Annotated in this window: 41 protein-coding genes and 2 pseudogenes; 28 read left to right on the forward strand and 15 right to left on the reverse strand. The window is 66.4% G+C overall.

The features are described from left to right. Window positions 1-35: 35 nt before the first annotated feature. Both B9S57_RS21535 and B9S57_RS21540 read right to left on the reverse strand, forming a co-directional pair. Window positions 36-1043: an IS3 family transposase gene (locus tag B9S57_RS21535; RefSeq protein ID WP_103517196.1), complete on the reverse strand. Its 1008-nt coding sequence runs from the start codon at window positions 1041-1043 to the stop codon at window positions 36-38. A 17-nt stretch (window positions 1044-1060) separates the two neighbouring features. Next, window positions 1061-1444 (reverse strand): transposase, encoded by a 384-nt coding sequence (locus B9S57_RS21540; RefSeq protein ID WP_103517197.1) that lies wholly within the window; start codon window positions 1442-1444, stop codon window positions 1061-1063. Between the two features lie 302 nt (window positions 1445-1746). Between B9S57_RS21540 and B9S57_RS21545 the strand changes: the two genes are divergently transcribed. The 3 genes and pseudogenes from B9S57_RS21545 (at window position 1747) to B9S57_RS34560 (ending at window position 3599) form a co-directional block, all read left to right on the forward strand. Continuing rightward, window positions 1747-2964, forward strand: coding sequence for an ISAs1 family transposase (locus tag B9S57_RS21545; RefSeq protein ID WP_103517208.1), 1218 nt, complete (start codon window positions 1747-1749; stop codon window positions 2962-2964). Between the two features lie 37 nt (window positions 2965-3001). Continuing rightward, a pseudogene (locus B9S57_RS21550) lies at window positions 3002-3286 on the forward strand (IS30 family transposase); the annotation flags it as partial. Then, window positions 3267-3599, forward strand: coding sequence for an integrase core domain-containing protein (locus B9S57_RS34560; protein ID WP_164493697.1), 333 nt, complete (start codon window positions 3267-3269; stop codon window positions 3597-3599). The pseudogene B9S57_RS21550 and the gene B9S57_RS34560, both read left to right, overlap by 20 nt. An 85-nt stretch (window positions 3600-3684) precedes the next feature. On the opposite strand, the gene B9S57_RS21560 is transcribed toward B9S57_RS34560, so the two are convergent. The 3 genes from B9S57_RS21560 to B9S57_RS21570 form a co-directional block, all read right to left on the reverse strand. Further along, on the reverse strand, window positions 3685-4341 hold the full coding sequence (locus B9S57_RS21560) for an ABC transporter ATP-binding protein (protein WP_103517210.1): 657 nt from the start codon (window positions 4339-4341) through the stop codon (window positions 3685-3687). 40 nt (window positions 4342-4381) lie between these two features. Then, the gene (locus tag B9S57_RS34220; RefSeq protein ID WP_146057781.1) at window positions 4382-6364 is read right to left on the reverse strand and encodes a bacteriocin-associated integral membrane family protein; all 1983 of its coding nucleotides are present in this window, start codon (window positions 6362-6364) and stop codon (window positions 4382-4384) included. A 281-nt stretch (window positions 6365-6645) separates the two neighbouring features. Beyond that, window positions 6646-6939: a lactococcin 972 family bacteriocin gene (locus tag B9S57_RS21570; RefSeq protein WP_164493129.1), complete on the reverse strand. Its 294-nt coding sequence runs from the start codon at window positions 6937-6939 to the stop codon at window positions 6646-6648. Between the two features lie 462 nt (window positions 6940-7401). Here B9S57_RS21570 and B9S57_RS21575 point away from each other — a divergent pair, with 462 nt between their 5' ends. Next, on the forward strand, window positions 7402-8856 hold the full coding sequence (locus B9S57_RS21575; protein ID WP_103517237.1) for a glycosyltransferase family 39 protein: 1455 nt from the start codon (window positions 7402-7404) through the stop codon (window positions 8854-8856). A 355-nt stretch (window positions 8857-9211) separates the two neighbouring features. Beyond that, entirely contained in the window at window positions 9212-10024 is an 813-nt protein-coding gene (locus B9S57_RS21580; RefSeq protein ID WP_103517213.1) for a VCBS repeat-containing protein, read from the forward strand. 1109 nt (window positions 10025-11133) lie between these two features. Here B9S57_RS21580 and B9S57_RS21585 read toward each other — a convergent pair. Then, window positions 11134-13200, reverse strand: coding sequence for a PhoX family phosphatase (locus B9S57_RS21585; protein WP_103517238.1), 2067 nt, complete (start codon window positions 13198-13200; stop codon window positions 11134-11136). 367 nt (window positions 13201-13567) lie between these two features. On the opposite strand from B9S57_RS21585, the gene B9S57_RS21590 reads away from it, so the two are divergent. The 6 genes from B9S57_RS21590 (at window position 13568) to B9S57_RS21615 (ending at window position 18487) form a co-directional block, all read left to right on the forward strand. After that, window positions 13568-14548, forward strand: coding sequence for a PstS family phosphate ABC transporter substrate-binding protein (locus B9S57_RS21590; protein WP_258036498.1), 981 nt, complete (start codon window positions 13568-13570; stop codon window positions 14546-14548). Next, window positions 14545-15495, forward strand: coding sequence for a phosphate ABC transporter permease subunit PstC (pstC, locus tag B9S57_RS21595; protein ID WP_103517215.1), 951 nt, complete (start codon window positions 14545-14547; stop codon window positions 15493-15495). The genes B9S57_RS21590 and pstC overlap by 4 nt, the downstream gene beginning before the upstream one ends. Continuing rightward, window positions 15492-16403, forward strand: coding sequence for a phosphate ABC transporter permease PstA (gene pstA / locus B9S57_RS21600; protein WP_103517216.1), 912 nt, complete (start codon window positions 15492-15494; stop codon window positions 16401-16403). Before pstC ends, pstA begins: the two co-directional genes overlap by 4 nt. Before the next feature lie 64 nt (window positions 16404-16467). Next, a complete protein-coding gene (pstB, locus tag B9S57_RS21605; RefSeq protein ID WP_103517217.1) occupies window positions 16468-17316 on the forward strand; it encodes a phosphate ABC transporter ATP-binding protein PstB in 849 nt (282 codons plus the stop codon). A gap of 60 nt (window positions 17317-17376) precedes the next feature. Continuing rightward, window positions 17377-18168, forward strand: coding sequence for a response regulator transcription factor (locus tag B9S57_RS21610; protein WP_258036500.1), 792 nt, complete (start codon window positions 17377-17379; stop codon window positions 18166-18168). 25 nt (window positions 18169-18193) lie between these two features. Beyond that, window positions 18194-18487 (forward strand): hypothetical protein, encoded by a 294-nt coding sequence (locus tag B9S57_RS21615; RefSeq protein ID WP_103517218.1) that lies wholly within the window; start codon window positions 18194-18196, stop codon window positions 18485-18487. A gap of 24 nt (window positions 18488-18511) precedes the next feature. Here the strand turns inward: B9S57_RS21615 and B9S57_RS21620 are convergent, their stop codons facing one another. Then, window positions 18512-19114 carry a three-helix bundle dimerization domain-containing protein gene (locus B9S57_RS21620; protein WP_258036501.1) on the reverse strand — a complete coding sequence of 201 codons (603 nt, stop codon included), beginning with the start codon at window positions 19112-19114 and terminating at the stop codon, window positions 18512-18514. Between the two features lie 222 nt (window positions 19115-19336). Here B9S57_RS21620 and B9S57_RS21625 point away from each other — a divergent pair, with 222 nt between their 5' ends. Beyond that, window positions 19337-19711: a helix-turn-helix transcriptional regulator gene (locus B9S57_RS21625; protein ID WP_103517220.1), complete on the forward strand. Its 375-nt coding sequence runs from the start codon at window positions 19337-19339 to the stop codon at window positions 19709-19711. Here B9S57_RS21625 and B9S57_RS21630 read toward each other — a convergent pair. The 4 genes from B9S57_RS21630 to B9S57_RS21645 form a co-directional block, all read right to left on the reverse strand. Next, window positions 19708-21111, reverse strand: a complete 1404-nt coding sequence (locus B9S57_RS21630; RefSeq protein ID WP_103517221.1) for an FAD-dependent oxidoreductase — start codon at window positions 21109-21111, stop codon at window positions 19708-19710. The genes B9S57_RS21625 and B9S57_RS21630 overlap by 4 nt on opposite strands. 95 nt (window positions 21112-21206) lie before the next feature. Further along, on the reverse strand, window positions 21207-21530 hold the full coding sequence (trxA, locus tag B9S57_RS21635) for a thioredoxin (protein WP_103517222.1): 324 nt from the start codon (window positions 21528-21530) through the stop codon (window positions 21207-21209). A gap of 26 nt (window positions 21531-21556) precedes the next feature. Then, on the reverse strand, window positions 21557-22540 hold the full coding sequence (trxB, locus tag B9S57_RS21640) for a thioredoxin-disulfide reductase (RefSeq protein ID WP_103517223.1): 984 nt from the start codon (window positions 22538-22540) through the stop codon (window positions 21557-21559). Beyond that, window positions 22537-22950: an arsenate reductase ArsC gene (locus B9S57_RS21645; RefSeq protein ID WP_103517224.1), complete on the reverse strand. Its 414-nt coding sequence runs from the start codon at window positions 22948-22950 to the stop codon at window positions 22537-22539. Before B9S57_RS21645 ends, trxB begins: the two co-directional genes overlap by 4 nt. A gap of 92 nt (window positions 22951-23042) precedes the next feature. On the opposite strand from B9S57_RS21645, the gene B9S57_RS21650 reads away from it, so the two are divergent. From B9S57_RS21650 to B9S57_RS21660, 4 genes are read left to right on the forward strand one after another with little or no spacing between them, the layout of a single operon-like run. Continuing rightward, entirely contained in the window at window positions 23043-23351 is a 309-nt protein-coding gene (locus tag B9S57_RS21650) for a helix-turn-helix transcriptional regulator (protein ID WP_103517225.1), read from the forward strand. Beyond that, window positions 23348-24457 (forward strand): ACR3 family arsenite efflux transporter, encoded by a 1110-nt coding sequence (arsB, locus tag B9S57_RS21655; protein WP_103517226.1) that lies wholly within the window; start codon window positions 23348-23350, stop codon window positions 24455-24457. Before B9S57_RS21650 ends, arsB begins: the two co-directional genes overlap by 4 nt. Beyond that, a complete protein-coding gene (locus tag B9S57_RS34565) occupies window positions 24457-24594 on the forward strand; it encodes a hypothetical protein (RefSeq protein ID WP_181011430.1) in 138 nt (45 codons plus the stop codon). Before arsB ends, B9S57_RS34565 begins: the two co-directional genes overlap by 1 nt. Further along, window positions 24591-25646, forward strand: a complete 1056-nt coding sequence (locus tag B9S57_RS21660; RefSeq protein WP_103517227.1) for an ArsO family NAD(P)H-dependent flavin-containing monooxygenase — start codon at window positions 24591-24593, stop codon at window positions 25644-25646. Before B9S57_RS34565 ends, B9S57_RS21660 begins: the two co-directional genes overlap by 4 nt. Before the next feature lie 33 nt (window positions 25647-25679). On the opposite strand, the pseudogene B9S57_RS21665 reads toward B9S57_RS21660, so the two are convergent. Together B9S57_RS21665 and B9S57_RS21670 are read right to left on the reverse strand one after the other, a co-directional pair. Beyond that, window positions 25680-26033: pseudogene (locus tag B9S57_RS21665) on the reverse strand (ArsR/SmtB family transcription factor); the annotation flags it as partial. Window positions 26034-26165: 132 nt separating this feature from the next. Next, window positions 26166-27239, reverse strand: a complete 1074-nt coding sequence (locus B9S57_RS21670) for an NAD(P)/FAD-dependent oxidoreductase (RefSeq protein WP_103517240.1) — start codon at window positions 27237-27239, stop codon at window positions 26166-26168. A gap of 115 nt (window positions 27240-27354) precedes the next feature. Between B9S57_RS21670 and B9S57_RS21675 the strand changes: the two genes are divergently transcribed. After that, window positions 27355-28752 carry an NAD(P)-binding domain-containing protein gene (locus B9S57_RS21675; RefSeq protein WP_103517228.1) on the forward strand — a complete coding sequence of 466 codons (1398 nt, stop codon included), beginning with the start codon at window positions 27355-27357 and terminating at the stop codon, window positions 28750-28752. Next, window positions 28749-29978, forward strand: a complete 1230-nt coding sequence (locus B9S57_RS21680; protein ID WP_103517229.1) for an MFS transporter — start codon at window positions 28749-28751, stop codon at window positions 29976-29978. The genes B9S57_RS21675 and B9S57_RS21680 overlap by 4 nt, the downstream gene beginning before the upstream one ends. Before the next feature lie 226 nt (window positions 29979-30204). Here the strand turns inward: B9S57_RS21680 and B9S57_RS21685 are convergent, their stop codons facing one another. Next, complete coding sequence (locus tag B9S57_RS21685) at window positions 30205-30642, reverse strand: pyridoxamine 5'-phosphate oxidase family protein (protein WP_103517230.1); 438 nt, start codon at window positions 30640-30642, stop codon at window positions 30205-30207. A gap of 814 nt (window positions 30643-31456) precedes the next feature. Here B9S57_RS21685 and B9S57_RS21690 point away from each other — a divergent pair. From B9S57_RS21690 to B9S57_RS21705, 4 genes are all read left to right on the forward strand, one after another. Then, entirely contained in the window at window positions 31457-31900 is a 444-nt protein-coding gene (locus B9S57_RS21690; protein WP_258036502.1) for a hypothetical protein, read from the forward strand. Window positions 31901-31903: 3 nt separating this feature from the next. After that, a complete protein-coding gene (locus B9S57_RS21695; RefSeq protein WP_103517231.1) occupies window positions 31904-33019 on the forward strand; it encodes an MAB_1171c family putative transporter in 1116 nt (371 codons plus the stop codon). Window positions 33020-33042: 23 nt separating this feature from the next. Continuing rightward, entirely contained in the window at window positions 33043-34230 is a 1188-nt protein-coding gene (locus B9S57_RS21700) for an amidohydrolase family protein (RefSeq protein ID WP_103517232.1), read from the forward strand. A gap of 120 nt (window positions 34231-34350) precedes the next feature. Then, complete coding sequence (locus B9S57_RS21705; RefSeq protein ID WP_103517233.1) at window positions 34351-34905, forward strand: hypothetical protein; 555 nt, start codon at window positions 34351-34353, stop codon at window positions 34903-34905. 40 nt (window positions 34906-34945) lie between these two features. Here B9S57_RS21705 and B9S57_RS21710 read toward each other — a convergent pair whose 3' ends face one another. After that, window positions 34946-35794: a helix-turn-helix transcriptional regulator gene (locus tag B9S57_RS21710; RefSeq protein ID WP_103517234.1), complete on the reverse strand. Its 849-nt coding sequence runs from the start codon at window positions 35792-35794 to the stop codon at window positions 34946-34948. Here B9S57_RS21710 and B9S57_RS21715 point away from each other — a divergent pair. The 6 genes from B9S57_RS21715 (at window position 35793) to B9S57_RS21740 (ending at window position 40381) form a co-directional block, all read left to right on the forward strand. Further along, window positions 35793-36122, forward strand: coding sequence for an ATP-binding protein (locus B9S57_RS21715; protein ID WP_308457412.1), 330 nt, complete (start codon window positions 35793-35795; stop codon window positions 36120-36122). The two genes, B9S57_RS21710 and B9S57_RS21715, sit on opposite strands and share 2 nt — an antisense overlap. Then, window positions 36122-36469, forward strand: coding sequence for a DUF4326 domain-containing protein (locus B9S57_RS21720; RefSeq protein WP_103517235.1), 348 nt, complete (start codon window positions 36122-36124; stop codon window positions 36467-36469). Before B9S57_RS21715 ends, B9S57_RS21720 begins: the two co-directional genes overlap by 1 nt. Next, window positions 36469-36888 carry a DUF6195 family protein gene (locus tag B9S57_RS21725; RefSeq protein WP_103517236.1) on the forward strand — a complete coding sequence of 140 codons (420 nt, stop codon included), beginning with the start codon at window positions 36469-36471 and terminating at the stop codon, window positions 36886-36888. Before B9S57_RS21720 ends, B9S57_RS21725 begins: the two co-directional genes overlap by 1 nt. Further along, window positions 36888-38006: a DUF2637 domain-containing protein gene (locus B9S57_RS21730; RefSeq protein ID WP_258036503.1), complete on the forward strand. Its 1119-nt coding sequence runs from the start codon at window positions 36888-36890 to the stop codon at window positions 38004-38006. The genes B9S57_RS21725 and B9S57_RS21730 overlap by 1 nt, the downstream gene beginning before the upstream one ends. Before the next feature lie 83 nt (window positions 38007-38089). Continuing rightward, on the forward strand, window positions 38090-38641 hold the full coding sequence (locus B9S57_RS21735) for a hypothetical protein (protein ID WP_181011431.1): 552 nt from the start codon (window positions 38090-38092) through the stop codon (window positions 38639-38641). A 600-nt stretch (window positions 38642-39241) separates the two neighbouring features. Then, window positions 39242-40381, forward strand: coding sequence for an ISAs1 family transposase (locus B9S57_RS21740; RefSeq protein ID WP_103515314.1), 1140 nt, complete (start codon window positions 39242-39244; stop codon window positions 40379-40381). Window positions 40382-40391 lie beyond the last annotated feature (10 nt).

Below are 40391 nucleotides of genomic sequence, written 5' to 3' on the forward strand. Positions count from 1 at the left end.
CGGAATATTTCAAGTCCAGTGAGACGGTTGTGGCGCTATGAGGTTTGTGGTGCGGGTTCACGTCGCTTGGCCGGGTCGTTGATCCAGGCGGTCTGGGGTATTGCGGGTGGTCGGGGGCGGCGGCCGAAGCGTTCGGGGTGACGGGCGTAGGCCCCGGTGAGGGTGACGGCCCGCTGGTCGCGGACCTCCTCGGCGGTCCCGAAGTGCACGCTGGCCGGCGTGTGCCAGCCGATGCCCGAGTGCCGGTGCTCGTGGTTGTAGTACGCGATGAAGGCGTCGAACCACTCGCGGGCGTGGGTCAACGAATCGAACCGTTCGGGATAGTCCGACATGTACTTCGTGGTCTTGAACTGGGCCTCGCTGTAGGGGTTGTCGTTGGAGACCTTCGGCCGGGAGTGCGAGCGTGTCACCCCCAGATCGATCAGCATCTGGGAGACCTTCTTGGAGGTCATCGAGGTGCCGCGGTCCGCGTGCACGGTGTCGGGCACGATCCCGTTGCGGGCGATGGTCTCGCGGATCAGCTCCTCGGCCCGTTCGGCTGATTCGGCCCGTTCAACGGTGTGGCCGACGATGTAGCGGCTGAAGATGTCGATGATGACGTAGGCGTGATACCAAACGCCCTTGGCCGGTCCGGCCGCCTTGGTGATGTCCCAGGTGAACACCTGCGACGGGGCGGTGGCCACCAGCTCGGGCACCGCCCTGGCGGGGTGGGTGGCCTGCCGCCGGCGTTCGCCGGACTGGCCCTGCTCGCGCAGGATCCGATACATCGTCGAGACCGAGCAGTGGTAGCGCCCGGCGTCCAGCTCGCGGGCCCAGATCTGGGCGGGCGCCAGTTCGGCGTACTCGTCGCTGTTCATCAACTCCAGTACCGCAGAGCGCTCTTCGGCCGTCAGCGCCGAGGGTTGCACTTGCGGTTTCCTGGGTTTCCGCTGCGGCGGGGGCCGCAGCCTGCGGTAGTGAGTGGCCCGCGACCGGCCGGTCAGCCGGCAGGCGGCGGTAATGCCCAGCTGGTTCTCGACACCCGTGAACGCGGTGTCCACCACCGGGTCGACGACGTGTCTCAGTCCGCGCTCTCGGAGATCATTTCCAAGAGCGCAGAAGCTTTTCCCATCACCTCGAGCGCGGCCTTATTCCGGGCCAGGTCCTTCTCGAGCCGTGCCACCTGCTGCCGCAGCTTCTCGTTCTCCACCTCCGCGGCGGACTTCTTCGCGCGGGCCGGGCTGGTCCGGCGGTCGACCAGGTTTTCCAGGGCCCCTGCATCCCGGGCGGCCCGCCACTCCTTGACATGCGAGTGGTAAAGCCGTTCCCGGCGCAGGACCGCACCCTTCTCGTTCCTGGGCGCCGCGTCGTACTCGGCGACGATCCGCAGCTTGTACTCCGAGGTGAAACTGCGGCGCTTCGGCCTCGGCGCCGGGTCGGACCCGGCCGTTTCGGTGCTGGTCATAAGGGGCGATTCTCCTGTCGTGCCTTCTCAGGCTAACCCGACAGAGCGGGATGTCTCACCCAAGGCTGGCAGAGAGGGGAGTGCTTCTACTTCGACCCCTGCGAGCTCGATGAGGATGATTGGACCGAGGGCTTCGTTCGAGTTCGGCCGGGCGAGTAGGTCCGTGGACAGAGCCTTGATGGGCTGCCGTTCCGTGGTCACGTAAGCCTCGGGGCGTCGGTGTTTTCGGATGCCGCCTACTTCCTGACGGGTGACCAGATTGGGCGGGGTCGGGTGCAGAACAGGCACGGACGCCCGTAATCATGGAGTTCTCTACGCTCTGTGATCCTGGGAAGTCCGTGCCTGCCGACGTATCATCTCTGATCCCCCCTGCCCTGGATCAACTCGGCCCCCGTCCGGGAGCCACCCCCAGGGAGATCCCCGACCTGCTGGAGTGCCTCGCGCAGGTCCCCGACCCGCGTGATCCCCGCGGAGTGCGGCATCCGCTCGTCGCGGTGCTGGCCTTGACCGCCTGCGCGCTCCTCGCCGGTGCGAGGTCGCTGCTGGCGGTGAGTGAATGGGTGGCCGATGCCCCCGAAGAACTCCTCGAGCGGTTCGGTATCCGTGTCGACCCGCTCTTCCCGAAACGCTCCTGGCCTGCGGAAACAACAATCCGCAGAGTCCTGGCCCGGATCGACGCAAACGCCCTGGACCGGGCGGTCGGGATCTGGCTTGCCGGCCGGCGGCAGAACGCGGGCGGGTTGCAGGCACTGGCCGTCGACGGGAAGTCGCTGCGGGGGGCCGCTCGCGCCAAGGGCCGGAGAATCCACCTCCTGGCCGCCTGCGACCACGTCGGCGGGCTGGTCCTCGCACAGATGGACGTCCGTGAGAAGACCAACGAGATCACTCGATTCCGGCCTCTGCTGGACACGCTGCCTGACCTGTCCGGCACCGTCGTGACCAGCGATGCCCTGCACACTCAAGTCGACCACGCCACCTATCTGCGTGGGCGGGACGCCCATTACATCGTGATCGTGAAGCGCAACACGAAGAAACTCCGCACGCAGCTCAAGTCCCTTCCCTGGAAACAGATTCCGCTCCAGGACCGCACCCGCACGATCGGGCACGGACGCTGTGAAATCCGCAGGCTGAAGGTCTGCACGGTCAACAACCTGCTCTTCCCCGGCGCCCGCCAGGCTGTCCAGATCGTCCGCCGCCGCGTGAATCGCACGACTGGGAAGATCAGCCTCAAGACCGTCTACGCGGTCACCAGCCTCGCCGCGGAACAGGCCCCGCCCGTCCGGCTCGCCCAACTGATTCGCGGGCACTGGACGGTCGAGGCCCTGCACCACGTCAGGGACGTCACCTTCGCCGAGGACGCCTCCCAGCTGCGGACCGGGAACGCGCCCCAGGCGATGGCGACCTACAGAAACCTCGCGATCGGAGCCCTCCGCCTCGCCGGCGTCCGCAACATCGCCGCCGGCATCCGCCGGACAGCCAGGGACCATACCCGCACCCTCGCCCATCTCGGCCTCACGTGATCAAAAAGGACGAAGTCCGACTACGCCGAAGCCTTGGCTCTCCGGCCACGCCCAGTTCGCCATGGAGAGCGGGACACGGGTGTTCTTCGCTGACCCGCATTCACCCTGGCAGCGACCGACGAATGAGAACACGAACGGGCTTCTGCGGCAGTACTTCCCGAAAGGCACAGACCTCTCGCGGTGGTCCGCCGAAGACCTCGAAGCCGTCGCATACGCACTCAATAATCGGCCCCGCAAGACCCTCGGCTGGAAGACCCCAGCCGAAGTATTCGAAGAGCAGCTACGCTCGCTGCAACAGCACGGTGTTGCAACGACCGGTTGAACTCGCCCAATATACGAGTTTCCGGCTCGCCGAGCACCTGGACGCCGCCGGCATCGCGGCCTCGATCGGCTCGGTCGGCGACGCCTACGACAACGCCCTCATGGAGAGCACGATCGGCCTGTTCAAGACCGAGCTGATCAAGCCCCGACGTCCATGGAAGACGCTTTCCCAGGTCGAAGTCGCCACCGCCGAGTGGATCGACTGGTACTGCCACCGCCGACTCCACGGTGAAATAGGGCACATCCCACCAGTCGAATACGAGATTAACCACTACCGCGAAATCACGAAACCCCAGGTCACAACCACAAGCTGAAGTCTCTACCGAACCCGGAACGGTTCAGACAGCCGTGCGCCCAAAGCTTGGCTGTAGTCGGTGTCCGCGGGAGGGGCTGACGGGTCTATAGCGAACCCACGAGAGATGAGTCGTGTACCGCGAACACCGCATCACATCGGCTACGGACGCTGTCGTCGTGGGTCGCGATGACCACTGAGCATCCGGACTTACTCATGCCCTCAAGGATGTCGATGACCATCGTGCTGTTGGCATCGTCGAGAGCGCCGGTCGGCTCGTCTGCGAGAACGACGGTTGGCTGCTGAATCATGAGGCGGGCCAGAGCCACGCGCTGCTGTTCTCCTCCGCTGAGGTGGGAGATCTTCTCTTCTTCCCGCCCGGTCAGACCGACGCGGTCTAGTACTTCAGCTAGGGACGTGTTGGCAGGGCGCTGCGACGAACGCCGCAGTTTGGTGACTACTTCCAGGTTCTCTTGCACTGTCGCGGTCTCGATCAGGGCATAGTGCTGGAACAGGTAGCCGAGGGTATCGCGGCGGTATCGGCGGATATCACGCCGACCGAATCGGGTAATATCTTTCCCTTCGTAACAGATTTCCCCCTTGTCCGGTCGCTCGAGCAGCCCTAGACAGTTAAGGAGAGTTGACTTACCCGATCCACTTGGGCCGATGAGGGCCAGCATTTCACCGCCGTTAACGGTGAAGCTGATGTCGCTCCACACGGTGCGGGCTCCGAATGATTTCGATAGATTCTTTATATCGATCACGACGCACTCCGACTAGTGAGGAATTCCGTAACGAAAGGCATCATCCCTCGGTCGCGCCTTCTTTAATTATGCGGCGGTGAAAGAAGGCGAGGGCGAGAAGCACGGCTGCCAGTTCGAAGACGACGAGGCCGGTGATGACGCTGGTATCTAATGCAGTGATGTGAACGGCCTCGAAGGGGGCAGGCGCACCGGCCGCGGCAAGGTCGCGCAATTCTCTGTTCTGCTGCCAATTTTCGAAAGGCACTCTACTGGCAAAGATTATCGCGATTGCCACCTCTACAGCGAGTATGAAGCGGTGGGTAGCACTATACCTCCAACCACTGATGTGTCGCACGAAAATATTTTGGGCGTTCTTCCGCGAGTAAATAATGCACACACCTGCACCTGCGACAAGCAGCACTATCATGGCGATGATGAGGTTGAATGTGTGCAGTCGGAATTTATTCGACGCTTCCCTGAGGTCCAGTGCAGCTTTTTGTCCGACCGGGCTAACGGAGCTCACATAGTTTCGCAGGGATTGGGACCTGATGCCATTCAACGCGTCGTTGGGGTCAGGAAATACTACGCCCCCCTGAGTAGCGAATGTAGCGTATGCATCGTTCGTAAGGAATGATCCATTGGGGACTACGATAAGGACCGGGTCGTCCACCAATGATCTGTCTTCGTCCGCGCTGTGTGCCGCGCTGTAAACGTTGGTACCGGTGTTGTATCCGAAGACACGTTGCCCTGTTTTGCTGGTGAGTGTTTCGAGCGGGATGTTCCGACTGAGATGCGGGTCAATTATCCGAGAGGCCGCTTGTGTGATGTCGGGCGTGTGCGAGGTCAGAGACTCAGGAACGATAACCCGGACCTGGCTCGACTTGCTATTACCATTTCCGGACGTGGCAGAATAACGTCGACCATTTATGCCGATAACTGGCTGTTCACCAAGATAGGTGTCGTTGACGATAAGAATCTCACCGGCCGGCAGATGCGCTTCGGGAACGGACAGTTGCAGGTCTCTACGTCCGGAAACAATGACCTCACCGCGCTGGTCGGCCTGACGTAGCCACGGCCCCACGTGCTTGTCCAATTCGTCAAGTTGCATTGCAAAGGCGCCATTGAGGCGAATTGAGACTGCATCGCCGACAGTGTCATAGACCTCTCGGTTCTCCTGCCGCGTGAGAACATCCCTGGCCGCGAAGCTGACATGGCCTGCGATGCTCAGGGCGAGTAGCAGAGCGGGAATACGCACCAGGTAGACGCTGATGGATGCCGCCCGTGATGGCAGTTCGCCCTTGAGGGCAGGCAGCACGTCGACCTTGTACGTCAAGGCGAGCACGGCCGCATGTGTGGCGAGCACCAGGGCGCTGAGCAGGACGGCGATCACAACAGCTACCGACGTGAACAGTCCCAGCCAGGCGAAACCGTTGTAGAGGCCTAGGAAGCCCAGCGTGGTAGTCGCCACAACGCCAGCTGCTATTAGCCAGGACACCCTCAACTGTCGCAGGTCATGGAGAAGGATGCCGGTGAAGGACATGCCCTGCATTCGAAGGACTGCGTAGGTCTTCACATTGAGCAGCACGCTCGCGCCGGTCATCGTCAGTGCAGCGAGGGCAACTACTCCGAGGGCGCGAAACAGGGGGTCGTCCGTGTACGTTTTGGACAACTCTTCGTATGACAGAGGGTGTATGACGCTTGCGACCATGCCGCGGTCACTCAAACCGGCTACCAGAGCATCGGCTGCCTCGGAAGACCCGAACACGTAGTACGAGCCTCGCGGATCCTGATGCCCGATCTCTGATAGTGGATGCACACGTGTGTCATATTTCTCACTGAAGGCCGGATAGCCCTTACTTAGCCATGATGCTGTCACGGTGCCGGCGTCGCCCGTCGCCAAGTACAGATGCCGACGCCCGTCAGGGTTCTTCAGATCCGGCACTTCGCGACCCACCGCGACCCCGTGCTCGGTCGCGAATGACTCGACGAGTCGAACGGCTTGAGCAGCACTCACCGAATCGTCCGAGTCGAGCACGGTGACCAAAGCCGAGTTCCCTAGAACCGTGCTCTCATCCAGCCCCCGCAGAAACAGAAAACTCAGTACTACGGAGAAGGCCAATATGGCGGCGTGGACGAATCTTATACCTCGGTGCAGCATCGGTTATTACCTAGGTTGAGGGTGCTCGGAGAGCACGCATCCGAATAGGCTCAGCTGAAAAAACAGCTGTGAGGGCGAGAGGTACTCGCCCTCACAGCTAAATTGAGTTAGGCATGTTGGAGCGGCGCCACTCGCACGTGCCCTAACTCAGTATTCGACCGGACGAACTAGCAGCTCGGGTCGTAGTAGTAGTTGATGCTGCCACCGTTCTTGGACCCGGAGGCCAGGGACCACGAACCCGGCGACGTGCAGCCGCTCCTGGAAAGCTGGCCGCCGATCGACACCGAAGAAGCGTGGTAGTTCGAGGCGTGCTTGTAGTTCGACCACGCCGTGTTGGCGCCCTGGTCGTAGCTCCAGGTGCCCCCACCGACATTGACGGTGGTCGCCAGCGCGGGAGTGGCCGCGGCGAGGACGAGACCCACTGTCGCAATGGCTGCCTTAGCCCCGGTGCGCTTGTTCATGAATGTTCCCCTTTTCATCATGACCTTGTTCGCGGACAAACAAGATCTTGCTACGGAGAGCGGTCCAGCCTCAACCCTGAGTGCATGTGACGAAAGTAACTTTATAATACATACAACTACGCTCGCGCCGACTGGCGTTGAGGGTATGGGGTGACCTCACCGGAGGGTCGAAGGACATTTTCAGCTAATGAAGATGCACGTTCAAGCCAACGCTGGCTATTTAGCAACCTAAGCACTGGAATGGTCTCAGCCATAGGGCATGATTCCGGCCAGAAAGAAGGAATCAGTGGCCACTGCGATGGCATCCTGAAGCGCGCTGGATTTCATCGGGCCGCGCATCGCGGGGACTAGCTGCATCATCCGTCCGTCGCTTTGGGACGCCCCGCCGCCACAGAAGCCCTCGCTCCCGTCCAGGACCGCATGCCGCCCGCCGCACCGCTACCCGAGGGTCTGAAAACGCTGATGAACTCCCCAACGACCCCCGCGCGTCACCGCGTTCTCGTCTGCCTGCTCCCGATGGTGTGGACACTGGCTCTCGGCCTTTGGGGACTGTCCCGGCAGGACAGCGTGTGGCGGGACGAAGCGGCCACCTGGCAGGTGGCCCAACGCTCCACGGCCGAGATATGGAGCATGCTGGGGAACGTCGATGTCGTACATGGCTGCTATTACCTCTTCATGCACGGATTGTTCGAATATTTCGGCCCCAGCACCACCACACTGCGGTTGCCTTCGGTGCTGGCCACAGCAGTGGCGGCTGCCTGCGTGGCAGCCATCGGACACCGGCTAGCCGGACTTTCCGTGGGCCTGGCGGGGGGACTGGCGTTCGGGCTCCTCCCCGCCGTGCAGTTCTATCTCCAGGAGGGCCGCCCGTACGCGCTGGTCGCGGCCGGAGCCGGAATCTCGACCCTGCTGCTCGTGACCGCGCTGCAGGGGCGCACTCAGATGCCGCACTGGTTCGCCTACGGTGGGACGGTCCTGGCGTGCGGGCTGCTGAACTGGCTCTCGCTGATGATCCTGCCGGCGCACTTGCTCACGCTGCTCTGGACGCGACCCACGCTCCGCATATCCGTACGCTGGGCAGCCGCTTCCGCGGCCGCGACGGCGTGTGTACTGCCCCTGATGCTCTTCAGTCACAGCCAGTCCGTACAGGTCTCATGGATCCCGCCATTGACCTGGCACATGCTGATCGGACCGACGGTCCTTCTGCTGATCGGCGGCATCGGAGCCGCACTGGATCGGCCCAGGGCGGGCCACCTGTCGGTTGCGGCCGTCGGACTCCCCCTGCTGGCCGTACCACAACTCGGCCTGGCCGGCCTCTCCCTGATTCAGCCACTGTTCTTGGACCGGTACATACTCTTCAGCCTGCTGGGACTGGCGCTGCTGATCGGTTCGATCATCGGCTCGGCCGTACAAGCAGCCGCCCCCAGGTTCCCGAGGGCATCGAGGTGGATTCTCCCCGCAGTGGTCGCCCTCGCGGTGATGGCGCTGCTGCCGCAGGCGCTGGCAAAACGCTCGCCGGCAAGCCGGGTGGACGACGTCCTGGCGGCGGCGTCAGAAGTACGGCTGATGAACGAACCTGGAAGTGCAGTGCTCTTCATCCCGTCGGCCCGGCGGGACACCAAATCCGTCTCACCCAGCGCCTTTGCCGGCCTGCGGGACATCGCTCTGGCACAGAGCCCGGAGGAATCCGGAACACTCAAGGGTGTGGAAGTAGACCCGGACCAGATTCGCGCCGCAATGCTTGCCCAGCACAGAATCGTGCTGGTAACAGACGCATCTCAAGTGGCAAAACCGGTGACAGCCAAGCGGGACAAACTCAAGACCTCCGTGCTGACGACGTACTTCACGGTAGTAGCCGACGAGCAGGTCCGCGGCAGGCGGGTAACGGCCTACGAGCGACGCGCAGCACCTCACTGACCCCAACAGCGCAGCAGCTCATGCCCGGCCCCGGTATGGGAGACAGGAGCCGGTCCTGACCGCTTGGTGGTCGAGACCGAGGCCTGCGTCTGAAATGGCGTATGCGCCTCCCAGATGCCAGCGTGTAAACGGCCGTCCCCTGTGGTGACAGCAGGCGGCTGCCCCGTCCTGTCGGCAGCTTCGGTCCGACCACCCGCCTCACCGCTGATCTCTGGCTCGCTGGCCAATGGGCCACCACAACCGACACCGTCGGGCGATTTTGAGACTGCCCGCGCCCCGCAAGAAGCGATCCGGCTCCCGGTCTCTCTGACGCGAAAGCCCCGGCTGGTCGGGGAGCCAGCCGGGGCAGCTATGAGTGTGGGTCCGGAGAGCGGTCGGCGTCCCCGGCGCGAAGATCAGCCACCGCGGCGACTGGACCCACGATGGCTACGAAGACCTCATCACGCTGCGCAGCGAATCCGCCACCAGCCGCCTGTGGATGCATCCGAACACCGGCACCGGCTACGCCCGTGCCGACTGCGTCACCGGCGAGCAGGCCCAGGAACTGGGCGTCTACGACCCCGCCAACAACCACTGGTCCACCGGCGCCAAGCAGATCCTCGCGGTCGGCGACGTCGGCGGCGGAACCGACACGGACACCGACGGCGACGGCGACGGCACCGAAGACGTTCCCGGCTACCCGGACATCATCGTCAACGACGGTGAATACATCTGGCGCTACTACGGCAACCGCGATCTGCGCCTCGGCAGCGACCGCGACCCCGTCCTCCTTGCCGGCCCCGACGATCCCATCGCCTCAGGCGACTCCAAGGTCAACGAGGTGACGCTCGCGGCCCCCGGCGACTTCAACGGCGACGGACAGGCCGATCTCGTCGTCCGCCACGACCGCCCAGATGTCGGCGGGCTTTACGTCTTCCACAGGCATGAGGACGACTACGGCTACGACATCAGCGTCAGCGACCGTTCCGAGATCGGAGCCAACTGGAGCACAAGCACCGTGCCCCAGTTCACCGCCGCACCCGACGCCCAGAACAACGGCAAGTTCGACCTCTGGGCCACCACACCCAACTCCGGACGCCTCCGCTTCTTCGCCGACTACACCACAGCCGGACACACCGCAGTACTTATCGCATCCGAAGAACTGGCCGGCTACCAAGCCATCAGCTGAACCAGTCCCGACACCCGTGGCCTCGGCGCTCTGCCGGGGCCACGCTCCGTTTGGGCAGACCCGACGGGTCCCGACAAACGCCAGTACCTCCCCGGCGAAGATGCCCTCTTCGCCACCAGGAGAACAACGGGGCCAGAAAGGTGGATCACCAGGACATCTCGCCGCCCAGATGGCAGCCGTGGGACCGCGCCACTCCGCTCCCTCGGGCAAGCGCCGCAAAAGGCCAGGTCAGAGGCATCTGAAGTGATCTGACACGCTGCGACAGCGGGTCAGTACCGCACCGTACCCGGTTAGTACCGCACGGAAAACAGCCGTGAAATTCACGTTTCCGCAGGTCAGAACGTTTCCGCAGGGTCAAACTGGTGGGGCGGGTGGGACTCGAACCCATCCAAGTGACGCCTCTCACCTGCAACGATGCCAGAACAACGGACAAAGCACCCCGTTTCCGTCCGCCTGGATCCCGCTCGATCCGACTGCAACGGGAACCGTGCGGCGTTCGCCGCACCACCGCTTCACGAGCGTTCCCCTCTAGGAAGCGCCGGCAGCTGCGCGCCGCTCGCAGTCAGCGACCTCCCGCGATCTTAGGCATGTTGACCCATCGCCCCAAACAGCGATCCAATTACTCTCCGTAATGATGGCGCGCAGCTTTGACTACTCGGCAGGCGGCGCAAAGTACGCCTTGATCCCAGCCTCTGCGGGAGGCGGGTGGCCGGGTGCGACGTGCGAAGGGGCGTTCGGCGCTTCGCACGTCGGGCCGGAGTCCCGCGTTGCCCGCTGTCGAACCCACTGCGCGAAGCGGGCAGAGACGCGGCCCGTGCCGCCCGGTGTCTGAGCGCCAAGGCGAGAGCGGATCGGGCGTTACCACCGCACCTGTCGCAACGTCCCGCTCCCATCGAGCGTCACAGCACCCTCCCCTCCTCGTGTAGCCGGCCATCTCGGCTCTCACGGGCAATCGGCGGCGAGCACCGCCGTGCTGCCGCCGATCATCACCGCGTTCACACCGTCCGTCACGTGGCCGTCGTCAGCCCGAGGTCGGCTGGTGGCACACTCTCCGCAGAGTGCTGTGGTGCACTTCGGCCGACCCTAAATGTCCCAGGCAGACAGCTGTCTCAGCTGCGACGCCTGTCGGCCCACACAGTGACGACCGACGGACGCGGGATGGATCCCGGCCCGTCGGGCCAGACCGACGCGGGCTTCTCTGCCGTGGCGCCGTCGGCTTCACCGGGGTGCTGGGCAGCGATGAGGATGCGGTCCTCGGTGATGATCGGGCCGCAGGTCTCCGCCGCCTTGGGGACGGTGAGGAACTGCTTGACGAGTCCGCGGTGCGGTCCCTTGACGGGGACGACGAACAGGCCGTCGTTGGAGCCGAGCGCATTGCCGTCGGTGGCGAGCCACAGGTTGCCGTGTTCGTCGAAGGCGATGTTGTCCGGGCAGGAGATGGGGCTGACCTCGAACTTGTCGTAACCAGCGAAGTACGTCGACGGGTCGGCCGGGTCGCCGCAGACCAGCATGAGCCGCCAGCGGAACGATGTCGCTCCCGCGTCGGAATGGCGCTCGTCCAGTTCCAGAATGTGGCCGTGCTTGTTTCCGGAGCGGGGGTTGGCCTCGTCGGGGCCGGCCTTGCCTGCCTTGCCGCGGTCGGAGTTGTTGGTGAGCGCGACGTAGAGCCTGCCAGTGTGCGGGTGCGGTTCTACATCCTCCGGACGGTCCATCTTGGTGGCGCCCGCCTTGTCTGCGGCGAGGCGGGTGAAGATGTAGACCTCTTCGGCTGTCATGCCGGGAACGAAGGAGCGGCTGCCGCTGGCGAGCGGGATCCACGTTCCGCCGCCGTCGAAGGCTCCGTCTTCGGGGAGTTTGCCAGTGCCGTCGATCTCGGCCGCCGATGAGTCGCCTGTGAACTTGGCGACGTAAAGCGTCCCCTCGTCGAGGAGGCCCATGTTGTGTTCACGCGCCGAGCGGCTGGTGCCCTTCTTGACCCGGTCCGTCGAGACGTACTTGTAGAGGTAGTCGAAGCGCTCGTCGTCGCCCATATAGAGGGCCACGCGGCCGTCGTCGGTCAAGCGGGGTTCGGCGGCCTCGTGCTTGAAGCGGCCCAGTGCCGTGCGCTTGCGCGGGGTGGACTGCGGATCGTACGGGTCGACCTCGATGATCCAGCCATGCCGGTTGGGCTCGTTGGGCTCCCTGGCGATGTCGAAGCGGGAGTCGAAGCGCTCCCATTTGCGCTGGCTCGTACCGGTCGGCAGGCCGTAGCGGGCGAGGCGCTGCTTGGCCAAGGGTTCGGTGACGGCGCCGGCGTTGGCGAAGTACTGGTTGAAGTTCTCCTCGCCGGACAGGACGGTGCCCCAGGGGGTGACGCCACCGCCGCAGTTGTTCAGGGTGCCCAGAACGGTGCGCCCGGTCGGGTCGGCGCTGGTCTTGAGCAGGTCACTGCCTGCGGCCGGCCCGGTGAGCCGGAAGGGGGTGGTGGCGGTGATGCGTCGGTTGAGACTGTCGCCGGTCACCGGCCACAGCCGTCCTGAATCGTGGTCGCCGTGGACCACGACGACGCTCAGTCCGTGGGCGGCCCAGGCGGTCTCGACCTGCTCGCGCGTGGGATTGGCGGGGTCGTAGTCGAAGAACATGATCTCTTCGTTGGTGTACTCGTGGTTGACGACCAGCAGGTGATGCCTGTGCCGGTGCGGCAGGTCCAGGAGCGCCATGTAGTCGCAGTTGTAGCCGAACTGGCGAGCCTGGCTCCTCACGCTCTGCCGGTGGGCGTCGAAGCGCGGGGCACCAGGGAGGATCGGGTCGCCCCAGCGGATGACGACCTGTTGCGCGTATCCGGGTGGCACGGTGACGGCGTCTGCGGTGTTCGGCGGAACCGATTCGAAGCGCAGGCCCCGAGGGAGGTGTTCGCGGCCGGGGCGCGGCGTGGCCGCCGCCGCCGAGGTAAGGGATGCCGCACCGGCAGCCGTGCCCAGGGCGAGGACCGCACTGCTTTTGAGGACGCCCCGGCGGGAGAGGGCCTGGCGGGCGATGTCACCGAAGTAGGTGTTGAGAGACCGGTTGGGTTCGTCGTGCGAGCAAGCGTCTCCGCACCGGTAGCGGCACGTCAACGCGGAGCGGGCGGTGTTGTGCGAGGGAAGCAGGGGAAGCTGCCCTGATCTTGCAGTGCTGTCGCCGGGCTGATCAAGCACGTTGTCCTCCACGTGGGGCAGGTACAGGCGGGAAATGATCACCCAATAGATAGGCGCTCATCGATTCACGACGGTAGACGCGCCCACCCTGGAGCCAAACGGCCAACTGGTGAACAGAGCCCCAACAGTGGCCACGCGGGAGTAACGCCCATCGTGAGCCGTGGGGTTGCAGCCGAGTTCGGCCCACCACGCTTCATCATGATCCATCTATATAGATGACTGACTATCATTCATCGCCGTGGACCCTTCCGTACACCGTCCATTCATATAGACGCGCTTCGATCTAAGTGTCCGACCGGCGCACACCGCGCCCCTCATCCGTATCGCCCCGCCGGACTTGCCGGCAGACACGAGGATCGAGAGTCACGTGAACATTCCCACTTCGTTGCGCCGGGTCAGGGTTCCGCTGGCATTGACCGCGGCTGTGATGCTTGCCGCGAGCGCGTGCGGCGGCGCCGAGGCAGGATCCTCAGGCAGTGGTGACGGGGACAAGCTGGCCGGCACCATCAAGGTGGACGGCTCCAGCACGGTGGCCCCGCTCTCCACGGTGGCGGCGCAGCTGTTCCAGTCCGAGAACTCGGGCGTCAAGGTCACGGTCGGCACTTCCGGCACCGGCGGCGGCTTCGAGAAGTTCTGCGCCGGGGAGACCGACATCTCCAACGCCTCGCGTCCGATCAAGGACGAGGAGAAGGCGGCCTGCGAGAAGAAGGGCGTCAAGTTCGAGGAGTTCTCGGTCGCCAACGACGGCCTGTCGGTTGTGGTGAGCAAGGACAACGACTTCGCGGACTGCCTGACCGTCGAGCAGCTGAAGAAGATCTGGGAGCCGGGCTCCAAGGTGAACAACTGGAATCAGGTCGACCCGAAGTTCCCGAACCAGAAGCTGGAACTGTTCGGCGCCGGCACCGACTCGGGCACCTTCGACTACTTCACCGACGCCATCAACGGTGAGGAAGGGGCCTCCCGTACGGACTACAGCCCGAGCGAGGACGACAACGTCACCGTTCAGGGCGTGTCCGGCTCCAAGGGCGGCATGGGCTACTTCGGCCTGTCCTACTTCGAGGAGAACAAGGACAAGCTCAAGGCTCTGAAGATCGACGGCGGCGACGGCTGCGTGGCACCGGAGATCAAGACCGTGCAGGACGGCAGCTACAAGCCGCTCTCCAGGCCGCTGTTCATCTACCCCAAGGCCAGCTCGCTGGACAAGAAGGAGGTGGAGGCGTTCGTCGAGTACTACGTCGAGAACAACGCCACCATCGCCGAGAAGTCCCAGTTCGTACCGCTGAACGCGGAGCAGGAGACCGAGCTGAAGAAGGACCTCGAAACACTGCGGGAGCAGCACAAGTCATGAGCTCCTCCTCCCTCGGGCGGAAGGCCGCTTCAGGAGGCCCCGGCTTCCTGAAGCGGTCCCAGCCGCGCTACGGCGAGAAGGCCATCAAAGTCCTACTGGTGGCCGCCTCCCTGGTCTCGGTGCTGACAACGATCGGCATCGTCATCGCCCTGATCCCGCCGGCCATCACCTTCTTCGGGAAGGTCGACTTCGGGTCCTTCATCACCGGAACGAACTGGGCGCCGCTGTTCAAGCCGTCCTCCTTCGGCGTGATTCCGCTGGTCACCGGCACGCTCATGGTCACGTTCATCGCGCTGCTGGTCTCCGTACCACTGGGCCTGGGCGCGGCCATCTACCTGAGCGAGTACGCCAACGCCCGGGTGCGGAAGATCTTCAAGCCGATGCTTGAGGTCCTCGCGGGCATCCCCACCGTCGTCTACGGCTTCTTCGCGCTCAAGGCAATCACTCCCCTGCTCCAGGACATCTGGCCCGGCGACGAGGGGCCGCAGGTCTTCAACGCTCTGGCGGCCGGCTTCGTGATGGGCATCATGATCATCCCGACGATCGCGTCGCTCGCCGAGGACTCCATGAGCGCCGTGCCCCGCGCACTGCGCGACGGGGCGTTCGCCCTCGGGTCGTCCCGGATGCAGGTCTCCACCCGGGTCGTGGTCCCCGCCGCTCTCTCGGGCATCGTGGCTGCCGTCGTTCTGGGCATCTCCCGCGCGCTCGGCGAGACGATGATCGTCGCCGTCGCTGCGGGCGGCCGTCCCAACCTGTCCTTCGACCCGCTCGAAGGCATGCAGACCATGACCGCGTTCATCGCCGCCGCCGGCATCGGAGACCTGCCCACCGGATCCATCGGCTACCAGACCATCTTCGCGGTCGGCTCCCTGCTGTTCGTGATGACGCTGGCGATGAACCTGTTCAGCATCCGTCTCGTGCGCAAGTACCGCGAGGTCTACGAATGAGCTCTCCCGTCATCGATCGCATCGCCGCCACCGGCACGCCCGGTGCGCCCCGCCTCAAGGGCCGCTCCACCCCTTGGCGGGAAAGGTTCTTCCACCTCAGCCTCTGGGCCTCGCTGGCGGTTGCCGTCGTCTTCCTGGCTTCCCTGCTCGCCTATGTGATCACCGAGGGCTGGCCGCGTCTGGACCCGAGGGTCTGGACGAACTTCCCCGACATCATCGATCCCGGCCAGGCGGGCGCCCAGTCGGCGATCATGGGCACGATCTGGGTGATCGCGTTCACCGCCCTGTACTGCCTGCCGACGGGCATCCTCACGGCGATCTACCTGGAGGAGTACGCCGACCCGAACCGGTGGTGGAACCGGGCAATCGAGATCAACATCCAGAACCTCGCCGCCGTTCCGTCCATCGTCTACGGCATCCTGGGACTCGGCGTGATTTCTCGCGGACTCGGCTTCGGACAGACCGTGCTGACGGCCTCTCTCACCCTCTCGCTCCTGGTGCTTCCAGTGGTGATCATCTCCTCGCGGGAGGCGATCCGGGCGGTTCCACAGTCCATCCGTCAGGCATCCCTGGCGCTGGGCGCGACCCAATGGCAGACCGTGCGCCGCCAGGTCCTTCCCGCAGCCGTCCCCGGCATGGCCACCGGCTCGATCCTGGCGCTGTCCCGCGCCATCGGCGAGGCAGCGCCGCTGCTGCTGCTGGGCGGACTGACGTTCATCACGTTCAACCCGACGGGTGCGCAGAGCGCCTTCACCGTGCTGCCGATCCAGATCTTCAACTGGATCAGCCAGTCCCGGTCCGAGTTCACCGCCCTCGCCTCCGCCGCCATCGTGGTCCTGCTGGTGATCCTGCTGGCGATGAACTCCGTGGCGATCTGGCTCCGCAACCGCTACTCCCGCCGCTGGTGACCGCCAAATGCAGCCCGCAACCCCTAGCCTCAGCACTTCAGTTGACCTTTCGCAGGAGACCGCGATGAACCCTCCTTCCGAGACCACCGGCGGCACCCGGACCCCGCAGGTCGCCTTCCGTGACGCACCCTCCCTGTCCAGTCCGGTCTTCGAGGTCGGCAGCCTGTCGGTCTTCTACGGCAGCCACGAGGCCGTCCGCGACGTCAACATGCACGTCGGGCACCGGCAGATCACCGCGATGATCGGCCCCTCCGGCTGTGGCAAGTCCACCGTCCTGCGCTGCTTCAACCGCATGAACGACCTCGTGCCCACCGCGCGCGTCCAGGGCAAGGTCAGTTACCACGCGGAAGACCTCTACGGCCGCGACGTCGACCCCATCGAAGTACGCCGGCGCATCGGCATGGTCTTCCAGAAACCCAACCCGTTCCCCAAGTCGATCTACGACAACATCGCCTACGGCCCCCGGGTGGGCGGCTTCAAGGGCAACCTCGACGACCTCGTCGAGGAGACCCTTACGCACGCAGCGCTGTGGGACGAGGTCAAGGACAAGCTCAAGAGCTCGGCCCTGGCGCTGTCCGGAGGCCAGCAGCAGCGGCTGTGCATCGCCCGCACCATCGCGGTCAAGCCCGAGGTGATCCTCATGGACGAGCCCTGCTCCGCCCTGGACCCGATCGCCACCGCGAAGATCGAGGACCTGATGGAACAGCTCTCGCAGCAGTTCACGATCATCGTGGTCACGCACAACATGCAGCAGGCCGCCCGGGTTTCGCACCGCACCGCCTTCTTCACCGCCGATGTCGATGCCCAGGGCGAACGCCATGGGCGGCTGGTGGAGTACGACGAGACGGCCCGCATTTTCTCCAACCCATCCGACCAGCGCACCGAGGACTACATCTCCGGCCGCTTCGGCTGAGAGCGCACACGTGCCCCTCCGTGCCCTTTGCGCGCCGCCACACGTGAAGGAGTTACCCGGGTGACCCCCGAAGCGCCACAACCGCCGGACAACGCCCCGCCCCGCGAGATCGCAGGCGACCGGGCGGGAAGGCAGCCCGGCCTGCTCCTGGCCGAACCGGACGAGAAGCTCGCCGCGAAAGCCCTGAGCCGTTTCCAACGCGCGGGTATCCACGTCGTCGTCTGCCACGACGGCGCGGAGGCCCTCCTCCAGGTCGGCGTCCAACACCCCGACGCCGTCCTGCTCGCCGCCCCGCTCCCGGTGATCGACGCGGCAGCCGTGACCGGGCTGATCGCCCGCCTCCATCCGGTCCCCGTCATGGTGGGCGCCGGTCCCGATGGAGCAGAGGAAGCCACCTCCGCCCTCGCCGCCGGTGCGGTGGCCTTCGTGGCACGGCCCTACCGCATCGAGGAGATCCTGCCCCTGCTTACCGCCGGGCTGTCCCCCACCGCGGACCCTCACGGGCCCCTGATCGTCGGGGACATCGAACTCGACCCCGTCAGCTTCCACGTCTACGTGCGGGGGCGCCAGCTGGACCTTCCTGTGCGCGAGTTCCTCCTGCTGCGCTACCTCATGGAGCACGCGAGCCGGGTCATCAGCCGCCGCGAACTGACCCAGGCGCTGTGGGGCTCGGACGATCTCGACAGCAACACGCTGACCGTCCACGTCAGGCGCATCCGCAACAAACTGCGCGACACCGCGGGCAGCTGCTGCACCATCGACGCCATCCGCGGCATGGGTTACCGCCTGGAGTGCACGACCACGGCCACCGCCTCGGAAGCCAGCTCGGCGCACCCCGCCCCGACCCGCTGACGGCGGTTACGAGGGGAGCGGGCAAGTGCGGGAGGCTGACGGACCCCCGGAGGACTCCTACCTCGACCTCCCGGCGTGGGGACTGCTGCGCCCCCGGTGGTCAGCCGTCCACGGCCGCCACCACATCCCCGGCCTCGGCACCGTGCTGCACCGAAAGAAGTGGTACTCGGCGAAGGTACACATCCGCTTCCGGGCGGTTGGCGAAGGCCGATGGCAGTACGGGGTCACCGACTGGCCGACGCTGACGGAGATCATCACTGCCAGCACCCTGGCCGAGGCCCGCACTCTGATCGCCTGGTGCCTGCCGGCCGACCGATGACCCGAACCACCAGCCGGCGTTCACTCACGGGGACGGAAGGATCTCCTCCGCGAGCCGGTCGATCCGGACGCGCAACGCGTCCCGTACCGCCCGTGCGCTCTCGATGTCCAGACCCCCGAGGTCCGGCAGATCCCAGTCCAGGTAACGCCGGCCGGGCAGGACGGGGCAGGCGTCTCCGCAGCCGAGCGTCACCACCACATCGGCGGCCGTCACCACCTCCGGGGTCAGCGGCTTGGGGAATTCCTCCCCGCTGTCGAGACCGACTTCTGAGAGCAGCCGGCGGACCGCCGGGGCGATCTCCGCCCCTGGTTCCGAGCCAGCACTCAGGACACGTACCGACCCCTGTAGCCGGTGCCGCAGCAGGGCCGCCGCGAGCTGTGAACGCCCCGCGTTCTCCGTACAGACGAAGAGGACCTCGGGGACCGGCTTCGGCGACAAGCCCGCACCCCGTGCCAGCGCACCGAGCCGCTGGTCCGCGAAGCGTTCGACCAGTACGGGCAGGTGCGTCCCGACGCGAGCACCCGTAGCCAGCATCTGCGCGCACTCTTCGACGTAGCTGGCGACGGTCTGCGCCGAGAAGGCCAGGCGGTGACGCGCGGAGAGCCTGCGGGTGATGCGTTCGAACACGGCGCGAGTGCAGCGCAGCGGCGGCGTCGCCGAGCCGAGAGGAGCTTGGTCCTGCATGGCGTTCCTCTTCCGCTGAAGGGTTCGGGTACTCACCCACCAGCAATCATAGGCAAGCGTCTATGTATTGAGTAGTTTCTCGCCAAAGTGAACGCTCGGTGAACAGACGCCCGCGAGACGCCCTTCATCAGGGGAGACGGCTCGAACCGCGCTTATGGTGAATAGATGGCTATCACTACATTGGGCGCGGCGGAGACGGCGGTGGACGACGCGGACACGCAGTCCTGCTCGTCCGGTCTGGCCTGCCTCCTCATCGACCGTGAAGAGGCCCATCGCCTGGCCGACATGCTCAAAGCCATCGCCGACCCCACCAGGCTCCAGCTGCTGCGACTCATCGAGCGCGCACCGAACGGCGAGGCGTGTGTCTGCGACCTCACCGACTGCCTCGGGCTGCGGCAGCCGACCGTCAGCCACCACCTCAAGAAACTGACCGAGGCCGGGCTGCTGGACCGGGAGCGCCGCGGCACCTGGGCCTGGTTCTCCGTCAACCACGAGGGGTTGCGGCGGGTACGGGAGATCCTGGATCCCGCTGTCGATTAGGGCCGCTGTTCGCGTACCCAGCTCTGCGCTGCTACCTGGACGGCGTCCCACGGAGAGCCGAGCGGCGGCGTGTAGGACAGGTCGAGGTCACTGATCGCGTCGGCCTTCATTTCGTGGAACAGCGCCGTGGCGTAGAGGTCGACCCGCTTGGAGATTTCCGCGCTCCGCCGTCCGACGAGCTGAGCACCCAGCAGCAGCCCGCTCTCTCTGTCCCCGGTGATCCGAATGTCGATCGGGGTCGCGCCCGGGTAGTACACCTTGTGATCATCTGGACGCGACGCACTCGTCATCGGCATCCAACCGCGGCCCGCTGAGAGAGCTTCGTGATCGCGCAGGCCCGTGCGGGCCGCAACGAGGTCGAAGACCTTCACGACTTGAGTACCCAGACTGCCTGCGAAGCGCCGGTCTCCGCCCACAGCGTTCTCCCCGGCGACCCGCCCTTGCTTGTGTGCGGTGGTGCCCAGCGGAAGCCACGTCGTACCCAGAAGCCGGTGGTGGGTGACCGCGCAGTCGCCGGCGGCGAAGACATCGGGCAACGACGTCCGCATTTTCTCGTCGACCTCGATGGCACCCTTCGCGCCGGTTCGTGCGCCCGCCTCCACGGCCAGTGCCGTATCAGGCTTCACACCGACGACGATCAGGACCAGGTCCGCTGCCCGCAAGATCGGCGTGCCTTCGGGGCCCGTCGCCTTCACCTGCAAGATGCCGCCCGGGCTCTCCGCCCTAACGGATGAGACTGTGGTGCCGGTGATGACCTCCACGCCGTGCGCCTTGAGTTCGTCGTGCACCAGGGCGCCGAGTTCGGGGTCGACCGTGGGCAGTACCTCGGGCAGGGCTTCGATCTGGGTGACGGCGATGCCGCGGGAGGTCAGTGCCTCGGTCATCTCCAGGCCGATGTATCCGGCGCCGATGACGACGGCCGCGGCAGGCTGCCTCTCCTCGATGCTCCGCATGACCTGGAAGGTGTCGCCCATGCTGTGCAGCAGGTGCACACCGTCGTGCGGGCCGAGCGCGCCCGGCCCTGTCAGCCCCGTGATCGGAGGGCGGGTGCTGACCGCTCCGGTGCCCACGATCAGGGCATCGTAGGAGAGCAGCTCGGTCCGCCCGTCCCGTTTGCGCAGGGCAACCCGCCTTCCGGACACGTCGATGGAGGTGGCGCGCGTGTTTGTGCGCACCATCATCCCGGTGGCCTTGAGGTCTTCGGCGGTGCGGTGGGCCAAATCGGTCCAGTGCGTGACCTCGCCCGAGACGTAGTACGGGATGCCGCAGATGGAAAAGTTCGGGTAAGCGTCGGCGACCACGACGGTGACTTCGCTCCCGGGGTCGAGTTCACGGGCCCGGAGCGCGGCGCTGATGCCGGCGTCGCTCCCGCCGATGGCGACGATGTGTTTGCTGGTCACGGTGGACCTCCGGACAGGGACGGGCGCCGTACCTGGGCTTGGGAGCTGAGGGCGACCCGGTCCCGGCAGCGGCTGCCGGGACGCGGGGGCCCGGGTCAGGCGATGATGTCGCCGAGGTCGCGTTCGAGCGCGGCCTTCGGCTTGGCCCCGACGATGGTCTTGGCGACCTCGCCGCTGATGTAAAGGTTCATCGTCGGAATCGACATCACGCCATACTTGGCTGCCGTGGCCGGGTTCTCGTCGATGTTGAGCTTGACGATTTCGATCTTCTCGCCGTGCTCAGCCGCGATCGCTTCCAGCGAAGGCGCCAACTGGCGGCAGGGGCCGCACCAGGCCGCCCAGAAATCGACGAGGACGGGCTTGTCGCTCTTGAGGACGTCCGCTTCGAAGGATTCGTCGGTCACGTTCCTGAGAGCCATGAGAGCCTCCTTGCGTATCGGGTCGGTCAGACCGAGACCGCAGCCAAGGGCGGCTCGGCGGTCTTCTCGGTGTCGGCGAGGGCAGCGAGATAGCGCTCGGCGTCCAGGGCTGCCGCGCAGCCGGAACCGGCAGCGGTGATGGCCTGGCGGTAGGTGTGGTCGACGACATCGCCCGCACCGAAGACGCCGGGGATGTTCGTACGGGTGGAGGGGGACTCGACCTTGAGGTAGCCCTCGTCGTCCAGCTCCAGCTGACCCTGGAAGAGTTCGGTGCGCGGATCGTGGCCGATAGCGATGAACAGGCCCGTCGCGTCCAGGTCCCGGGTCGTGCCGGTGAAAGTGTCGCGGAGCACGACCCCGGCGAGCATGCCGTTCTCTTCCTTGATCTCGGCGATCTCACTGTCGAAGGCGAAGGAGATCTTGTCGTCGGCGAACGCGCGGTTCTGCATGACCTGGGAGGCCCGCAGGGATGAGCGTCGATGGACGACGGTCACCGACTTAGCGAAGCGGGTGAGGAAGGTGGCCTCTTCCATCGCCGTGTCGCCGCCACCGACCACGACGATGTCCCGGTCACGGAAGAAGAAGCCGTCACAGGTCGCGCACCAGGAGACGCCACGGCCCGAGAGCGCTTCCTCGTTCGGCAGGCCGAGCTTGCGGTAGCCGGAGCCGGTCGACACGATCACGACCTTCGCGCGGTGGACGGTGCCCTCGCTGTCGGTGAGCTCCTTGACGTCACCGGCCAGGTCGACGGAGACGATGTCGTCGTCGATCATCTTGGCTCCGAAGCGCTCAGCCTGGGCCCGCATGTTTTCCATGAGGACCGGCCCGTCGATTCCCTGCGGAAAGCCGGGGAAGTTCTCCACCTCGGTGGTGGTCGTGAGCGCACCCCCGACGAAGATCGAGCTGCCGAAGACGACGGGCTTCAGCTGGGCGCGCGCGGCGTACAGGGCGGCGGTGTAGCCGGATGGGCCGGAGCCGATGATGATGACGTTGTGTATGTCGGTGCTCATGCCGTCTTCTCCGGGGCGATCTCGGCGATCAGGCCCTCGACCATGACCTTGATCTCGTCACGGATCGGCCGCACCGCCGCCACGCCCTGACCTGCCGGGTCTTCCAGCTTCCAGTCCAGGTAGCGCTTACCGGGGAAGACGGGGCAGGTGTCGCCGCAGCCCATCGTGATGCAGACGTCGGACTCCTTCACCGCGTCGACGGTGAGGATCTTCGGGGTCTCGGCGGAGATGTCGATGCCGACCTCGGCCATCGCCTCGACGGCGGCCGGGTTCACCGCGTCGCCCGGGTTGGATCCTGCGGAGCGGACCTCGACACGGTCACCGGCCAGGTGGGTCAGCCACGCGGCGGCCATCTGGGAACGGCCGGCGTTGTGGACACAGACGAACAGCACAGAGGGCTTCTCGGACATCAGGAGGTCTCTCTCGTCTCACGATCAATTCAGGCACAAGTGACATCAGCACCCGGTGGCATCAGCGGCCACTGATGTGAGAGTATCAGCACATGATGACGTCAGTCGACACTGAACTGATCAGGGTGCTGGGCGATCCGCTCCGCTTCCAGATCGTGACCCTGCTCGCCCGCGAGACGCTGTGCGCCAGCCACCTGGTAGAGGAGACCGGCGCCCGGCAGACCAACCTCTCGAACCATCTGAAGGTGCTGCGGGAGGCGGGTGTGGTGGAGACCGAGCCGTGTGGCCGCTTCACGTACTACAAGCTCCGCCCCGACGTCATCGCCCAGCTCGCCGGCCAGTTCGCCGACCTGGCCGAATCCGCCCGCAACGCCGCCGAGAACAAGAGGGCCTGTCCGTGACCCCCACGCAAACACCCGAGACGATGACCGAGGACTCCTCGGTCGTTCAGAAGCTGTCGACCCTGGATCGCTTCCTTGCCGTCTGGATTCTCCTGGCCATGGCCCTCGGCCTCGGCCTCGGCCGCCTGATCCCCGGCCTGAACGACGCACTGGCAAAGGTGGAGATCGGCGGCATCTCACTGCCGATCGCCGTGGGCCTGCTGATCATGATGTACCCGGTCCTGGCCAAGGTCCGCTACGACAAGCTCGACGCGGTCACCGGCGACCGCAAGCTGATGGCCTCCTCGCTGGTCATCAACTGGATCATCGGCCCGGCCGTCATGTTCGCCCTCGCCTGGATCTTCCTGCCGGACCTTCCCGAGTACCGCACCGGACTCATCATCGTCGGCCTGGCCCGCTGCATCGCGATGGTCATCATCTGGAACGACCTGGCCTGCGGCGACCGCGAGGCCGCCGCCGTCCTGGTGGCGCTGAACTCGGTCTTCCAGGTCATCGCGTTCAGTCTGCTCGGGTGGCTCTACCTCGACCTGCTGCCCGGCTGGCTCGGCCTGGGCGAAGGCGAGACGCTCGACATCTCCATGTGGAAGATCGCCCTGAACGTCGTCATCTTCCTCGGCGTACCCCTGCTCGCCGGCTTCCTCACCCGCCGCCTGGGCGAGAAGAAGATGGGCCGCGAATCCTACGAGGCGAAGTTCCTGCCGAAGATCGGCCCCTGGGCCCTGTACGGCCTGCTCTTCACGATCGTCATCCTCTTCGCCCTCCAGGGAAAGACGATCACCTCGCAGCCGCTCGACGTCGTCCGCATCGCGCTCCCGCTGCTGGTCTACTTCGCGATCATGTTCTTCGGCAGCTTCCTGCTCGGCAAGGCCATCGGCCTGGCCTACGACCGCACCGCCACCCTCGCCTTCACAGCGGCCGGAAACAACTTCGAGCTGGCCATCGCGGTCGCCATCGCCACCTTCGGCGTCACGTCGGGCCAGGCGCTCTCCGGTGTCGTCGGCCCGCTGATCGAGGTCCCGGTCCTGATCGCCCTCGTCTACGTGGCCCTGGCCTGGCGTAAGAAGTTTGCCCCCTCCGCAATCGCCACCAGCACTACGCAGCGCTGATGCACAGCCTCGGCTCCCGCCCTCACCCCGCCTACGCCCCGGCCCGTGTCATCATCCGGCTGACGGTGGAAGCGACGCTGCGCAGGGATGTGGCGGGAACCGAGGCGCCCGGCTTCCGTACGGTGGTGGCCTGGTGACGCGAGCGGTGGATGTAGTGGTGATCGGCGGCGGCCAAGCAGGGCTCGCCGCCGGTTACTACCTGCGCCGTCAGAACCTCGACTTCGTCATCCTCGACGCCCAGCCCACACCGGGCGGCGCGTGGCAGCACACATGGGACTCCCTCCGCCTGTTCTCCCCGGCCGCGTACTCCTCCCTCCCGGGCTGGCTGATGCCCGCCCAGGACGGAGCGGAGTACCCGGACTCGGATCACGTCGTCCAGTACCTGTCCGCGTACGAACAGCGCTACAGCCTGCCCATCCAGCGGCCGGTCCGAGTGCAGGCTGTGCACCGTGCCGGTGAGTGGTTGCGGGTCGAGACGGACACGGATGTCTGGTCCGCCCGCGCCGTCGTCTCAGCGACCGGGACCTGGCGGCGGCCGTTTCTCCCCGGAGTCCCCGGTCGCGAAGCGTTTGGCGGCCGTCAGCTGCACACCGTGCAGTACCGCAACCCTGGCGAGTTCACGGGGCAACGGGTCATCGTGGTCGGTGGCGGCAACTCCGGCGCGCAGATCGCCGCCGACCTCGCGCCGCACACGGACCTGACCTGGGTCACTCAACGGCCTGCGCGCTTCCTCGCCAACGACATCGACGGCCGCGCTCTCTTCGACGCCGCCACCGCCCGCCGCCGCGCCTTGGACACCGGGGACACGGACACTGGGGGCGTCGCCTCGCTGGGCGACATCGTCGCCGTCGCACCGGTCCGCGCCGCACGTGATGCCGGCCTCCTCAAGGCCCAGCCCATGTTCGCCCGCCTCACCGAGGACGGTGCGGAGTGGGCGGACGGAACGAGAGCGGAAGCCGCAGCGGTCATCTGGTGCACAGGCTTCCGGCCCGCCCTGTCGCACCTCGCTCCGCTCGGCCTGCGCGGCGATGGTGGCCACATCGCCACCGACGGCACCCGGTCTGTGAACGAATCTCGCGTGCATCTCCTCGGCTACGGCGATTGGACGGGGCCCGCCTCGGCCACGTTGATCGGGGTCGGGCGCCCCGCGCGGGACGCTGTCCGCGAGATCGCCGATCTGCTGGCCTGATGCGTCCTCGTTAGCGGGTCGACAGGGCGGTCGGGCGGCGGCAGTCAGCAGTTGCCCCATGGCCGCAAGGACAGAGGGCTCCACGCGGTAGTAGACCCACGTCCCGCGCCGCTCGGAGGTGAGCAGGCCCGCCTCCCGCAGCTTCTTCAGATGATGGGAGACCGTCGGCTGGGAAACGCCGACATCGGAGATATCGCACACGCACGCCTCGCCGCCCTCGTGCGAGGCGACCGCGGAGAAGAGGCGTAGGCGGACCGGGTCACCGAGCGCTTTGAACATCTTTGCCGTCCGCTCGGCCTCCTCCGCGCTCAGCGGCCGTTCGGTCAGCGGCGGGCAGCACGGCACGACTACCGGCTCCAGCACAGGCAATGACCTGGTATTCGACATACGCCTATGTTGACACACATCGAATCAGCGGGCGAGGGGATGGCAGGCCGTACCCACTGCAAGACGGTCAGGGACGGGAGCGAGTCAGAGGCGCCTCGCCCGTAACTCGCTCCCGGTTTCGCGGCCAGCGCCTCAGAGGCCGACAACGGCCGGTGCCTTGCGGATATGAGCGACCAGGGGAGGAACGACGTAGTCGGCGTCGATACCCACACCGCGCAGGGTGTTGGAGGCGAAGAACCGCTGAAATTCGAGACCCAGGTAAACCAGGCCTGGATCGGTCAGGGACAACCCGCCGCTGTGCAGCGGCATGCCGTTGGCGTCCAGGGCGCCAAGCGGCTTCAGGTAGTCCAGGCTGGGCCGGTATCCCGTGGCCAGCAGGACGATGTCGGTCTTCTCCCGGCTGCCATCGGCCCATACGACCGCATCGCCTTCGAGGGCAGTGAACATCGCACGCCTGGCCAGACGGCCGCTCTCCAGAGCCTTCCGGTAGCGACCGCTGTCCAGGACGAGGGTGCCGCCGACGTAGTGGATCAGCCAGGCCGGCGGCAGCTGGTCGAATCCGGTGGACGTCAGCCAGTGGTGCACGTCCCGGCCCTCCCGTATCTGCGAGAGGAACTGCACGGGGTTGCGACTGGCGAGCGCCACCTCAGCCACCTTTGCGAGTTCGTAGCCGACCTGGACAGCCGTATTACCGCCCCCCACGACAACGACCTTCTTGCCCACATACGGCGCGGGGCTGCGGTAATCGGCAGCGTGCACCACCTCACCAGTGAAGCCTTCCTGACCAGGCAGGGCCGGCCGCAACGGGTTGCCGAAAGCGCCCGTGGCCGCGACGATCCCGGCCGCCCCCACGCTCTGACCGTCGGCGGTAGCCACGGTGAACCCGTCTCCGTCCCGCTCGACGCTGACGACGCAAGAGCGCGTACGGACTTCGACTTCCAGGCGGTCCGCGTAGCGGCTCAGGTAGTCGACGACCTCATCCCGGTGCGGATAGCGGTCTCCATCTCCGCCGAACGCCAGGCCCGGCAGGGCACTGAATCGCGCCGGGGAGAACAGCGCGAGGCTGTCGTAATACCGCGACCATGAACCGGCCGCGCGGTCCGAGGCTTCCAGAACGACCGGCCGAAGCCCCTCCCGCACCAGCGCTTCAGCAGCAGCAAGGCCGGACTGCCCTCCACCGATCACCACAACATCGAATTGCTCCATCACGCGCTCACACCATTCCAGGTTCGACGAATGTCTATGTTGACGTCTATCAATACAGGTGGCATGCTGGCGGTGCAAGCCATCGACGGACGTCGAAACAATCTGGGGAGTCACCGTGAACGCGCCCACCACCGCCCTGCCCACCGTGGTGATCGGAGCCGGCCCCACTGGCCTGGCTGCTGCCGCCCACCTCGCCGGGCACGGCATGGAAACCCTGGTCCTGGAAGCCGGCCCCGCGGCTGGCAGCGCGGTGCGCGAGTGGGGGCATGTGCGGCTGTTCTCGACGTGGTCCGAGGTCGTGGACCCGGCCGCCGAGAAGCTCCTGTCCCCCACCGGATGGACGGCACCCGACGGTGCCACCTACCCCTCCGGCGCGGACTGGGCGGAGAAGTACCTCCAGCCGCTCGCCGACGTTCTCGGTGACAAGGTCCGCTACGGCGCCACCGTCACCGGCGTCTCCCGCCTCGGTCGCGACCGCATCGTCGACGCCGACCGCGAGCAGCAGCCCTTCACCGTGCGCATCAAGAACGCAGACGGCACGGAGGAGCGGATTCTCGCCAGGGCCGTGATCGACGCCTCCGGCACCTGGTCCACCCCCAGCCCCATCGGCGCCGACGGACTTCCCGCCCTCGGTGAGCACGCAGCCTCGGCCCGGATCTCCTACCGCATCCCCGACCTCAAGGACCCTGCCGTCCGCGCCCGGTACGCCGGAAAGCGCACAGCAGTCATCGGTTCCGGCGCCTCCGCCTTCACCGCGCTCGCCACGCTCGCCGACGTCGCGAAGGACGAGCCCGGCACCCACTCCGTCTGGATCCTGCGCCGCGGCATCAGCGGCTCCACCTTCGGCGGCGGCAGCGCCGACCAGCTCCCCGCCCGCGGCGCCCTGGGTCTGGCGGCAAAGGCTGCCGTCGACAACGGGTATGCCGATGCCGTCACCGGCTTCCGTACCGAAGTCATCGAGCGCGGTGGCGACGAGCGCCTGACCCTGGTGGCCGAGGACGGGCGACGGCTCGACCCGGTGGACGAAGTCATCGTCCTGACCGGTCTGCGCCCCGACCTGTCGTTCGTGTCGGAACTCCGCCTCGGTCTGGACGAGCGCCTTCAGGCCCCGGTCGAGCTGGCTCCGCTGATTGACCCCAACCAGCACTCCTGCGGCACCGTCTACCCCCATGGCCACCGCGAACTCTCCCACCCCGAACAGGGCATCTATCTCGTCGGCATGAAGGCCTACGGCCGCGCCCCCACCTTCCTCGCCATGACCGGCTACGAGCAGGTCCGCTCCATCACCGCCGCCTTGGCCGGTGACGTGGAATCCGCCGACCGCGTCGAGCTCACCCTCCCCGAGACCGGGGTCTGCGGCGGCGCCGGGCTCTTCGACGATCCTTCTGCGGGAGAGGCTGACGGCGGCGGTTGCTGCGCTCCGGCGCCCGCCCTGGTCCAGATCGGTGCTGCTGCACCCGCTTCCACTGCAGCGACCGACGAGCCCGCGTCGTCCGGTGGCTGCTGCGCGTGACCGAGATCGACGCCCGCGGGGCCGCGACCGGAACTGGGGACCGGTCGCGGCCCCGTGCCGTACTCCCGGCCCTGTGCGCCACACAGATCACCAGCTGGGGCATCGTCTTCTACGCCTTCCCTGTTCTCAACCCGCAGATCACGTCAGCCACCGGCTGGTCGGCCGGGGCAACCACGGCCGCGTTCTCCTTCGCCCTGCTCATCTCCGCGTTCGCCGGAATACGAGTGGGCCGGATCATCGATCACCGCGGCCCCCGGACCGTCATGACGGCCGGATCCGTACTCGGCGTGCTGAGCATCCTCGTCGTCGCCGCAGCCCCGAATCTGCCGGTCTTCTTCACCGGCTGGATGCTGGCGGGCTTCGCAATGGCGGCCACCTTCTACCAGCCCGCCTTCGCAGCCGTCACCCGCTGGTGGGCCCCCGACCACGTACGCGCACTGACCATCGTGACCCTCGCCGGCGGACTGGCCTCCACCCTCTTCGCGCCCCTCACCGCGGCCCTGGCCGACCACCTCTCCTGGCGAATGACTTATGCGGTACTCGCCGTCATCCTCGCCGCCGTCACGATCCCCGCCCATGCGCTGGCACTCCGAGCTCACTGGCCCCCAGCACTACCGCCCGCAAAAGCCCACGCCGGCCAGTCCGCGAAGGCGGCTTCCCGCAGCCGCCCCTTCCGCATGCTCGCGGTTGCGCTCACCCTCTCCTCATTCACCGTCTCGGCCGTGGTCGTCGCTCTGGTCCCTCTTCTCCTGGAACGCGGCTACTCCACCAGCGAGGCAGCGTGGGCACTCGGACTGGGTGGCGCCGGACAGACCCTCGGACGCACCCTGTACGCGGCTCTCGCCCGCCGCACCGGCGTCACCGCCCGCACGACCACTCTGATTGCTCTCGGCGGCCTCACCACTGCGGCCCTCGCGATCGCCCCCGGCCCGTACGCCCTGCTGATCACTCTCTCGATCGTCGCAGGGATGGTCCGCGGCAACCTCACCCTGCTCCAGGCCACCGCGATCACCGACCGCTGGGGCACCACCCACTACGGCCGTCTGTCGGGACTCCTCGCGGCTCCGACCACCACCGCCTCCGCGCTCGCCCCCTTCGCAGGAGCCGCTCTGGCCATTCCACTGGGCGGCTACCCGCAATTGTTCGGCGCACTGGCAGTCGTTTCCGCACTTGCCTCGGTGACCGCACTGCGTGCTGCACCGCGCACGAACGCCCTTCACCGATAACGGGGTGACGCCCCGCTGTTTACGACAGCCACCGTGACGCGAGGCCCTACTTCGGGACCATCGGCAGAGACGACGCTTGCTTTCTGCCCTGCTGCCCTGCACGGTCAGCAGTGCGGCCAGGCGGACGGTGCCATGGAGAGTGCCATTGGGCAGGTCCGATCCCCGCAACCGCGGGACCGTAGATTTCGCGGACACTCACGCCCTGGCATCCGCAGGTCACTTGACGCTACGCAGCGGCCTGGGCTGCCTGCGGTCGAGCGCCCAAGGTCTGGCCCAATGCCCGTTCGATCGAGACCAAGATGACGACCCGCTCAGGGTCCGGGGCCGGCGTACGGCCATATCGCTTTCCGTAACGGGCAACCGCGTCTTCGACCACATCGTCGTCGGTACACACCTCCGCCACCCCTTCGAGGGTGGCCCACCGGCCTCCGTCTACCTGACACAGGGCCACGTGGGCTTCGCCACCACCCGCGAGAATGTTGGCCACTTTACGACTCGATTTGCGGGTGATAACTCGGGCCACTCCAGCGTCGACATCAAGTGTCACACCGACGGGCACGAGATGCGGTCGCCCATTGGGCCGCAGCGTGGTCAATGTGCACAGGTGGTACTCATTCCAGAACTCCAGGTAACTATCCGGCTGGGTGGATATCGCGTTCGACATGGCTGAAAGCGTAAACGCCTCAGTTGCCCGAACTGCCCCAGGGTGACCGCCGCCACGCCCCTCCCCGTCAGCCATTTTGTCCATTTCGCTGTTGTTTGCGCGCCTCTTCGCCCGACCTGAAGTCTCAGCTTGATAACGGAGTTACCTATCGACTCGCAAAAGTTGATTCGTTCACGCCAGACCCTAAAGACGCAGTTCAGAGGATCGTACGGGATTAAACAAGGTTGTTATACGTCACTTTGACCGATCGAAGTTACCTGCCATCTACACGAATCGATCATGTTCTTCAGGCCATGTCTTGTCTGAAGCGTCACGTACTGTCCAAAGAGGTTCCCGGGAGCTCCACGGGGCAACCCCGCTCGGGATGTCAGCGCGTATTCGCGTACGTGACGTCCGAGCACGGTGGGAAGCCCTGGATGCCCTGGCATCCCTTCCCCTGCGAGGGGGTTTGGTGGGGCGCAGGAGCACCGACTGCGGTCGGTTCCGGCGCCGGGAGCCGGTCGTCATCGACATGGGCGCGGTGGCGCCCGGCTCGGGGGAGCCATCAGAGCCGGTTGGAGGTATTACTCAGTGTTGTCGGATAAGAGTGGTCGAGACACGTCGGAGCCCAAGGTTCCCGCTCAGGACGGAGTCAACCGCCGTCGCCTTGGGCGCTGGCGTACAGCCACAGCCCGGACAGTGGAAAAGGATCTGCACCGTCTGATTCGGCGGGAGCTGCAAGACCTCGGGGTAACTCCCCCGCTCGACGTTCACGACCTTTGCGAGAAGCTGAGCCGACGGCGCGGGCGCCCGCTGTTTCTGCGTGCAGCCCCACATGCCCAAGCCCGGACCCTCGGGCATGTGGGCGGAGTACGACACCTACGACGTGATCCTGTACCAGCAGGAGACGACCGAGCTGCACCAGGATGGGATCATCCTGCACGAGGTCGGACACATCCTCGTGGCAGAGAACGAGAAGGCAGCCGAGGTCTCCGCCCGCGAGGTGGAGACGGATACACCGGATTCTGCCCCTGACGAAGACGCGGCGGCCGTCGACGTGGAGGGCTGGGCCACCCTGCTGCCGGTCTTCGGGACCGAGGCGGTCAAGCGTGTCGCCCAGCGTTGCTCGTACGACGACGGCGAGGAGTGCTCCGTCGAACTCGTGGCGACCATCATCCTGGAGTGGTCGGCCCTGCTCGCAAACTCCACTCCTCCGGCTGATGATCCCGCCCTGCGCCGGGTCGAGGCCGCTCTTGGCGACCGGCGGGGATGGCTGTAACTCGTGGAACTCCTGCTCCTGGGGCTCCTGGCCGCACTGGTCTGGAAGCTCTACCAGTGGAAGCGAAGCCCGCATGACGCACCTCTTCGCTCGGTCACCCTCTGCCTGCTCTGCGCTGCGCTCTCGTATCCCGTAGCGATGCCCGGCGGCGCGTCCGGAGTCGACACCGTCGCCGGCCACGGGACGGCGAAGCTGATCCAGAACGTGCTGTTGCTCCTGACGGTCTACTTCCTCATGTGCTTCTACCTCCACTCCGCCGCTGACGAAGAAGCGGGGCGTCGGCGGGCGCGCACGGAAGCCGTGCTCGTCGTGGTCGTCGCAGTCGCGATCACCGTGGCTGCGGTATCGGTGCCGCACGAGGTCTTCGCCGGCAGCTTCAGCACAGCCGACATGACGATTTTCCAGATCGCCTTCTTCTACGGCGGCGCTGGCCTCTACCTCATGTATGCCCTCGGCATGGCATTTCGGTGGACTCGCCGATACGCCCGCATGTCCCGGCGTCCGCACTCCACCGGGCTCTGGATGACCGCCGTCGGCCTGGGAGCGATGGCCGTAGCATGCGCGATTCGAGCCGTCATTGTCGCCGTTCGCTCAGCAGACGTAGACGTGCCACATCCCCTCATGGCGGCCGTGGCCTTCCTCTTGGTCGCATCAATCCTGCTGTTCGCCGCAGGTGTCACCTACTCCGGAGCCCGAGCGCGAATCTCCTCCCTACGGCTCTGGCTTCAACACCGTCGTCATCACCGTCGCCTCTCGCCTCTGTGGGAGTTGTTGGCGGAGGCGTATCCGGACAACGTGCTGAGGCCGGCATCCTCTGCCGCGCTGGACCGATGGCGGGCCCGTGGCGTGCACCGGCGCTATCACCGCCGCATCGTGGAGTGCCGCGACGGCCTGGTGGACATCAGCCCGTACCTGCTGGACGAGGGTGACGACAGCACAATCCTCAACATCGACTCCGCCGAGCTCGCCGCCCGGCTCCTCCGGGCCTCCGCTCGGATCGAGAAGGGGGCCCCTGCGCCCCGCCGCGCGGTCCCGCTCGCGATGGCGCTGGGGAGCGACCGCGAGTCGGATGTGAAACAACTGATTGCGGTATCCGACGAACTGCGCGCAGCCGCATGACCTCGCAAGATCAAGGAGTCACGATGCTGATTACCGGTGGACGAGTGCTCGTCGACTCGGGGACCTACTTGGAAGACGGGGCCGTTCTCATTGAGGGCGACTCGATCTCTGCCGTCGGGCCGCGCAAGGAGATCGAGGAGCGGGCCGGGGCCGACGTGCCTCGATTCGAGTTCGGCGGAACCGTGCTGCCGGGACTCATCGACGCTCACGTTCATTTGGCCTTCGATGGCGGGCCGGACCCGGTGACCACCCTCCAGGGCTCGACGGATGAAGCCCTGTTCGAGGACATGCGGCGGCGCAGCGAACAGCTCCTGCGCAGTGGCGTTACCACCGTCCGCGATCTCGGCGACCGCGGCGGACTGGCGCTTCGTCTGGCGGCGGAAATCAGCGATCGGCGTACACCAGGACCGAGGATCGTCTCCGCGGGCACCCCGGCCACCACCGTGGGCGGACACTGCCACTTCCTCGGCGGCGAAGTCTCCGGCGAAACCGAGATCCGCGAGCTCGTACGGCGCAACCTCGCGGCCGGGGCAGGCGTCATCAAGGCGATGGTCACCGGCGGCGGTCTCACGAAGGACGGCCCCAGGAGCCATCAGTCACAGTTCACGGCGGAGGAACTGGCCGCCCTGGTGGAGGAAGCCCACAAAGCGGGCGTGCCTGTCGCGGCCCATGCGCACGGTGCCGACGGCATCGCCTCAGCCGTAGAGGCCGGCGTCGACACCATCGAGCACTGCACTTGGATGTCGAGCGATGGCCTGGACTTCCGGCCCGACGTGGTTCAGCAGATCATCGCGAAGGACATCACCGTTTGCCCGGCCGTAAGCCCGCACTGGCAGATGCTCCCGCGCTTCTTCGGCGAGGAGCGCGCCAACGCGATGTTCGACCTGGTGCGACAGATGGCCGACGCCGGAGTCCGCCTGATCGCGGGGACAGATGCAGGCGTGCAGCGTGCGGGCTTCGACGGGCTTGCTCAGGCCCTGTCGTTCTACTCGCACCTGGGGTTGTCGAACGCCTCGATCATCGACATGGCGACGTCGCAAGCAGCTACTGCCCTGGGCCTGGGCGAGATCACGGGGAAGGTCGCTCCCGGCTTCCTAGCGGATCTCCTCCTGGTGGACGGTGACCCGCTCGCGGATCTCTCCGCACTGAGCGGAGTCCAAACCGTGTTCGCCTCCGGCGTGCGCCACGAACCGAACAGCACGGGACAGTAAGAACCTCACTCTGGTGCCCTGTTTCCTGATCCTCTCGGGTCCGTGGAACAGGGCACCAGTGCCGCTTCAGGAACAATTGGTGATTCGATGCGCATTAGGGCGGCTTGTAACGTAGACGGCATGCCTGTGGATATTCGTACTGTATTGCGTAAGCAGGAGGATGAGCTGCGGCGATTTCGCCGGAACCTGTTCTCTACCGAGCCGGCTGATAGCGGCCTGGCCTCTGTACTGCCCAAGGGCGTGCTGGAGCACTTGCGGGCGGAGGGAAAGACGGTGCCGCACCGCTTCGGACCGGTGCGCTCGGTGACCGACCGGCATGCTGTCCTCACCATCGTCGGGGACATCATCGACCAAGCCGTACTCCTGGACCGTCCTGGTCGGGAAGGGGCTGTGCTGACACTGTCGGTCGCCGCGCGGCACAAGCAGCTCGGCACTCGCCAGGCAGTTGACCCGGGGGAGGCGCGGGCCTGGGTGGAAGCGATCGTGGGCCCCAAGTGGCTGCCGCACTTCTACTCTGCTGGGGCCCTGAGCGGCTCCGCTGCGGGCGAGACTTCGCCGTCGAGGCCGTTGACGACGCAGTACTTCTACCTGTTCCTCGGCGCGGACGGTGTCCCGCACGGTGAGCCAGAACATCAGCTCGGCGTGCAGTTGACCCCGCTCACCCGTACGCCCTGACGATCACCAGAGGCCAGGGCGTACGTCGCCTGGTGCGGCACTAGTTGTTGGGGCTTGGACCGGTCTTCTTGTCCAGCACGTTGGCAACGTCGTTCAGGATCGAGAGGACATCGGCCGGCAAGCCCTCGTCGCCCATCCCGCGGGCTCGGATTGTGCCCACCTTGCCCTGCTTGGCCGCCGACATGAGGCGGAGTCCTTCGTAGACCTGCCGGGCCACGGACTCGTTCGGCTCGAAGTACAGCTTGGAGACGTCGAAGAAGTTGGCCAGACCTTCGAGGACCACGGGCACCGGTGCGTCGTCTCCACCCGTCCGCAGGGCCTCGATGTCCTCGGCCGATGTGACCTGGGAGCCCGCGTAGGCGTTCACCGAGTCCGCAATCTCCTGATCCCCCGGAGCGGTTCTGCCCGGGTAGGAGCGCTCCAGCAGGAGAGTGATCTTCTCTGCCAGCGTCTCCGGCACCTTCTCGGCCTCGGCGGCGTCCTCGTCAGCCTCTCCGAAAGACCGGTCCTGGGCGCGCTTAAGCTCGTCCTCGGTCACCCCATATGCAGCCGCCAGGAGAGGGACGTACCGATCCTTGAGCCGTCGGACGCCCTGCTCAGCTCCAGCCACCGGCCCATCGCTCTTGGTTCCGATGACCGTCCGCGTCTCGTACCGGTAGAGGCCGGCGTCGCACCGCAGGTCGGTCAGATCGGGCAAGCCCTTGCGCGGGAACAAGTCGTCCAAATCCTGGTTCAGCACCCGGGCGAGAGCAGGCAGCTTCTCTTGATCAGGTGTCGTCGCTCCCGACTCCCACCCCGCCACGGTCGAGTCCGCAGCGCCGAGGGCGGAGGCCACGTCAGCCTGAGAGACGTCCGCGGCCCGACGTACCGAACGCACACGTGCGGACATGTACGGCAACCTGCGCCCGTCACAGGTCATGGGGGCAGCAGAACACGAGCTGCAACGGCTCAGCCGGGTTCAGTACCTGCTCCTCGATGACCTCGGCACGGCGAAGACCTCGGAATGGACCGAAGAGGTCACGTACCGGCTGATCAACTTCAGGTACAACCACTGCTTGCCGACGATCATCACGTCCAACCTTCCGGCCCGTGATGAGAACGGCCCGGACCTGAGCGACTTCGTCGGTGCCCGCGTGGCGAGCCGTCTGGCCGAGATGGTCACGACCCTCGTGCCGATGATCGGCGCCGATCGGCGCCGTGGTGGGAGGGCGGCGTAATGCCCGTCCGCCTCCGCGGAGCGTCCCGCGACGCCGCAGCGCTGTCCACAGCCTGTGCCTACGTCGGTCCTCGCAGCCGGTACGCGAACCCCTTCACAGCCGGGGTGCGGTCCCCGCTAGGCCCTCCGATGGACGCTGCGGAGTCGGTGGACCTCTTCGCCGCCACGCTCCGGGGCCCGGTCGGACGTCACTACGCCGCTCGCTTCGCCCAAGTCCTGCGCGGGCTCGACCTGATGTGCACATGCCCCCTTGGCGCTCCGTGCCACGCGGACGTCCTCCTCCGCCTCGCCAATGAGCCCGGCGGCAGCACCGCACCCTGCACTACCGATCTTCTGGAAGGCCCCTGATGAGTCACCCGATCATGTTCGCTGCGGCCAAGCACCTCACCACCGCAGAGAAGCGGCGCAAGACCGCTCGGGAGGCCGCGTTCCTCACCTGGGGTCCGAGGTCGATCACCGCAGCGTCCAAGTACGCACGCACCCTCCTGGGGGACGCCGCAGTCACGCTCGACTGGGAGGTACTGGGGCTTCTCAGCTTCGAGGAACACCTGCAAGCCTTCGCGTCGCTCGACACGACCGGAGGCCAGCACCTGGAGCTTTACTACACCGATCAGGGCGGCACGGAACGAATCTCGCTGCGGCTGTCGTGCGTGAGCTGCCCGAGTCAGCATGTGCACGAGGTCACGTCCTTGGAACAGCTCGGACAGCTCCTCTCGCAGACCCCTGCCTGGCAGGACATCAGCCCGCGCGACGGGGGCAACCTCTGATGTCACACGCGCACATAGACACGGCGGCGGGAACCGAACAGCAGGAGAGCTACAGCCTGCGCGGAATGACGGCCTGGGACCGCAGTGCGATCATTCTGCTCGGCGCGGCCGGCTTCGCCTTCTCGTACGACGCACTGCGTCAGATCGCCCTCGCGATCCACGCCAGGGAGACCTTGTCCTACCTCTTCCCGGTGTTCATCGACGGGTTCATTGCCTACGGCGTGCGGGCGATCGTGCTCCTTCGGCACCAGCGGTTCGCCGCACGGTTCTACGCCTGGTTCTTGTTCCTCGCGGCGACTGGGGCGAGCCTGGGCGCGAACGCTCTGCACGCCATCACGTTGAACGATTCTCCGCAGGCCGGACGGTCCGCGCTGCACCTTACGGACAGCGTCGTCGGTGTGCTGTCGATGCTCGCGCCCCTCGCACTGGCCGGATCGGTCCACCTCTACATCCTGATGGCGCGGACGGCTGAGCGAGCGGTCCCGGACCGGGCTGACACGGGTCCCGGACCGGTCCGCGAGGAGTCTCCGACGCTCGAACGCGTCACGCTCCAGCAGGGTCCTCGTCCGCTGGAAGCACCGGCACCGATGCCTCCGCGGCGGTTGACGAGCGGTCCGTCCGCGCCGCAGGATGCCGCTGCAGTAACCGTTGACCTGCGGAAAGCCGAGCCCCTGCCCGACGTGGAACCACGTACGGAGGACGCTGCGGCTCACCCGTCCGCGGGAGCGGACGGAGAGGAGACGGAGGGTAAGAGCGCGGACGGACCGGGCGGCGGACCTGCGGACCACGCGCCGACCACAGCAGTGCCGGAGAGCACGAAATCCTCCGGCCCCACGGCGGTCCGGACCCCTACGGACGGCGAAAAGCCGTCCGTCCCGGACGACTCTGAATGCCCCCAGGACCGGGAGGCGGACGACGACTGGTTGGCAGAGCTGCTGCCGATCGCGCGGACCGCTACCGAGCGGGCCGGACGGACCAGTCGTGAGGTTGTAGGGGACGCCGTCCGCAAGCACCAGGCGATCAGCAACGACCGTCTTGGTGTGCTGCTGGCCCGGCTGAAGGAAGAGGACGACGAGGCAACGAGGACACCCGCCGCTGCCTCCACCGCCCTCTGGTGATCTCATCTCATGACGGGCCCGGGGCCTGCGTGGCTCGCGCCGTGCATGCCCCGGCCGGTCAGCTTGATCAGGAAGGAACGACGATGTGGTCTCGCCGACGCGACCGGGCGGAGGACGCCGTCCGCGCCGATGCCCTACAGGCAGCGTCCGCCCTCACGGTTCACCTCCAGGGCGGCGGCGATCTTGTGCCGGTCCAAGCGGACGGCGTTGCACTTGCGGCCGGTGAAGTCGCCTTCGCGGACGTGGCGTGCTCCGCCGCCCGCTTCTACGGGACAGAGGTCGACCACCCGACCTCGGCCAGCGGGTATTTCGAGGATCACCCGACCTTCGGCCGGCGGTGGGTGAGCAACGGGCGACTCGACGCCCGTCGGCGCCAAGAAGCGGAGGATGCCGCTCTTCCGCAGTGGCGCGATCACACCGCCGCCCACGTGGTGCTCACCTCAACCGGGGTACGGCTACTGCCGCTGAGGGCTCGTGAGTGGATGCCGTTCGACCACGCCCTTCTGACCGGGGTCGCTGCTGAGCCGTCCGCCGTCGTCCTCTCGTACAGCACGTGCGCACCCCTGCTCCTTTCCGGCCCGGCCGCGCCGTGGCTCGGCGTGGCGATCGAGCACCTGCGCCACGGGGGCGCATAAGAAGCCCGCAAAGCCTCCCCCCGAGCGAAAGCCGGAACTTAATTCCTGGAATTAAGTTCCGGCTTTTTTCGTGATTCGAGTTGTCCGCGAACCCCTGCAAGGATTCAGGCACGGCCAACGCCACAAGGCGTTTTCCGGCTGTAGAGATCTGCTCACGGTCTCGCCCGAATTACGGAAGGGGCTGATGGCCTTGATATGAGTAACGCGCCCGCCAGCTCAACCGTCTCGCAGATGCGAAACAAGATCGAACTCTTCCGCAGATGAGACAGGCAGATAGAGCTATACGCTCCGGCCTGCTTTGCGCTTTCCCCGGCACTCGCCGGTAAATCCCGCAGAAGGAATCCCCCTCCTTCCTGCGAAGGAGCGGCGCGGCCCCCAGCCCCCCGCGGGACCGCGCCGCTCGCAGGGCTTGCGCAAGTTCCCGGGATCGCCCAACTGGCGTGAGGATGCCGCGGGTTGGGGTGGACGACAGAGCGGACACGGGATCCGTGATCATTCAGGTGTCTAAGCCAAGTGATCAAAAGGGTTCCCGTGTCCGCTGTCTCATCTTCCCCGATCCCTGCCGTGTTGGCCAAGTTGGGGCCGCTCAATCCGGACGACATGCCTGACCTGCGATTCTTCCTGGAGGCGGTGCCCGATCCGCGCTCCCGGCGGGGCCGCTGGTACTCGCTGACCTCGATCCTGCTGGTCTGCGCGGCCGCCGTGGTCTCGGGAGCCCGGACCATCGACGAACTCGCCGAGTGGGGCGCCCGCGCCGACGCAGGGCTGCTCGCCGCGCTCGGCGTGCGCCGTCACCTGCTGTGCTGGCGGCATGCGCCGTCCAGGTCGGCGATCGGGAGGGTCCTCGAGCGTCTCGACACCGACGCACTCGATGCGGCCGTGGGCGCCTGGTTGGCTCACCGCCACAGGGCCGCAGCCCCGGGCAGGCGACGGGTGATCGCCGTGGACGGCAAGGCGCTGCGGGGCTCCGCCCGCCTAAACCAGACCCGCCGGCATCTGCTGTCCGCCGTCACCCACGGCTGCCCGGTCACCCTCGCCCAGGCTGAGGTCGGGGCCAAGACCAACGAGACACGGCACTTCCAGCCTCTGCTTGCACCGCTCGACCTGGACGGGGACGTGGTCACTTTCGACGCGCTGCACTCCGTGAAGGCCAACGTCGCCTGGCTGGCCGAGACCAAGAAGGCGCACTACGTGGCCGTGATCAAGCCCAATCAGCCCACCGCCTGGGCCCAACTGGACGGTCTGGACTGGCATGCGGTGGCCATCCAGCACACCGCCTCGAACAAGGGACACGGCCGTCGCGAGTCCCGCTCGATCAAGACTCTGGCCATCGCCGACAACCTGGGCGGCATCGCCTTCCCCCACGCGAAGCTCGCCCTCCGCGTCCACCGCCGCCGCAAAGAGACCGGCAGGAAGGAGACCCGCGAGACCGTCTATGCGGTCACCAGCCTCGACGTCCACCAGGCGAAACCGGCCGAACTCGCCTCCCACCTGCGCGGACACTGGACCGTGGAAGCCCAGCACCACATCCGCGACCGTACCTTCGCCGAGGACGCCTCCACCGTCCACGCCGGCAACGCACCCCGCGTCATGGCCACCCTCCGCAACCTCGCGATCGGAGCCCTCAAAGCCCTCGGAGCGACCAACATCGCGAAGACCACCCGCGCCATCCGCGACCAACCCGAACGAGCCCTCCCCATCCTGGGCATCACCTACAAGCACGACCTCAACGGAACTTGATCAAGCCCTG

It is taken from the genome of Streptomyces sp. SM10 (genome assembly GCF_002910915.1).
Classification (GTDB): Bacteria; Actinomycetota; Actinomycetes; order Streptomycetales; family Streptomycetaceae; genus Streptomyces.

What these genes read in the sequence shown, in the direction of transcription:
- B9S57_RS21540 (WP_103517197.1), bottom strand. Translation starts at nt 1,444, where the DNA reads ATGACCAGCACCGAAACGGCCGGGTCCGACCCGGCGCCGAGGCCGAAG.
- B9S57_RS21545 (WP_103517208.1), top strand. Translation starts at nt 1,747, where the DNA reads ATGGAGTTCTCTACGCTCTGTGATCCTGGGAAGTCCGTGCCTGCCGAC.
- B9S57_RS21570 (WP_164493129.1), bottom strand. Translation starts at nt 6,939, where the DNA reads ATGAACAAGCGCACCGGGGCTAAGGCAGCCATTGCGACAGTGGGTCTC.
- B9S57_RS21575 (WP_103517237.1), top strand. Translation starts at nt 7,402, where the DNA reads ATGAACTCCCCAACGACCCCCGCGCGTCACCGCGTTCTCGTCTGCCTG.
- pstC (WP_103517215.1), top strand. Translation starts at nt 14,545, where the DNA reads ATGAGCTCCTCCTCCCTCGGGCGGAAGGCCGCTTCAGGAGGCCCCGGC.
- pstA (WP_103517216.1), top strand. Translation starts at nt 15,492, where the DNA reads ATGAGCTCTCCCGTCATCGATCGCATCGCCGCCACCGGCACGCCCGGT.
- pstB (WP_103517217.1), top strand. Translation starts at nt 16,468, where the DNA reads ATGAACCCTCCTTCCGAGACCACCGGCGGCACCCGGACCCCGCAGGTC.
- B9S57_RS21625 (WP_103517220.1), top strand. Translation starts at nt 19,337, where the DNA reads ATGGCTATCACTACATTGGGCGCGGCGGAGACGGCGGTGGACGACGCG.
- trxA (WP_103517222.1), bottom strand. Translation starts at nt 21,530, where the DNA reads ATGGCTCTCAGGAACGTGACCGACGAATCCTTCGAAGCGGACGTCCTC.
- trxB (WP_103517223.1), bottom strand. Translation starts at nt 22,540, where the DNA reads ATGAGCACCGACATACACAACGTCATCATCATCGGCTCCGGCCCATCC.
- B9S57_RS21645 (WP_103517224.1), bottom strand. Translation starts at nt 22,950, where the DNA reads ATGTCCGAGAAGCCCTCTGTGCTGTTCGTCTGTGTCCACAACGCCGGC.
- B9S57_RS21650 (WP_103517225.1), top strand. Translation starts at nt 23,043, where the DNA reads ATGATGACGTCAGTCGACACTGAACTGATCAGGGTGCTGGGCGATCCG.
- B9S57_RS34565 (WP_181011430.1), top strand. Translation starts at nt 24,457, where the DNA reads ATGCACAGCCTCGGCTCCCGCCCTCACCCCGCCTACGCCCCGGCCCGT.
- B9S57_RS21670 (WP_103517240.1), bottom strand. Translation starts at nt 27,239, where the DNA reads ATGGAGCAATTCGATGTTGTGGTGATCGGTGGAGGGCAGTCCGGCCTT.
- B9S57_RS21685 (WP_103517230.1), bottom strand. Translation starts at nt 30,642, where the DNA reads ATGTCGAACGCGATATCCACCCAGCCGGATAGTTACCTGGAGTTCTGG.
- B9S57_RS21690 (WP_258036502.1), top strand. Translation starts at nt 31,457, where the DNA reads ATGCCCAAGCCCGGACCCTCGGGCATGTGGGCGGAGTACGACACCTAC.
- B9S57_RS21700 (WP_103517232.1), top strand. Translation starts at nt 33,043, where the DNA reads ATGCTGATTACCGGTGGACGAGTGCTCGTCGACTCGGGGACCTACTTG.
- B9S57_RS21705 (WP_103517233.1), top strand. Translation starts at nt 34,351, where the DNA reads ATGCCTGTGGATATTCGTACTGTATTGCGTAAGCAGGAGGATGAGCTG.
- B9S57_RS21715 (WP_308457412.1), top strand. Translation starts at nt 35,793, where the DNA reads ATGTACGGCAACCTGCGCCCGTCACAGGTCATGGGGGCAGCAGAACAC.
- B9S57_RS21710 (WP_103517234.1), bottom strand. Translation starts at nt 35,794, where the DNA reads ATGTCCGCACGTGTGCGTTCGGTACGTCGGGCCGCGGACGTCTCTCAG.
- B9S57_RS21720 (WP_103517235.1), top strand. Translation starts at nt 36,122, where the DNA reads ATGCCCGTCCGCCTCCGCGGAGCGTCCCGCGACGCCGCAGCGCTGTCC.
- B9S57_RS21725 (WP_103517236.1), top strand. Translation starts at nt 36,469, where the DNA reads ATGAGTCACCCGATCATGTTCGCTGCGGCCAAGCACCTCACCACCGCA.
- B9S57_RS21730 (WP_258036503.1), top strand. Translation starts at nt 36,888, where the DNA reads ATGTCACACGCGCACATAGACACGGCGGCGGGAACCGAACAGCAGGAG.
- B9S57_RS21735 (WP_181011431.1), top strand. Translation starts at nt 38,090, where the DNA reads ATGTGGTCTCGCCGACGCGACCGGGCGGAGGACGCCGTCCGCGCCGAT.
- B9S57_RS21740 (WP_103515314.1), top strand. Translation starts at nt 39,242, where the DNA reads ATGCCTGACCTGCGATTCTTCCTGGAGGCGGTGCCCGATCCGCGCTCC.